This window comes from Klebsiella sp. Q11, from assembly GCF_964241505.1.
Taxonomy (GTDB): Bacteria; Pseudomonadota; Gammaproteobacteria; order Enterobacterales; family Enterobacteriaceae; genus Klebsiella; species Klebsiella michiganensis.
Genome location: NZ_CAXSXW010000008.1, coordinates 175,643 through 233,313 on the forward strand (window position 1 = coordinate 175,643; position 57,671 = coordinate 233,313).

At 56.5% G+C, this 57,671-nt stretch carries 50 protein-coding genes and 2 pseudogenes (2 of these 52 running past the window's edge); 28 read left to right on the plus strand and 24 right to left on the minus strand.

Going from position 1 to position 57,671, the window contains the following annotated elements:
- The 9 genes from ACESQ2_RS15205 to yeiP form a co-directional block, all read right to left on the minus strand.
- Positions 1 to 705, minus strand: partial view of an ABC transporter permease gene (locus tag ACESQ2_RS15205; RefSeq protein WP_004852714.1) — the 5' portion only. Its footprint begins 321 nt before the window's first position; the window shows 705 of its 1,026 coding nt (coding positions 1–705); the start codon lies at positions 703 to 705; the stop codon falls past the left edge of the window.
- Complete coding sequence (locus ACESQ2_RS15210; protein ID WP_004122930.1) at positions 705 to 1,799, minus strand: microcin C ABC transporter permease YejB; 1,095 nt, start codon at positions 1,797 to 1,799, stop codon at positions 705 to 707. Before ACESQ2_RS15210 ends, ACESQ2_RS15205 begins: the two co-directional genes overlap by 1 nt.
- A gap of 9 nt (positions 1,800 to 1,808) precedes the next feature.
- Positions 1,809 to 3,614, minus strand: a complete 1,806-nt coding sequence (locus ACESQ2_RS15215; RefSeq protein ID WP_049083600.1) for an extracellular solute-binding protein — start codon at positions 3,612 to 3,614, stop codon at positions 1,809 to 1,811.
- Between the two features lie 70 nt (positions 3,615 to 3,684).
- A complete protein-coding gene (locus ACESQ2_RS15220; RefSeq protein WP_049071447.1) occupies positions 3,685 to 5,247 on the minus strand; it encodes a cyclic di-GMP phosphodiesterase in 1,563 nt (520 codons plus the stop codon).
- 189 nt (positions 5,248 to 5,436) lie between these two features.
- Complete coding sequence (gene mepS, locus ACESQ2_RS15225; RefSeq protein WP_004122922.1) at positions 5,437 to 6,006, minus strand: bifunctional murein DD-endopeptidase/murein LD-carboxypeptidase; 570 nt, start codon at positions 6,004 to 6,006, stop codon at positions 5,437 to 5,439.
- 426 nt (positions 6,007 to 6,432) lie between these two features.
- Complete coding sequence (locus ACESQ2_RS15230) at positions 6,433 to 7,146, minus strand: phosphatase PAP2 family protein (protein ID WP_162933708.1); 714 nt, start codon at positions 7,144 to 7,146, stop codon at positions 6,433 to 6,435.
- Between the two features lie 35 nt (positions 7,147 to 7,181).
- On the minus strand, positions 7,182 to 8,159 hold the full coding sequence (locus ACESQ2_RS15235; protein ID WP_049071449.1) for a GTP-binding protein: 978 nt from the start codon (positions 8,157 to 8,159) through the stop codon (positions 7,182 to 7,184).
- A gap of 118 nt (positions 8,160 to 8,277) precedes the next feature.
- Complete coding sequence (locus ACESQ2_RS15240; RefSeq protein ID WP_373170813.1) at positions 8,278 to 9,744, minus strand: mannitol dehydrogenase family protein; 1,467 nt, start codon at positions 9,742 to 9,744, stop codon at positions 8,278 to 8,280.
- 282 nt (positions 9,745 to 10,026) lie between these two features.
- On the minus strand, positions 10,027 to 10,599 hold the full coding sequence (gene yeiP, locus ACESQ2_RS15245; RefSeq protein WP_004122911.1) for an elongation factor P-like protein YeiP: 573 nt from the start codon (positions 10,597 to 10,599) through the stop codon (positions 10,027 to 10,029).
- A 148-nt stretch (positions 10,600 to 10,747) separates the two neighbouring features.
- Between yeiP and ACESQ2_RS15250 the strand changes: the two genes are divergently transcribed.
- Positions 10,748 to 10,999, plus strand: coding sequence for a YkgJ family cysteine cluster protein (locus ACESQ2_RS15250; RefSeq protein ID WP_014230170.1), 252 nt, complete (start codon positions 10,748 to 10,750; stop codon positions 10,997 to 10,999).
- Positions 11,000 to 11,024: 25 nt separating this feature from the next.
- On the opposite strand, the gene setB is transcribed toward ACESQ2_RS15250, so the two are convergent.
- On the minus strand, positions 11,025 to 12,206 hold the full coding sequence (setB, locus tag ACESQ2_RS15255; protein WP_032721873.1) for a sugar efflux transporter SetB: 1,182 nt from the start codon (positions 12,204 to 12,206) through the stop codon (positions 11,025 to 11,027).
- A gap of 331 nt (positions 12,207 to 12,537) precedes the next feature.
- On the opposite strand from setB, the gene fruB reads away from it, so the two are divergent.
- From fruB to ACESQ2_RS15285, 6 genes are all read left to right on the plus strand, one after another.
- A complete protein-coding gene (fruB, locus tag ACESQ2_RS15260; RefSeq protein ID WP_004852698.1) occupies positions 12,538 to 13,668 on the plus strand; it encodes a fused PTS fructose transporter subunit IIA/HPr protein in 1,131 nt (376 codons plus the stop codon).
- Positions 13,669 to 14,607 (plus strand): 1-phosphofructokinase, encoded by a 939-nt coding sequence (fruK, locus tag ACESQ2_RS15265; protein ID WP_004103928.1) that lies wholly within the window; start codon positions 13,669 to 13,671, stop codon positions 14,605 to 14,607.
- Positions 14,608 to 14,623: 16 nt separating this feature from the next.
- A complete protein-coding gene (gene fruA / locus ACESQ2_RS15270; protein ID WP_046877145.1) occupies positions 14,624 to 16,312 on the plus strand; it encodes a PTS fructose transporter subunit IIBC in 1,689 nt (562 codons plus the stop codon).
- A 324-nt stretch (positions 16,313 to 16,636) separates the two neighbouring features.
- Positions 16,637 to 17,572, plus strand: coding sequence for a pseudouridine kinase (locus ACESQ2_RS15275; RefSeq protein ID WP_046877203.1), 936 nt, complete (start codon positions 16,637 to 16,639; stop codon positions 17,570 to 17,572).
- A complete protein-coding gene (locus tag ACESQ2_RS15280) occupies positions 17,565 to 18,500 on the plus strand; it encodes a pseudouridine-5'-phosphate glycosidase (RefSeq protein ID WP_004852691.1) in 936 nt (311 codons plus the stop codon). Before ACESQ2_RS15275 ends, ACESQ2_RS15280 begins: the two co-directional genes overlap by 8 nt.
- A gap of 95 nt (positions 18,501 to 18,595) precedes the next feature.
- The gene (locus ACESQ2_RS15285) at positions 18,596 to 19,846 is read left to right on the plus strand and encodes a NupC/NupG family nucleoside CNT transporter (RefSeq protein ID WP_049082283.1); all 1,251 of its coding nucleotides are present in this window, start codon (positions 18,596 to 18,598) and stop codon (positions 19,844 to 19,846) included.
- A gap of 31 nt (positions 19,847 to 19,877) precedes the next feature.
- Here ACESQ2_RS15285 and ACESQ2_RS15290 read toward each other — a convergent pair whose 3' ends face one another.
- From ACESQ2_RS15290 to ACESQ2_RS15300, 3 genes are all read right to left on the minus strand, one after another.
- Positions 19,878 to 20,969: a sugar kinase gene (locus ACESQ2_RS15290; RefSeq protein ID WP_049071452.1), complete on the minus strand. Its 1,092-nt coding sequence runs from the start codon at positions 20,967 to 20,969 to the stop codon at positions 19,878 to 19,880.
- A gap of 1 nt (position 20,970) precedes the next feature.
- Positions 20,971 to 21,828 carry a deoxyribonuclease IV gene (gene nfo, locus ACESQ2_RS15295; RefSeq protein WP_014230162.1) on the minus strand — a complete coding sequence of 286 codons (858 nt, stop codon included), beginning with the start codon at positions 21,826 to 21,828 and terminating at the stop codon, positions 20,971 to 20,973.
- A 96-nt stretch (positions 21,829 to 21,924) separates the two neighbouring features.
- Positions 21,925 to 22,974: a YeiH family protein gene (locus ACESQ2_RS15300; RefSeq protein ID WP_014230161.1), complete on the minus strand. Its 1,050-nt coding sequence runs from the start codon at positions 22,972 to 22,974 to the stop codon at positions 21,925 to 21,927.
- Positions 22,975 to 23,147: 173 nt separating this feature from the next.
- Between ACESQ2_RS15300 and yieE the strand changes: the two genes are divergently transcribed.
- The 3 genes from yieE (at position 23,148) to cirA (ending at position 27,920) form a co-directional block, all read left to right on the plus strand.
- Positions 23,148 to 24,014 carry a DNA-binding transcriptional regulator YeiE gene (gene yieE / locus ACESQ2_RS15305; RefSeq protein ID WP_014230160.1) on the plus strand — a complete coding sequence of 289 codons (867 nt, stop codon included), beginning with the start codon at positions 23,148 to 23,150 and terminating at the stop codon, positions 24,012 to 24,014.
- Between the two features lie 159 nt (positions 24,015 to 24,173).
- Positions 24,174 to 25,643 (plus strand): amino acid permease, encoded by a 1,470-nt coding sequence (locus ACESQ2_RS15310; RefSeq protein WP_004852681.1) that lies wholly within the window; start codon positions 24,174 to 24,176, stop codon positions 25,641 to 25,643.
- A gap of 303 nt (positions 25,644 to 25,946) precedes the next feature.
- On the plus strand, positions 25,947 to 27,920 hold the full coding sequence (gene cirA / locus ACESQ2_RS15315; RefSeq protein ID WP_014230158.1) for a catecholate siderophore receptor CirA: 1,974 nt from the start codon (positions 25,947 to 25,949) through the stop codon (positions 27,918 to 27,920).
- Between the two features lie 106 nt (positions 27,921 to 28,026).
- On the opposite strand, the gene ACESQ2_RS15320 is transcribed toward cirA, so the two are convergent.
- Positions 28,027 to 28,185, minus strand: coding sequence for a type I toxin-antitoxin system Hok family toxin (locus ACESQ2_RS15320; RefSeq protein ID WP_009653954.1), 159 nt, complete (start codon positions 28,183 to 28,185; stop codon positions 28,027 to 28,029).
- A gap of 293 nt (positions 28,186 to 28,478) precedes the next feature.
- A complete protein-coding gene (gene fghA / locus ACESQ2_RS15325; RefSeq protein WP_014839058.1) occupies positions 28,479 to 29,315 on the minus strand; it encodes an S-formylglutathione hydrolase in 837 nt (278 codons plus the stop codon).
- Between the two features lie 368 nt (positions 29,316 to 29,683).
- Between fghA and folE the strand changes: the two genes are divergently transcribed.
- From folE to mglC, 6 genes are all read left to right on the plus strand, one after another.
- Positions 29,684 to 30,352, plus strand: a complete 669-nt coding sequence (gene folE / locus ACESQ2_RS15330) for a GTP cyclohydrolase I FolE (protein ID WP_004103895.1) — start codon at positions 29,684 to 29,686, stop codon at positions 30,350 to 30,352.
- A gap of 15 nt (positions 30,353 to 30,367) precedes the next feature.
- Positions 30,368 to 31,525 (plus strand): DUF418 domain-containing protein YeiB, encoded by a 1,158-nt coding sequence (gene yeiB / locus ACESQ2_RS15335; RefSeq protein ID WP_046877143.1) that lies wholly within the window; start codon positions 30,368 to 30,370, stop codon positions 31,523 to 31,525.
- Between the two features lie 155 nt (positions 31,526 to 31,680).
- On the plus strand, positions 31,681 to 32,703 hold the full coding sequence (gene galS / locus ACESQ2_RS15340) for an HTH-type transcriptional regulator GalS (RefSeq protein WP_014230155.1): 1,023 nt from the start codon (positions 31,681 to 31,683) through the stop codon (positions 32,701 to 32,703).
- A 289-nt stretch (positions 32,704 to 32,992) separates the two neighbouring features.
- Positions 32,993 to 33,991, plus strand: coding sequence for a galactose/glucose ABC transporter substrate-binding protein MglB (gene mglB / locus ACESQ2_RS15345; RefSeq protein ID WP_014230154.1), 999 nt, complete (start codon positions 32,993 to 32,995; stop codon positions 33,989 to 33,991).
- Positions 33,992 to 34,110: 119 nt separating this feature from the next.
- Complete coding sequence (gene mglA / locus ACESQ2_RS15350; protein ID WP_014230153.1) at positions 34,111 to 35,631, plus strand: galactose/methyl galactoside ABC transporter ATP-binding protein MglA; 1,521 nt, start codon at positions 34,111 to 34,113, stop codon at positions 35,629 to 35,631.
- Positions 35,632 to 35,646: 15 nt separating this feature from the next.
- Positions 35,647 to 36,657 carry a galactose/methyl galactoside ABC transporter permease MglC gene (gene mglC / locus ACESQ2_RS15355; protein WP_004852662.1) on the plus strand — a complete coding sequence of 337 codons (1,011 nt, stop codon included), beginning with the start codon at positions 35,647 to 35,649 and terminating at the stop codon, positions 36,655 to 36,657.
- Positions 36,658 to 36,848: 191 nt separating this feature from the next.
- On the opposite strand, the gene sanA is transcribed toward mglC, so the two are convergent.
- The 5 genes from sanA to ACESQ2_RS15380 all read right to left on the minus strand — a co-directional run bounded on the left by sanA (position 36,849) and on the right by ACESQ2_RS15380 (position 40,831).
- Positions 36,849 to 37,565: an outer membrane permeability protein SanA gene (gene sanA, locus ACESQ2_RS15360; protein ID WP_004852661.1), complete on the minus strand. Its 717-nt coding sequence runs from the start codon at positions 37,563 to 37,565 to the stop codon at positions 36,849 to 36,851.
- Positions 37,566 to 37,689: 124 nt separating this feature from the next.
- Complete coding sequence (gene cdd, locus ACESQ2_RS15365; RefSeq protein WP_014839055.1) at positions 37,690 to 38,574, minus strand: cytidine deaminase; 885 nt, start codon at positions 38,572 to 38,574, stop codon at positions 37,690 to 37,692.
- A 127-nt stretch (positions 38,575 to 38,701) separates the two neighbouring features.
- Positions 38,702 to 39,397, minus strand: coding sequence for a CidB/LrgB family autolysis modulator (locus ACESQ2_RS15370; RefSeq protein ID WP_373170819.1), 696 nt, complete (start codon positions 39,395 to 39,397; stop codon positions 38,702 to 38,704).
- Complete coding sequence (locus ACESQ2_RS15375) at positions 39,394 to 39,792, minus strand: CidA/LrgA family protein (protein ID WP_014230151.1); 399 nt, start codon at positions 39,790 to 39,792, stop codon at positions 39,394 to 39,396. Before ACESQ2_RS15375 ends, ACESQ2_RS15370 begins: the two co-directional genes overlap by 4 nt.
- A gap of 121 nt (positions 39,793 to 39,913) precedes the next feature.
- A complete protein-coding gene (locus ACESQ2_RS15380; protein WP_046877142.1) occupies positions 39,914 to 40,831 on the minus strand; it encodes a LysR family transcriptional regulator in 918 nt (305 codons plus the stop codon).
- 126 nt (positions 40,832 to 40,957) lie between these two features.
- Between ACESQ2_RS15380 and ACESQ2_RS15385 the strand changes: the two are divergent.
- The 9 genes and pseudogenes from ACESQ2_RS15385 (at position 40,958) to ACESQ2_RS15425 (ending at position 51,477) form a co-directional block, all read left to right on the plus strand.
- A pseudogene (locus ACESQ2_RS15385) lies at positions 40,958 to 42,315 on the plus strand (MFS transporter).
- 11 nt (positions 42,316 to 42,326) lie between these two features.
- Positions 42,327 to 43,364 carry a gentisate 1,2-dioxygenase gene (gtdA, locus tag ACESQ2_RS15390; RefSeq protein WP_046877140.1) on the plus strand — a complete coding sequence of 346 codons (1,038 nt, stop codon included), beginning with the start codon at positions 42,327 to 42,329 and terminating at the stop codon, positions 43,362 to 43,364.
- Positions 43,365 to 43,387: 23 nt separating this feature from the next.
- Positions 43,388 to 44,086, plus strand: coding sequence for a fumarylacetoacetate hydrolase family protein (locus ACESQ2_RS15395; RefSeq protein ID WP_014230148.1), 699 nt, complete (start codon positions 43,388 to 43,390; stop codon positions 44,084 to 44,086).
- A gap of 8 nt (positions 44,087 to 44,094) precedes the next feature.
- Positions 44,095 to 44,739 (plus strand): maleylacetoacetate isomerase, encoded by a 645-nt coding sequence (gene maiA / locus ACESQ2_RS15400; RefSeq protein ID WP_046877139.1) that lies wholly within the window; start codon positions 44,095 to 44,097, stop codon positions 44,737 to 44,739.
- Between the two features lie 8 nt (positions 44,740 to 44,747).
- On the plus strand, positions 44,748 to 45,941 hold the full coding sequence (locus tag ACESQ2_RS15405; protein ID WP_046877138.1) for a 3-hydroxybenzoate 6-monooxygenase: 1,194 nt from the start codon (positions 44,748 to 44,750) through the stop codon (positions 45,939 to 45,941).
- Positions 45,942 to 46,114: 173 nt separating this feature from the next.
- Positions 46,115 to 47,053, plus strand: coding sequence for a tRNA dihydrouridine(16) synthase DusC (dusC, locus tag ACESQ2_RS15410; RefSeq protein WP_014230145.1), 939 nt, complete (start codon positions 46,115 to 46,117; stop codon positions 47,051 to 47,053).
- 152 nt (positions 47,054 to 47,205) lie between these two features.
- Complete coding sequence (bglG, locus tag ACESQ2_RS15415) at positions 47,206 to 48,039, plus strand: transcriptional antiterminator BglG (RefSeq protein WP_014230144.1); 834 nt, start codon at positions 47,206 to 47,208, stop codon at positions 48,037 to 48,039.
- 53 nt (positions 48,040 to 48,092) lie between these two features.
- Positions 48,093 to 50,065: pseudogene (gene bglF / locus ACESQ2_RS15420) on the plus strand (PTS beta-glucoside transporter subunit IIABC).
- A 17-nt stretch (positions 50,066 to 50,082) separates the two neighbouring features.
- Positions 50,083 to 51,477 carry a glycoside hydrolase family 1 protein gene (locus ACESQ2_RS15425; RefSeq protein ID WP_004852640.1) on the plus strand — a complete coding sequence of 465 codons (1,395 nt, stop codon included), beginning with the start codon at positions 50,083 to 50,085 and terminating at the stop codon, positions 51,475 to 51,477.
- Positions 51,478 to 51,540: 63 nt separating this feature from the next.
- Here the strand turns inward: ACESQ2_RS15425 and ACESQ2_RS15430 are convergent, their stop codons facing one another.
- Positions 51,541 to 52,275, minus strand: a complete 735-nt coding sequence (locus ACESQ2_RS15430; protein ID WP_224384608.1) for a bifunctional 2-polyprenyl-6-hydroxyphenol methylase/3-demethylubiquinol 3-O-methyltransferase UbiG — start codon at positions 52,273 to 52,275, stop codon at positions 51,541 to 51,543.
- A gap of 119 nt (positions 52,276 to 52,394) precedes the next feature.
- Between ACESQ2_RS15430 and mdtQ the strand changes: the two genes are divergently transcribed.
- Positions 52,395 to 53,834, plus strand: coding sequence for a multidrug resistance outer membrane protein MdtQ (mdtQ, locus tag ACESQ2_RS15435; protein WP_224384606.1), 1,440 nt, complete (start codon positions 52,395 to 52,397; stop codon positions 53,832 to 53,834).
- A gap of 105 nt (positions 53,835 to 53,939) precedes the next feature.
- On the opposite strand, the gene ACESQ2_RS15440 is transcribed toward mdtQ, so the two are convergent.
- Entirely contained in the window at positions 53,940 to 54,509 is a 570-nt protein-coding gene (locus tag ACESQ2_RS15440; RefSeq protein ID WP_014230139.1) for a DedA family protein, read from the minus strand.
- A 155-nt stretch (positions 54,510 to 54,664) separates the two neighbouring features.
- Between ACESQ2_RS15440 and ACESQ2_RS15445 the strand changes: the two genes are divergently transcribed.
- Positions 54,665 to 55,252, plus strand: a complete 588-nt coding sequence (locus ACESQ2_RS15445; protein ID WP_004122818.1) for a Yip1 family protein — start codon at positions 54,665 to 54,667, stop codon at positions 55,250 to 55,252.
- A gap of 176 nt (positions 55,253 to 55,428) precedes the next feature.
- Positions 55,429 to 56,376 (plus strand): D-alanyl-D-alanine endopeptidase, encoded by a 948-nt coding sequence (gene pbpG, locus ACESQ2_RS15450; RefSeq protein WP_014230138.1) that lies wholly within the window; start codon positions 55,429 to 55,431, stop codon positions 56,374 to 56,376.
- Between the two features lie 94 nt (positions 56,377 to 56,470).
- On the opposite strand, the gene ACESQ2_RS15455 is transcribed toward pbpG, so the two are convergent.
- Positions 56,471 to 57,025, minus strand: a complete 555-nt coding sequence (locus ACESQ2_RS15455; protein WP_004138576.1) for a GNAT family N-acetyltransferase — start codon at positions 57,023 to 57,025, stop codon at positions 56,471 to 56,473.
- A gap of 97 nt (positions 57,026 to 57,122) precedes the next feature.
- Positions 57,123 to 57,671: the end of a D-lactate dehydrogenase gene (dld, locus tag ACESQ2_RS15460; protein WP_373170822.1), read on the minus strand. Its footprint extends 1,194 nt past the window's final position; 549 of the gene's 1,743 nt are visible here — the last part of the coding sequence; its start codon lies off the right edge, out of view; it ends in the stop codon at positions 57,123 to 57,125.

Consider the following 57,671-nt stretch of genomic DNA (forward strand, 5'->3'; position numbering starts at 1 on the left):
GATATAATCATAGTTACGGGTGCGCAGGAACTCAGCTCGGACCACGCCGACCAGCGTCATCCAGCCGAACAGCACGGTAATGGCCAGCAGCCACCAGAAGTTGGCCTGTACAACGCTTGAGAGCAGGATAATCAAGAACAGCGTCGGCATTCCCGACCAGACTTCGATAAACCGCTGCCCCCAGAGGTCAATCTTCCCGCCGTAATACCCCTGAACGGCGCCGGCCATCACCCCCAGTACGCTGGAGAAGAAGGTCAGCAGCAGTCCAAAGAGAATGGAAATGCGCGTGCCGTACAGAATACGCGCCAGCACGTCCCCGCCGTTGGCATCGGTGCCCAGCCAGTTCTGTCCTGACGGCGGCGAAGGGAAGGGCGCGTCGGTGGCGAAATTAATGGTCGTCGCGCCGAAACGAACCGGCGCCCACAGGGCCCAGCCGTTATCCGCCAGCCGTTTTTGCAGCCACGGGTCCTGATAGTCGGCGGCGGTGGCAAAGCTGCCGCCGAAGGTGGTCTCACTGTAGTTTTTCAGGAGCGGAACGTAGAAGCTGCCGCGGTACTGGACCAGCAGCGGCTTATCGTTAGCAATAAGCTCTGCGCACAGGCTACAGGCGAAAAGCGCTAAAAAGAGCCATAGCGACCAGTAGCCGCGGCGGTTGTGGCGAAAACGCGCCCAGCGGGCCTGATTGACGGGACTAAAAAATGACATTAGCGGCCCTCAAAATCGATTCGCGGATCGACCAGCGTATAGCTGATATCGCTGATGATATTCAGCAGCAGGCCAATCAGGGTAAAAATATACAGCGTGCCGAACATGACCGGGTAATCGCGAGATACGGTGGCCTCATAGCCCAGCAGCCCCAGTCCGTTTAGCGAGAACATCACCTCAATCAGCAGCGAACCGGTAAAAAACATACTGATAAAGGTGGCCGGGAAACCGGCAATCACCAGCAGCATCGCGTTGCGAAACACGTGGCCCCAAAGGATCTGCTTTTCGCTGACGCCCTTGGCGCGTGCGGTAACCACGTACTGCTTGCGGATTTCATCAAGAAAGCTGTTTTTGGTCAGCATCGTGAGGGCGGCAAAACCGCCGATCACCGTTGCCAGCACCGGTAGGGTGATATGCCAGAGATAGTCGAGGATTTTTTGGTACCAGGGCAGGCTGTCGAAGTTGGCTGACACCAGCCCGCGCAGCGGAAAGAGATCGAAATAGCTGCCGCCGGCAAAGATAACGATCAGCAAAATGGCAAACAGGAACGCCGGGATGGCATAGCCGATAATAATCAGCGTACTGCTCCAGACGTCAAAATGGCTGCCGTTGCTGACCGCTTTACGGATCCCCAACGGAATCGACACCAGATAGATGATGAGCGTACTCCACAGGCCCAGGGTGATTGAGACCGGCAGGCTGTCTTTAATCAACTGCAGTACCGATGAGCTGCGAAACAGGCTATCGCCAAAATCAAAGCGCAGATAATCACCGAGCATTTTAAAATAACGCTCGTGCAGCGGCTTATCAAAGCCGTAGCGGTGGGTTATCTCGGCAATCACCTCCGGGTCCAGCCCGCGCCCGCCGCGATAGTGCCCATCGCTGATGTTGCTGACCCCGGTACGCGCATGGCTGGCGGCCATGCCGCCATCTCCGGCGCCGGGCAAGCCGCCGCGGTCGCCGAACTCAATCGCCGCGATCGCCTGATCGACCGGACCGCCGGGCGCGATCTGCACAATAAAAAAGTTAATGGTGATAATCGCCCACAGGGTGGGGATGATGAGCAGTAGTCGGCGGAGCAGATATGCACCCATCTTAATTCCTTAGCGTCTGTCCGCGGGGAGTCTGGCCGCTTTGCTTGCGTCGTACCACCAGTTTTCGAAACCGGAGGAGTAGACCGCGCGGGTCTGCGGGAAGGAGAATTTGTCCCAGTATGCGGTTCGGTCCTGCGCCATATACCACATCGGCAGCATGTAATAGTTCCAGGTCAGCACGCGGTCGAGAGCCCGGCCCAGCGGCAGCAGCTTTTCTTTATTACCCTGCCAGCGAATAATCTGCGCGATGAGCCGGTCGACGGCCGGGCTTTGTACCCCTGAGGCGTTATAGCTGGAGTTAATATATTCGGAGTCCCAGGAGACTTGCAGGTCGGTGCCGGGCCAGGGCGTGGCGCGCCAGACGTTGGGCATCATGTCGTAATCCCGGCTGCGCTTGCGGTTACTGTACTGGGAGTTGTCGACCTGGCGAATATCCATGACGATGCCGAGCCGCTGGAGGTTGTGCTGGAAGGGCAGGACCCAGCGATCGCTGCTGCCGGAAGGAAGCAGCAGCTCAAAGCGTAACGGTTTGCCGCTCTTCGCATTAACCCGCCGCTGGTTTTTCACTATCCATCCCGCCTGGTTAAGGATGGCATCCGCCTTAAGCAAGTTTGCGCGTTCGAAACCATCGCCGCTGGAAACCGGGGGACGGTATATCTGCGTGAAAACTTCGGCCGGGATCTCTTTTTTCAGCGGCGTTAACAGCGCCAGCTCGTCGGCATTCGGATAATCGCGCGCCGCGTATTCGGTATTCTGAAAGAAGCTATTGGCGCGGCTGTAGGAGTGATAAAACAGCGCCTTATTCATCCATTCAAAATCAAAGGCGAGGGTAATGGCTTCGCGTACCCGGCGGTCGGAAAATACCGGGCGCTGAATGTTAAAGGCCAGCCACTGCGTATTCTGCGCCGAGGTGTTGGTGTATTCATCTTTAACGATATAGCCGTGGGTAAAATTGCGCCCGACGTAGCGGGTAGCCCAGTTCTTGGCAACGTTCTCTTCGCGACGGTCGACGGCGCCGGCCTTAAAGGCTTCGAAAGCGACGTTGTCGTCCAGGTAATAGTCGTAGCGTAGCGTATCGAAATTCCAGCGCCCGCGGTTGACCGGTAAGTCGGCGGCCCAGTAGTCCTTAACCCGCGAGTAGGTAATGTACTGGCCCATGCGCCAGGCGGTGATGCGATACGGGCCGCTGGCCAGCGGTGGGGCGGATAGCGGGTCGCTGAGTTTATGGTTTTTCCAGAATTTTTCCGGCATCACCGGTAGCGTCATCAGGCTAAGCATGTTCTCTTTGCCCGGTTTGGCTAAATCAATGCGTACGGTGAGCGGAGCGATGGCTTTTACGGTGGTGCCTTTATAATAGAGGCGAAACTGCGGCACCCCTTCGGTCATAAACTTCTGGAAGGTAAACGCGACATCGCTGGCGGTGACGGGGCTGCCATCGTGATAGCGGGCGCGGGGATTGAGCGCGATCTCCATCCATGAAAAATCATCGGCATAGCGCGTATGCTCGGCGATCAGCGGATAGTAGCTGCCGGGTTCATCATCAGAGGTGGTGAACAGCGTGTCGTATAAGCTTTCGGTACGAATACCGGGATTGCCGCGCATGGCGTAGCGGTTGAAATTATCAAAAGTACCGATGGCCGCGAGGGTAATTGCCCCGCCTTTAGGCGCGGCAGGGTTGGCATAATCGTAATGGTCAAAGCCCGCGGCGTATTTCGGTTCGCCGATAATAGCGAACCTGTCGCTCTCTTTAATCGTTTGCGCCTGGCTCTGCAGGCTAAATAAGGTCAGCAGGATCAGGCTGATGCGTGCAAAAATAACCAGGATGACGCCCTCCAATGTCAGACCTGAAGCGGCCTGACCTTTGATAGCAAATAATAAAGGACCCTTAGCGGCTTGTGAAATATTTCGCCGGTTCATCATGGGCGGCGATCAGCGCGTCCAGCGTCAGCGGCCGGCTTAACCAGTAGCCCTGTAAATAGTTTACCCCGTGGTCGCGCAGCCATTCCGCTTGTTCCTGCGTTTCCACCCCTTCAGCGACCGTGGTGAGCTTCAGGCGGCGGCTCAGGGTGATAACGGCATCAAGCACCGGCGAGGTGACGGTCTCAGTGCCGATAGCCTGCACGAAGCCGCGGTCTATCTTCAGGTAATCAAAGTTATAGCGCTCCAGATAGATTAGCGCGCTATGGCCGGTACCAAAATCATCAATCGCAATTTCAAAGCCCTGTTCGTGCAGCCAGTCGAAGTTCCCTAAGGAGCGATTCTTATCGATCATCGCGCGCTCGGTGATCTCCAGCACCACGCTAAAATGGTCGGCCGGCATGGCGGCGGCGAAGTGCTGAAGGTCCTGCTGAAAGCTGCCTGCGTGCAGATGAAGGGGGGAGATATTTATTCCCAGCTTGCTCCCTGCGGGCAGGAGCGTTTGCAGAACAGGCGCATCCTGCGCAATCAGTTTTAACAGATGGCGGGTGAGCGGAATAATGATCTGCTGGGTTTCAGCAAGGTTGATAAACACATCGGGAGGGATCTCGCCGGCCACGGGATGTCGCCAGCGCATCAGCACCTCAACGCCGCTGATGCGCAGCGTCTCTGACCTCACCACCGGTTGATAAACCACATAGAACTGATCGTTTTTGATCGCCAGCAGCAGCTCTTTGCGCGGGTCCGATTTAATCGTCAGGATGTAGTAGCTTAAAAGCCCGGCCAGCAGCCCGCACACGACGCCCAGCAGCAGAGCAAACTGCGTATTCTCCGCCAGCCAGCTGTTCGCGTAGAGATAAACCTTCAGCGGCAGGCCGTCGATTTGCGTCTGGCGAATGGGCGGCGAGAGCAACGTCTGCGGGTCGATAAGTTGGTTGCTGAAGGTGGAAATGGCGGTGTCCTTAATGGCCAGCGCCAGGCCGCTGAAATCATTCTGTCGGGCTGAGTAGAGAATATAGGGCGTCAGGTTGGCATTAATCGAGACAAAAATACCGTCTTTCCCGCCGTGTGGGCTGCGGACCCACAGCGCCAGCGCGGCGCTTTTCGGCATCATTGGCGTCCCGGGCAGAATCGCCATATCGACCGCTTGAGTAAGATTAAGCTGCGGAATGAGCTGGGTTAAGGGCGTGTTCATAGCGCCTGTGGCGGAGGAGCAAAACGCAAGGCCATTTTTGACCAGCAGGATGGCGCGGACGTTCGGGCTGAATGCCGCATGGGCGGTTAAGCCTGAGGCAACGTTTTCACAGGGTTGATCGACCAGAGGCTGCATGCCCTGAATCGTCTGATTCAAATCGTGAAAGTAGTCCTGCAGATACGTATGAACGTTGTGAATAATGGCGTCGAAACGCTCCGCACGGTTGTGATAAATCACCATAAACTGGATGCTACCGGCCAGCAGGGCGACGGCTATTCCAACACATATGCTGGTCAGCCAGATTTTTCGCCGGGGAGCGAGATGACGGGTAGGCATAGGCTATATAGTCAGTCCGTATTGTTGATTTGCGCCAGGGGGCTGATAGAAATCGCTTTTTCTATCCCTGCTTAAAGACATCGCTTATTTTACGAAGTTTCCTGGCTGGCGAGCAAAAAAAAACACCGCCTCGGCAGTGTTTTTTTATTTCTTTCGTTGGCCAAGGGATTAACCAACGGCAGAAGACGATTACGAACGGCTCAGAACGCGTCGCGCTTCGTTATAGCGCTTTTTCCAGTACGGCTCATCCATGCTTGAAATCGTCACACCGCTGCTGGTGGAAGCATGAACAAACTGATTGTTGCCGATGTAGATCCCTACATGGCGGCCCGTGGAACCTGCACGGAACAGAACTAAATCACCGGTGCGCAGCTGCGCGCGGCTGATCGATTTTCCGGAATCCTGCTGCTCTGAAGTCGAGCGCGGCAGTTCCAGGCCAAACTGTTCACGGAAAGTCCGTTGCACAAAGGCGGAACAATCGATGCCTTTACGGGTGCTGCCGCCGAGGCGGTAACGCACGCCCTTCCAGCTGGCATATTGATCCATCAAGCGGGACTTAACGTCCAGGTTGCGGACCATCGTTTCAAATTCATCCTGAGAGGCTTGCAGTGATGATAAATCGCCACTACCCACAGCAAGCGTCTCAGAATGCATATTCCTGGCGGTACTATTTGAACTACACGCGGAAAGCAGAACCGCAACTGCAATCGCGGGGGCGACCCGCAAGATATATCTCAAAATCGGCTGAGATTTGACCATGCTGTGTGTTATCCCTTGTTGTCCTTAACGACAATGTCGTTATAAAAAATGCCAAACGTGTTAGAGCCTAATTACCTGGTCGCAATGAGACAATTCCGTAAGCATAAAACTGTGGACTGACGCACAAATTTATTCATTCTCTGAATTGATGTCGCTGACGAGGCAAAACGAGATTGAGGTTACCCGATCAACCGGGGGATGGCGAGCGGTTTTACGCATTTTCTTATAAGTATTTTTGCGACAAAAAGTGAATCATCGGCAAAGGGCAAAATAGCGGCAGCAATGGGTAAAAAATACGCAATTTACTCATTTCTAACATGATTACTATGACGGGAAGATGATGCCGGATGAGAAAAAACGCGCGGACAAAAAAAGGGACCCAGAACGATCCCTTATGAATGATATTAATTAATTGTAAAGATAGATTTAAATTTTAGTTTTTCTACCCGGAAGATAACGCTCAAATAACGCAATGACATTATCACTCAGCGGGGTCATCAATACCCAGGGGGCGCCAATGAGTACCGCCGTTAATGAGCCGACGGCAATATCGGTAAACCAGTGAGCGCCAATCATTACGCGTGGAAAAGCGAACACCACGAATATGACCAGCGCGATGGCAAACGCCCGGCGACCAAAATAGCGCCACATAAATGACGCAAAAATCAGCAGCATCATACCGTGATCGCCTGGAAAGCTATCTTTAGACGCATCTTTAGTGGGGAAGGAGATCACATCGCTCACTTTGGTGATATCGGTAAAAGAGAGCGAAGGGCTGGCGCGCTTAACCGGCATCAGGTGCTGGGCAAGCTGATTGATGATGACGGCGGCCAGCAGCATCGCCAGGCCGATGATAATCACCCGGCGGCGTCCGGCGCTCTGCTCTTTAAACCAGAAGCTTAGCATCAGGCTGCCCATCGCCAGTAGCGAGCAGGCATCAAATGCGCGGTTGTTGATAATCGCCAGCAGCCAGGTGTAAGCGGTGCTCACGCCAACCAGGTGGTTAAAGAAATAGAAGATCGCTGAGTCCAGCGGATTCCAGAAACCATGGTTAACGGGAAGGTACCATGAACAAAAAAGCGCAACACCCGCCGCGTTCAGCAGCAGGATTAGGGGAATTCGATTTTTAATCATAACTATCGTGTGTTGGGTAAACGACGGCAACCATAGCCGTCTTAACTTAAACGAATCCTCAACAAGGAGGCCTGCAGTGCGTTCCAGTCCGTCTCGGTATCGGCAATCAGCTCGATACGGCTATCGGGGGGAGGAACGTTCTGCGTCTCAATATGCAGATCGCGCTGCTGGCGGTTGATGCGTACCACTCCTTCCGCGATGCGCATCACGCCTTTTACGCGCCCGACCGGCGCCAGGCGCGCCCATTCGAGCAGGGCCACGGTGTCGAAAACGGTTTCGGCGTCAAAAATCCAGCCGCAGGCGTGATAGCCCTGGCCGCTATTGAGGCTGCGACGCCAGCGCTGATGGGCAGGGAGGCTCAGTGCCGCAAGGCCCTGTTTCTGCCCGTGGCCGTGCGCGTGTTCGGGGCTGGCGGGAAGCGGCGCAAGATTGCGGCGCGGCAAATCAAGCAGTGCCGGGTCGATATTCCCCCGCGTGGCGCTGACGAACCGCCGATCGCCGGCATAGGTCTGCCACCAGGCGGCGAATGCGCGTTGGCTTTCCTCCGTTTCGCGGTCGGCTTTATTACTGATAATGACGTCAGCGGCGGCCAGCTGGTCGCGAAAGTTGTCGTTGGTCGCTATTTTTTCGTCCAGCAGCTGGCGCGGATCCAGCACGCATAAGGTGGCGCGCAGGTCGATCCACGGCTCGTATATTGCGGCGGTCAGCATATCGAGGATCTGTTTAGGATGGCCAAGCCCGGTGGGTTCTATCAGCAGGCGATCGGGTTTGCCCTGGCGCAGCAGGGTGTTGAGCCCGACCTGCATCGGCAGACCGTTCACGCAGCACATGCAGCCGCCGGGGATCTCTTTGAGCAGCGCGCCGCTTTCCGCCAGCAGCGCGCCGTCAATGCCCACTTCACCAAACTCGTTGACCAGCACGGCCCATTTTTCATCCGCGGGCTTATGGGCCAGCAGATGCAGAATCGACGTCGTCTTGCCGCTGCCGAGAAACCCCGTGATCAAATTGGTTTTGGTCACTTTTTCTCCAGGATAAATGTAATGTTGTAACAGTTACGCTATCCTGACGAAAAAAAGGGGAAAAGAGAAGTCTTACCGCGGACAGAAGGGGGATCTGTCCGCTAAAAGGCAGAAATTGTTAAGCGTTCAGCGTGCCGGCAATCGCCTGACGCGCGCCAAAAGCGGCGAGCTGATGCCATGCGGCGGTGATATGAGCGACAAACTGCGGGTTCTGCGGCAGGTCGCGGCCGAAGATCTCTTCCAGCGTAAGCAGGGCCGCCACGCGCTGGTGTTCATCGCTGGCAGAAACCCGTTTCTGCATCTTATCGGCCAGCGGATCGCGAATATCAATCGCATTTCCGGCATCGTCAATACCGCTGACGTAGCGCATCCAGCCGGCCACGCCGAGCGCCAGCAGCGGCCAGCGGCTGCCCCGAGCGAGATGGACGCGAATACCCTCAAGCATACGTTGCGGCAGCTTCTGGCTACCGTCCATGGCGATTTGCCAGGTGCGATGCTTCAGCGCCGGGTTGCTGAAGCGCTCGATCAGGCTGTCAGCGTACGCGGTCAGGTCAACGCCCTGAATGGATAAGGTCGGCGCCTGTTCGTCAAGCATCAGGCGGTAGGCGGCGCTGCGGAAAATCGGATCCTGCATGCAGTCGCTAATGTGCGCATGGCCAGCCAGATAGCCAAGCCAGGCGAGAAACGAGTGGCTACCGTTGAGCATCCGTAGCTTCATTTGTTCCCACGGTAAAACGTCATCGGTCATCTGGACGCCCGCGGTTTCCCAGTCCGGGCGACCGGCAACAAAGTTATCTTCAATGACCCACTGGATAAAGGGTTCGCAGCTGATTGCGCAGGGGTCTTCCACGCCTAGCGTCGCGCTAATTTCTGCCAGCGACTCATCGGTGGCGGCGGGCACGATGCGGTCAACCATGGTACCGGGAAAGCTGACGTGTTCGGCGATCCACAGCGCCAGCTCGGGGTCCCGTTTTTCGGCCATTCCCAGCACGGCGTTTTTTACCACATGTCCATTATCGGGAATATTATCGCAGGAGAGGACGGTAAACGGCGGTAGCCCCCGCTGTCGCCGGCGCGCCAGCGCTTCCACCAGAATGCCGGGAACCGATTGCGGCAGCGTCGGATTTTGCAGATCGTGAATAATGCGCGGCTGCGTCATATCCAGCTGGCCGCTGGCCGGATCGATGCAGTAGCCCTTCTCGGTGATGGTCAGAGAGACAATGGCGACCTGCGGTTCGCAAAATTTCTCAATAATGGCGGCCAGCGAATCCAGTTTCGCATTCAGACACTCATGAACGGCGCCGACAATAATCGGCTGATTGCCCTCGGCGCCTTTTTCCAGCACGGTAAACAGGTGGTCCTGCTGGCGAAGCTGGCTCATCAGCCGATCGCCGCTGAACAGGCTAATCTCACAAATCCCCCAGTCTCCGCCGCTGGCGTTGAGCACCCGATCGGTGAGAAGGGCCTGGTGCGCGCGATGAAACGCGCCAAAACCGAAATGCACAATACGCGAACGCAGCTGACTGCGATCGTATCGAGGAAGCTGTACGCCTTCCGGCAGCGTGGCTGTCGCAATGGTTGTCATTTTTAACACACCTGATTAACCAATAATTAACATGGCCAGTGTAAAGATATATGACAACAAATTAAATTGGTGAGCCTTATTTATCCGCTTAATGTGAGCTTGATCATGCAATTCTGTCGCGGTATACGGTCAGGCCGCAAAGTATGCGGAGAGAGCCGGTGAGATTAGCGGTAACTTTGCTATTTTTGGTATAACAGCTTTTGGCGGAGGGGAGATTGCGGATAAGGGGCTAATAAAAAGGACAGCCGCTGGCTGCCCTCCTGGATGTTGCAAACGCGGAGTTTAGTCCGCGCGGCCCATGTAGCGGCTCTCTTCGATATGGATGCGGATGCGCTCTCCCGCGCTCAGGTATTCAGGCACCTGAACAACAAGGCCGGTGCTCAGCGTTGCCGGTTTGTTACGCGCGCTTGCGGATGCGCCTTTGATACCCGGCGCCGTCTCAACGATTTCGAGATCCACGGTCTGCGGCAGTTCCAGCGCCAGCAGCTGGCCGTCCCAGGTCAGAACCTGCATATCCGGCATGCCGCCTTCCGGCATAAACAGCAGCTCTTCTTCGATCTGCTCTTTGGTGAAGATATACGGGGTGTAATCTTCTTTATCCATAAAGACGTATTCGTTGCCATCGATATAGGAGAAGTCAACGAAGCGGCGGGTCAGGGTGACGGTATCGACGATGTCGTCGCCTTTGAAGCGTTCTTCCACTTTCAGGCCGGTGCGTACATCGGAGAAACGCATTTTGTACAGCGTCGCTGCGCCGCGGGCGCTGGGTGACTGAATATCAATATTTTTAACAATCAGCAGTTTGCCGTTGTAATTCAGCACCATACCTTTTTTAATTTCATTCGCTCTTGGCATTGCGGTAATCCTGTCACTTAAAGGGTCGAAAATATCGCGTAAAACTACTCGCGCCGGGCCTTTCAGGCAAGTGGAATTCGTCGGTTTTGCTATCTTCAGGTAAAACGTTTAGGCTGGGCTGCTAAAAGCGTTATCGGAAGAGTCGATTATGGAATGCCGCCCTGAATGCGGAGCTTGCTGTATCGCTCCTTCTATCTCCAGCCCTATCCCGGGCATGCCGCAAGGCAAGCCGGCAAACACCCGCTGCGTGCAGCTATCGCAAAATAATCTCTGCGCTATTTTTGGCTCGCCGTTAAGGCCGAAAGTGTGCGCCAGCCTGAAGCCGGAAGCGGAAATGTGCGCCACCAATCGCGAAGACGCCATGACCTGGCTGCTTCATCTTGAGCTGAGCACTTCGTGACGGTGCAAGCCCGCGCGGGATACCCTTAAACGTCTTTAATACGCCACAGGCAGGCCTGAGTAATGACCCCCATCACCAGCGCAATCCAGAAGACGGCGTGATAGCTCCAGACTTCCGCAACGACCCCCGCCAGCGAACCGGCGATAATCCAGCCAACGCGCGTGGTATTGGTATAAAGCGTGGTGGCCGCACCCGCCTGTCCGGGCATCAGATCCTGAAAATAGAGCATGCCGATACCGGCGAGAATGCCGATGAAAATGGCGTTCAGCGCCTGTAGGGCCAGCAGCAGTCCGGGGGTATGGACGGTTAGCATGCCAACGTAAAACAGCACCCCGGCCACCGCTGAGATGCGCATCAGGAAACGTTTGCCGAAACGTTTGGCGTAGTAGCCCGCAATCAGCATGGTCGGGATTTCCAGTCCGGCGGCGGTGCCCATCATGACCCCGGCCAGCTTCTCCGGTAAATGCAGTTCATTGATGATAAACAGCGGCATATTAATGATGTACAGGCTGTTGATTCCCCACATCAGCGTACAGATGATAAACAGCAGCAGCGCGTCGCGGCGGTTGGTGCGCGGCGCTTCAAGATGGCCCGTAGCGATCTTCGGCTCTTTACGCATGCTGGGAAGAAAAAACCAGACCATCGCGCCGCAGACCACAAAGGCAACTGCCGCGCTGAGATACATCACCGTAAAGCCAAAACCCATGGCCAGCGCGTAGGCCAGCGGCGGTCCGATAACCCATGCCAGCGACACCTGAGCGCGCAGAATCGAGCTAAACATGACCGCCTCGCGGCCCGTTTTGTCCGCATGCTCGCGGGCGAGGGCAAACATCTGCGGGTTGGCGGTGGAGCCGAAGCTGCTGAGGAATACCCCGATGAACAGCAAAATAAAGTAGTTACGGTTCCAGGCGAAGAGCACGCAGGCCAGCACGCCCATCAGGCAGCAAAAGACGATCAGCCGCTTGCGGTCGCCTTTGCGATCCGAACGCCCGGCGAGGAACTGGCTCACCAGAATGCCGATCACCGCGCTACCGGTAAAAAAGAAGCCGACCATCGCCGGTCGTACGTGAACCTCGTTCGTCAGAAACAGGCTCAGCGTTGGTGTCTGGAGTGCCCCGGCGATACCCGTCAGGAAGGCGACGATCAGAAAGGCGGAAGAGGTGAAATCAAACCCGCGTCGTGGCAGGGCGGCGCTACTGTTTTGCATGTCGGCGTTCATCGGTTTTCAGGAGTCGCGGAGTTTACGCCGTCACTCAGAAAATGAACAGTACCAGGGCACGAATAAATCAAAAAGACGTTTCAAAATCAAACTTCAGCAGAAAGCTGAAGTTTTCCCGGCCTCGACGCTCCCGCTTCAGCAAAAGTGTGCTGTATCTCTAACTTCTGTTATCAGAAAACGAACTTTTCTTGCCTGGCGGCTAATAAAGGTACAGACTTCTTGAAACGTTTCAGCGTCATCGGGAGATTCTCCGGCAGGTAGATGACGCATTTTTTCTCAAAGTAGCTGAAACGATTCAATTCAGCAGGAGAGGAGAACCATGTTCCAGTTATCTGTGCAGGATATTCATCCCGGTCAGCAGGCCGGTAATAAAGAAGAGGCTATTCGTCAGGTTGCCTCCGCGCTGGTCAGCGCGGGCAACGTGGCAGACGGCTACATCAACGGGATGCTGGCTCGCGAGCAGCAAACCTCCACTTTCCTTGGCAACGGTATTGCGATTCCGCACGGTACCACCGACACCCGCGATCAGGTATTGAAAACCGGCGTTCAGGTGTATCAGTTCCCGCAGGGCGTGACCTGGGGAGAAGGGCAAACCGCCTACGTCGCCATCGGTATTGCCGCCAGCTCGGATGAACACCTGGGGCTGCTGCGTCAGCTGACCCACGTGCTGAGCGACGACTCCGTTGCTGAACAGCTTAAGTCCGCGACGACCGCTGAAGAGCTGCGCGCCCTGTTGATGGGTGAAAAGCAGAGCGAAGCGCTGAAGCTGGATAATGAGACGCTGACCCTGGACGTTGTCGCCAGCGACCTGCTGACCCTGCAGGCGCTGAACGCCGCTCGGCTGAAAGAAGCCGGCGCCGTCGATGCTTCCTTTGTTAGCCGTACGATTAATGATAAACCGCTGAACCTCGGTCAGGGCATCTGGCTGAACGACAGCACCGAAGGCAACCTGCGCAGCGCCGTTGCCGTCAGCCGCGCGGCCAGCGCCTTTACCAGCGATGAGCAGCCGGTTTCTCTGCTGATCACCGTCGCGATGGCCGATGACCAGCCGACCGCCGTGCTTAATCGCCTGAGCAATTTGCTGCTCGACAAAAAAGCTGACCGTTTGCTGAAGGCTGATGGCGCCACGCTGCTGGCGCTGCTGACCAGCGACGACGCGATTGCGGAAGATGTTCTCAGCGCGGAATACGTTATCCGCAACGAGCACGGGCTGCACGCGCGTCCCGGCACGATGCTGGTTAATACTATTAAACAATTCTCCAGCGACATTACCGTCACCAACCTTGATGGTTCGGGCAAGCCGGCCAACGGCCGCAGCCTGATGAAGGTCGTGGCGCTGGGCGTGAAAAAAGGTCACCGCTTGCGCTTTACCGCGCAGGGTGAAGATGCGCAGCAGGCGCTGGATGCGATTGGCGAAGCGATCGCCGCAGGCCTTGGGGAGGGCGCATAAATGAGCAGACGTGTCGCAACGATTACTTTAAACCCGGCCTACGACCTGGTGGGTTTTACCCCGGAAATTGAACGCGGTGAGGTTAACCTTGTTCGCACCACCGGTTTGCACGCCGCAGGGAAGGGGATCAACGTTGCAAAAGTGCTGAAAGATCTCGGTATCGACGTCACCGTTGGCGGTTTCCTCGGTAAAGACAATCAGGATGGTTTTCAGCAGCTGTTCAGCGAGCTGGGCATTGCTAACCGTTTTCAGGTTGTTCAGGGCCGTACCCGTATCAACGTCAAGCTGACGGAGAAAGACGGCGAAGTCACCGATTTCAACTTCTCCGGCTTTGAAGTCACGCCGGGCGACTGGGAGCGTTTTGTTAACGATTCCCTGAGCTGGCTGGGCCAGTTCGATATGGTTTGCGTGAGCGGTAGCCTGCCGTCTGGCGTCAGCCCGGAAGCGTTCACTGACTGGATGACCCGTCTGCGTAGCCAGTGCCCGTGCATCATTTTTGACAGCAGCCGCGAAGCGCTGGTTGCCGGTCTGAAAGCGGCGCCGTGGCTGGTTAAACCTAACCGCCGCGAGCTGGAAATCTGGGCGGGCCGCAAGCTGCCTGAAATGAAAGATGTGATTGAAGCCGCTCATGCGCTGCGTGAGCAGGGAATTGCCCACGTGGTTATCTCCCTTGGCGAAGAAGGCGCTCTGTGGGTTAACGCATCCGGAGAGTGGATTGCCAAGCCGCCTTCCGTTGAAGTGGTAAGCACCGTTGGCGCCGGTGACTCCATGGTTGGCGGCCTGATTTATGGCCTGCTGATGCGTGAGTCCAGCGAACATACGCTGCGCCTGGCAACGGCAGTTGCCGCGCTGGCGGTGAGTCAGAGCAATGTAGGTATTACCGATCGTACCCAGTTGGCCGCAATGATGGCGCGCGTCGACTTACAACCCTTTAATTAACAGCAGGAGAGGCATAATGAAAACGCTGCTGATTATTGATGCCGGGCTTGGACAGGCTCGCGCCTATATGGCGAAGACCCTGTTAAGCACTGCGGCGCAAAAAGCGCAACTCGAACTGATTGATAACCCGAACGACGCTGAGCTGGCGATTGTGCTGGGCACGGCGCTGCCGGCCGACAGCGCGCTGAACGGCAAAAAGGTCTATCTCGGCGATATTAACCGCGCCGTAGCGCACCCGGAGCTGTTCCTCGGTGAGGCCAAAAGCCATGCAACGCCTTACAGCGCCCCGGCCGCTGCCGCTGTACCCGCAGCGACCAACGGTCCGAAACGCATCGTGGCGGTCACCGCCTGTCCGACCGGGGTGGCGCACACCTTTATGGCGGCGGAAGCGATTGAAACCGAAGCCAAAAAACGCGGCTGGTGGGTGAAAGTTGAAACGCGCGGCTCCGTTGGCGCGGGCAATGCAATCACCCCGGAAGAAGTTGAACAGGCGGATCTGGTGGTGGTGGCTGCCGATATCGAAGTGGATCTGGCGAAATTCGCCGGTAAGCCGATGTATCGCACCACCACCGGTCTGGCGCTGAAGAAAACCGCTCAGGAGCTGGATAAAGCCGTTGTTGAAGCGAAACCGTATCAGCCTGCGGGTAAATCCCAGGCCGCGGCGGAAGGAAAAAAAGAGTCCGCTGGCGCCTATCGCCACCTGCTGACCGGCGTGTCGTACATGCTGCCGATGGTGGTGGCGGGCGGTCTGTGTATCGCGCTCTCCTTCGCTTTTGGTATTAAAGCCTTTGAAGTGAAAGACACCCTGGCCGCCGCGCTGATGCAAATCGGTGGGGGCTCAGCCTTCGCGCTGATGGTGCCGGTACTGGCGGGCTTTATTGCCTTCTCCATCGCTGACCGTCCGGGCCTGACGCCGGGTCTTATCGGCGGTATGCTGGCGGTAAGCACCGGGTCCGGCTTCATCGGTGGTATTATCGCTGGTTTCCTTGCCGGTTACGTGGCGAAAGCGATCAGTACGAAGCTGAAACTGCCGCAAAGTATGGAGGCGCTGAAGCCAATCCTGATCATTCCACTGGTTTCCAGCCTGATCGTAGGTCTGGCGATGATTTACCTGATTGGTAAACCCGTTGCCGGGATCCTCGAAGGCCTGACCCACTGGCTGCAAACCATGGGCACGGCGAACGCGGTTCTGCTCGGTGCGATCCTCGGCGGTATGATGTGTACCGACATGGGCGGCCCGGTGAACAAAGCGGCCTACGCCTTTGGTGTTGGTCTTCTGAGTACCCAAACCTATGCGCCGATGGCGGCCATTATGGCGGCGGGTATGGTTCCACCGCTGGCGCTGGGTCTGGCGACGCTGGTTGCGCGTAAAAAGTTCGACAAAGCGCAGCAGGAAGGCGGTAAAGCCGCACTGGTTCTCGGCCTGTGCTTTATCACCGAAGGCGCGATTCCGTTCGCTGCTCGCGACCCGATGCGCGTCCTGCCCTGCTGTATCGTTGGCGGCGCGGTCACCGGCGCGATGTCCATGGCGGTCGGTGCTAAGCTGATGGCGCCGCACGGCGGTCTGTTCGTCCTGCTGATTCCTGGCGCGATTACGCCGGTACTCGGTTATCTGATGGCGATTGTCGTCGGTACGCTGGTCGCAGGGCTCTCCTACGCGGTGCTGAAACGTCCTGAAGTTCAGGTAGTCGAAAAAGCAGCCTGATCGACCTATTAAATCGTTCTCAAGGGCAGAGTCTTCTCTGCCCTTTTTTTATGCCTCATCTCCTCCCGCTCATCCTGCCGTATGTGCTCCCCTTCGCATTTTTAAACTGTTTAAAAACCATACGGGTCATTTTTTGTGATTTTGTTCATGTTCATATGAAATCCCTCTTGCTGACCTCTTTACTTTAAAAACATTCCGCTTAACATAAACACATGTTCACATTCAAACATGTGTTTATTGAGGGGTGATGAATGGAAGTATGCTTATTTATTGATATTCAATAATTCCACTGCCATAGCATTTTTTATGCTGGAGGGTATTTTTATGCCTGAAAATGATTACGTTGTAATTATTGGATCGGCAAATATGGATGTTGCTGGTTATTCCAATGTGTCGTTGAACTATGCGGATTCTAACCCCGGTAAAATAAAATATACTCCCGGCGGCGTAGGGCGAAACATTGCGCAAAACATTGCCTTGTTAAATAAAACAGCGTGGCTATTATCGGTTGTCGGTGACGATTTTTATGGCCACTCTCTATTAAAACAAACGGCCCAGTCCGGGGTTCACGTCGATAAATGTCAGGTTATCCAGGGAGAAGGTACTTCAAGCTATTTATCGCTGCTTGATAATACCGGTGAAATGCTGGTGGCGATTAATGATATGAGCATCACAGAACATATTACGCCAGCGTTTTTAAGACAGCATCAAGATTTTATCCGCAACGCTGCGGTGATTGTCGTTGATTGCAATATCAGCGAGGCCGCTCTCGCCTGGCTGATGGAAAATTGCGGCGCAACGCCCGTTTTTGTCGATCCGGTTTCAGCCTGGAAGTGCGTGAAAATCAGCCAGCATCTGGGGCGTATTCACACCCTGAAACCGAACCGAATTGAAGCTGAAACGCTGAGCGGCATCGCGCTGTCCGGCACGGATGACGTCGCGCGCGTTGCCGACTGGTTTCATCAGCGTGGCCTGAAGCGCCTGGTGCTGAGCATGGGCGGCGACGGGGTTTACTACAGCGAGAAAGAGGGCGAACGCGGCTGGTCAGCGCCGCTAAAAACTCAGGTCGTTAACGTCACCGGCGCCGGTGACGCCATGATGGCCGGCCTTGCCTGCTGCTGGCTCGACGGCTGTTCATTTTCGCAAGCGGTGAAGTTTGCTCAGGGATGCTCTTCTCTGGCGCTCTCATCGGAATTCACCAATAACCCTGAATTATCTTACGCCAACGTAAAAAAGGTAGTGGAGAAAGAATATGTCTGAATTAAATATTTCCTCTGAATTATTACAGGTTTCTGCGGAAGTTCAGCAGGCGTTGAAAAATAATCAGCCAGTAGTGGCGCTGGAATCGACCATTATTTCTCATGGCATGCCATTTCCGGAAAATGCGCAAACGGCGCTGGAAGTAGAAGAAACCATTCGTCGCCAGGGGGCGGTGCCGGCAACCATTGCGATTATTCATGGCGTCATGAAGGTTGGCTTAAGCCGTGAAGAAATTGAACTGCTGGGCCGCGAAGGGCATAATGTCGCCAAAGTCAGTCGTCGTGATTTACCCTTTGTTGTCGCCGCGGGATTAAATGGCGCGACCACCGTGGCGTCCACCATGATTATTGCCGCAATGGCCGGAATTAAAGTCTTCGCCACCGGCGGAATTGGCGGTGTACATCGCGGAGCCGAGCACACGTTTGATATTTCCGCCGATTTGCAGGAGCTGGCAAATACCAACGTCACCGTCGTCTGCGCCGGTGCAAAATCTATTCTCGATCTCGGTTTAACGACCGAATATTTAGAAACGTTTGGCGTTCCGCTTATTGGTTATCAAACCTCTGCGCTGCCGGCATTCTTCTGCCGAACCAGCCCGTTTGACGTCAGCATTCGCCTCAATAGCGCCAAAGAGATCGCCAAAGCGATGGCGGTGAAATGGCAGTCGGGTCTGAATGGCGGCATGGTGGTGGCGAACCCCATTCCTGAAGCGTTCGCGATGCCGGAAGAGAAAATCAACGCCGCTATCAACCGGGCGGTGAAGGAGGCGGAAGAGCAGGGCGTGGTGGGGAAAGCGAGTACGCCGTTCCTGCTGGCCCGCGTCGCGGAGCTGACCGGCGGAGACAGCCTGAAATCCAATATTCAGCTGGTATTCAACAACGCCATTCTGGCCTGCGAGATTGCCAAAGAGTATCAGCAGGTAGCCTGACGACAGTTGCGGGCCGTTTGCGGTTGCCCGCCCCGATATCAACGATACCGAAAGCCTGGCTCGCGCCGGGTTTTCCACCAGGTAAGGATATCATTATGGACATCATGAGAAGTCTTCTGGGGATGGTGGTGTTGCTGGCCATTGCCTTTGCGCTGTCAGTCAATAAAAAACGCATCAGCGTCAGAACGGTAGGGGCGGCGCTGCTGCTGCAAATCATCATTGGCGGGGTGATGCTCTACTTTCCGCCGGGCAAGTGGCTGGTCGAGCAGGCCGCGCTTGGGGTACATAAAGTCATGTCCTATAGCGACGCCGGAAGCGCGTTTATTTTTGGTTCACTGGTCGGCCCGAAGATGGACGTGCTGTTTGACGGCGCCGGCTTTATCTTCGCCTTCCGCGTGCTGCCCGCCATCATTTTTGTCACCGCGCTGATAAGCCTGCTTTACTACCTCGGCGTGATGGGGCTGCTGATCCGGATTCTCGGCGGGATCTTCCAGAAGGCGCTGAATATCAGCAAAATTGAGTCTTTTGTCGCCGTGACCACCATTTTTCTTGGGCAAAATGAGATCCCGGCGATCGTCAAACCGTTTATCAACAAGCTCAACCGCAATGAACTGTTTACCGCGATTTGCAGCGGGATGGCGTCGATCGCCGGGTCGATGATGATCGGCTATGCCGGTATGGGCGTGCCGATTGATTATCTGCTGGCCGCTTCGCTTATGGCTATCCCCGGCGGGATTCTGTTTGCCCGTATGCTGAGTCCGGCAACCGAAGCATCCCAGGTCACTTTCGACAATCTCTCCTTCACCGAGACGCCGCCAAAAAGCGTTATCGAGGCGGCGGCGTCAGGGGCGATGACCGGCCTGAAAATTGCCGCCGGGGTGGCAACGGTAGTGATGGCGTTTGTGGCGATTATTGCTCTGCTGAACGGCATTATCGGCGGCATTGGCGGCTGGTTTGGCTACGGTCACGCCACGCTGGAGGGAATTTTCGGCTTCCTGCTCGCGCCGCTGGCATGGATTATGGGCGTTGACTGGAGCGATGCGACGCTGGCGGGCAGCCTGATTGGCCAAAAGCTGGCGATAAACGAATTCGTCGCCTACCTCAACTTTTCTCCCTATCTGCAAGCCGGCGGCAATCTGGACGTGAAAACCGTTGCGATCATCTCGTTCGCGCTGTGCGGTTTCGCCAACTTTGGCTCGATCGGCGTGGTTGTCGGGGCGTTTTCGGCCATTTCACCGCAGCGCGCGCCGGAGATTGCCCAGCTTGGGCTGCGCGCCCTGGCGGCGGCCACGCTCTCTAATCTGATGAGCGCCACCATTGCCGGGTTCTTTATTGGCCTGGCATAACAGGCTGCGCGCACCGCGCCTGCGGTGCGCGCTACGCCACGCCGGGAAGTAAATTGAGCGCGTTATCAACGGACAACGAGGGGTTGTTGATACCGTCGCTGGCGCGGGTGATGGCGGTGCAGGCCATGGCGAAAGCGACGCTTTCTTTAAAGTCGCTACCGTCGAGATAGCTATAAAGTAGCCCTGCCATTAGCGCATCGTCGGCGCCGAAGCTATCTATCGTCGTATGGTCCGGCAGACTCATCGGAAAGCGTTCACCCCCTGCTTCGCTACAGAAAACAGCGTCGTCTTCCGAGCAAATCACCACCCGCTGAGTTCCCCTTTCGTGCAGCCATGCTAGCGCCCGATCGCGATCCGCGTCGTTTTCGATAGCCTGTCCCCAGAGGATCTGGAGTTCGCGCAGCGTGGGTTTGAGGGTGTGGATCTTCCCCAGCCATGGGCGAATGCGGTGCGCTTTAAACTCGGACACGGTATCAACAAATACCGGAATGCCGTTAGCCAGGGTAAATACCCACTCCAGCGACTGCTCCGTCAAATTACAATCGACCAGAACGACGCCGGCATGCGTCAGCAGATCCCGATACTGATTCAGCAACTGGGGCGTGAGCGACTGTAAGATATGCGTATCGTTAATCGCCAGCACCGTCTCTTCCTGCGGGTTAGCGATGGAGAGGTAGGTGGCGGTATTGTGACCGTGCAGGCGGATACAGCTTTGCACGTTAACCCCGGCTTGTCGGGTCTGCTCCAGCAGCGTTTCGCCGTAAAAGTCGCTGCCGACGGCGGAAATCAGATGCACATCGCGGCCCAGCAGCGCCAGGTTATGCGCGATGTTCCGCGCCACTCCGCCGGCGGAGCACTGGATATTCCCCGGGTTGGAGACCGGTTGAGGATAATGAATATCGGCAATTCCGCGGATATCCATATTCACCGCGCCCAGCGAGACGCAGTACTCCTGCTCGGTAAGGATGTAGCCTTTGCCCTTGATGGCTCCCTTACGCGTGAGGTCCATAATATGCGCGGCCACGCGGGAGCGGCTAATCTGCAGAATATCGGCAATCTCATGCTGCTGAATTAGCGGATTGCGCCGCAAAATTTTGAGGATCTGCTTTTCCCTGTCGTTCATATCAGACCGTGGCCTCTTCCGTTTGCTGCGCCCGCAGCCAGGCGATCTCTTCCGCCCAGATATCAGGATTGATCGTTTCCAGAATCAGCGGGATACCGTCAAAGCGGCGGTCCTGCATAATCCAGCGGAAAGCATCATGGCCAATATTGCCTTCACCCAGGCTGTGGTGACGGTCAACGCGGCTGGCGAACGCGCTTTTCGCATCGTTCAGGTGCATACCGCGCAGATACTGGAAACCCACAATTCGGTCGAAATCAGCGAAGGTTTTTTCGCACTCTTCGGCGCTGCGCAGGTCGTAGCCGGCGGCAAAGGCGTGACAGGTATCAATGCACACGCCGACGCGTGATTTATCTTCCACACCGTCGATGATGGCCGCCAGATGCTCAAACTTAAAGCCCAGGTTACTGCCCTGGCCGGCGGTGTTTTCAATGACCGCCGTGACGCCTTCGGTTTTTGCCAGCGCGATATTGATCGATTCGGCGATACGCGCCAGACATTCGTCTTCCGGTATTTGCTGCAGATGGCTACCCGGATGGAAATTCAGCAGCGTCAGGCCGAGCTGCTGGCAGCGGGAGAGTTCATCAATAAAGGCATCGCGGGATTTTTCCAGCGCGTCCTCAACCGGATGACCGAGGTTTATCAGATAGCTGTCGTGCGGCAGAATTTGCCCCGGGCCGAACTGGTACTTTTCGCAGGCGGCTTTAAATTCAGCAATGGTTTCGTCGCTCAGAGGGGCGGCGCGCCACTGGCGCTGGTTTTTGGTAAAGAGGGCAAATGCGGTCGCGCCGATTTCGGCTGCGCGAATGGCGGCGTTGGCTACACCGCCGGAGGCGCTGACGTGCGCTCCAATATATTTCATAAAAAAACTCCAGTTAAGCCGCTGGGGGGAGGGTAATGATAGCGGCTTAGCCGGAGAGTTACATCATCCTTAATACAACCTGAGTAGCGAGGGGCTTCAGGCCATCAGGCTATGAATGGCCAGGTTAATCGCGCCGCCGCCGACAATCAGCCAGACGAAGAGCATCAGCGCCATCAGCAGCGGTTTGGCGCCGGCTTTTTTCAGCGCGCTGACGTGGGTGGTCAGGCCGAGGGCGGCCATCGCCATCGCCAGCAGTACGGTATCCAGCGTGACCAGCATATCGACAACCGCTTTCGGCAGCAGGTGGAAGGAGTTAAACACCGCCACCAGAATAAACAGGATCGCAAACCACGGAATGGTGATTTTACTTTTCTCACCGCCGTTTGCCGGGGCTAATTGCTTCACGCGCGCGGCGAGGAACAGCAGGAACGGAGCCAGCATCATCACGCGCAGCATTTTTGCAATCACCGCCGCGTTTTCCGCGTCCGGACCCACCGCGTGGCCTGCCGCGACAACCTGAGCAACCTCATGCATCGTCGAACCCATATAAATGCCGTAGGCTTCCGGCGTGAACCAGTGCGCCAGGAAGGGATAAATCGCCGGGTACAGGAAGATGGCAATGGTACCGAAAATCACCACCGTGGCGACGGCGACCGTGACTTTGCTGGCCTCCGCTTTGACGACCGGTTCCGTCGCCAGTACCGCTGCCGCGCCGCAGATGCTGCTGCCGGCGCCAATCAGCCAGCTGGTATGTTTATCGAGGCCGAAAACCTTTTGCCCAAGAAAACAGGCGATCAAAAAGGTGCTGGAAAGCGTCAGAACGTCAATCACGATACCGCCGACGCCGACGTCGGCAATCTGGGCGAACGTCAGGCGAAAGCCGTATAAAATGATGCCGAGGCGCAGCAGGTGCTGCTTGGCAAAAATCACGCCGCCGTCGCAGGGCTGCCAGATTTTCGGGTAAACCGTGTTACCGATGACCATGCCGAATAAAATGGCCAGCGTGAGGGCGCTGAAGCCCGCGCCGGCGATAGCCGGAAAGCTACCGGCCCACAGCGCTGCGCCGGTGAGCAGGGCGGTCAGCGCCAGTCCAGGTGCAAAGTGCCGCAATGGGCGATGTTTAGTCGGTAAAGTGAGTGCTGTCATAACCTTCTCCTTTGTCTGGGAAAAGCATACGACTCGCTGGTTTAAATATAAAATTGATTATATATTTATAATTAATCGAAATAAGTGGTAAAAACGCGGTTTCGCGGTTTGAGAACGATGGGCCTCAGCCTCACGCCGCGGATCGCGAGTCGTCTATAAAGGCAGGAAAAAACATGCATATCACGCTACGTCAGCTGGAAGTTTTTGCTGAAGTTTTAAAAAGCGGATCGACCACTCAGGCGTCGCAAATGCTGGCGCTTTCCCAGTCGGCGGTTAGCGCGGCGCTGACCGAACTGGAAGGGCAACTGGGGGTGCAGCTCTTTGACCGCGTAGGGAAAAGGCTGGTGGTCAACGAGCACGGCAGGCTGCTTTATCCGCGGGCGCTGGCGCTGCTGGAGCGGGCGCTGGAGATAGAGCAGCTGTTTCGCGGCGACAACGGCGCGATCCGCGTCTACGCCAGCAGTACCATCGGCAACTATATTCTGCCGGAAATCATTGCGCGCTATCGACGGGATCTGCCGGATTTACCGCTGGAGCTGAGCGTGGGCAATAGCCAGGACGTGATCAATGCGGTGGCCGATCTGCGCGTGGATATCGGGCTGATTGAAGGTCCCTGTCACGCCGCGGATATTATCGCCGAACCCTGGCTGGAAGATGATCTGGTGGTCTTTGCCGCGCCGGATTCGCCGCTGCTGGCAGGGGAGGTGACGCTGCAACGGCTGGCGGAAGCGCCGTGGATTTTACGCGAGCACGGCTCTGGGACCCGGGAGATCGTCGACTATTTATTACTCTCGCATTTACCGGCGTTTCATCTTGGGATGGAGCTGGGCAACTCGGAAGCCATCAAGCACGCGGTGCGCCACGGTCTGGGCATTAGCTGCCTGTCGCGACGCGTGGTGGCGGAGCAGCTTGAAGTTGGATCGCTGGTGGAGCTGACGATTCCGCTGCCGCGCTTAACCCGCACCTTGTGGCGCATACATCACCGGCAGAAGCATATTTCCAAGGCATTACAGCGATTTCTGCATTATTGCGACGTGTAAAAGCGGACGCCACGCGCGCTGGCGTTTTCGGGATTTCATGCTTTACTAATAATCCATGCTCGATCATGAAGCTCTCTTATAACTTTGCAATTGTATCGGATGGATCACAGACACTCTGCTACAATCTCGCCTCGTTTTTTGGATGGATAGCATTTTCACATGGTTTCGGATACTAAAACCACAGAAGCGCCCGGTTTACGTCGTGAACTGAAGGCGCGCCACTTGACCATGATCGCGATTGGCGGTTCCATAGGTACAGGTCTTTTTGTTGCCTCTGGCGCAACGATTTCTCAGGCGGGCCCGGGTGGGGCGCTGCTCTCTTATATTCTCATCGGTCTGATGGTTTATTTCCTGATGACCAGCCTCGGCGAGCTGGCGGCGTTTATGCCGGTGTCCGGCTCTTTTGCCACCTACGGGCAGAATTACGTTGAGGAAGGCTTTGGCTTCGCGCTGGGCTGGAACTACTGGTACAACTGGGCGGTGACCATCGCCGTTGACCTCGTTGCCGCTCAGCTGGTGATGACCTACTGGTTCCCCGATGCGCCCGGCTGGGTCTGGAGCGCGCTGTTCCTCGGCATCATGTTCCTGCTGAACTGGATCTCGGTAAAAGGCTTTGGTGAAGCGGAATACTGGTTCTCGCTGATCAAAGTGGCCACCGTCATCATCTTTATTATTGTCGGCGTGATGATGATCTTTGGCATCTTTAAAGGCGCACAGCCTGCGGGCTGGAGCAACTGGGTTGTCGACGATGCGCCGTTTGCCGGCGGCTTTGCGGCGATGATTGGCGTGGCGATGATTGTCGGCTTCTCGTTCCAGGGAACCGAGCTTATCGGCATCGCGGCCGGCGAGTCGGAAAACCCGGAGAAGAACATTCCGCGCGCCGTGCGGCAGGTGTTCTGGCGTATCCTGCTGTTCTATGTGTTCGCCATCCTGATCATCAGCCTGATTATTCCGTATACCGACCCGAGCCTGCTGCGTAACGACGTGAAAGATATTTCCGTCAGCCCGTTCACGCTGGTCTTCCAGCACGCGGGGCTGCTGTCGGCGGCGGCGATTATGAACGCGGTTATTCTGACGGCGGTACTGTCGGCGGGTAACTCCGGAATGTACGCGTCCACCCGCATGCTCTACACCCTGGCCTGCGATGGCAAAGCGCCGCGTATTTTCTCTAAGCTGTCTAAAGGCGGCGTGCCGCGTAATGCGCTGTATGCCACCACGGTGATTGCAGGGCTGTGCTTCCTGAGCTCGATGTTCGGTAATCAGACCGTTTACCTGTGGCTGCTGAATACCTCCGGCATGACCGGCTTTATCGCCTGGCTGGGGATTGCTATTAGCCACTATCGCTTCCGTCGCGGCTACGTGCTGCAGGGGAACGATCTCAACGATCTGCCGTATCGTTCCGGCTTTTTCCCGCTGGGGCCGATCTTCGCTTTCGTGCTGTGCCTGATCATTACCCTGGGCCAGAATTACGAAGCGTTCCTCAAAGATACCATCGACTGGGGCGGCGTGGCGGCAACCTATATCGGCATTCCGCTGTTCCTGGTGATCTGGTTCGGTTACAAGCTGGCGAAAGGAACGCGTTTTGTGCGCTACAGCGAAATGAAGTTCCCGGAGCGTTTTAAAAGCTAAGGTCAGCTGACGCCGTAAGATAAAACCCTTTCATCGAGAGGGTTTTTTTATGTCTGCGATTCTTACATTTTGATACAGTTATTCATAATTTTATTGATAATTGTAATCATTATCTTTATCATTTCCGACAAATTCAGGATGAAGCCAATCCCCGTATCTTGCAGAGGGTCAGACTGACAAGGGGCGACCAGCCACATCTACTGTAAAAAATTGCGCGCATACGCCGTTAGAGCGCTATGCCGACAGTACCTGTGAGCAGGACCTTTTTTGTTTGTTTTGTTGTACACCTCATGGAGATATGGAATGTTCAGGCTAAACCCTTTTGTCCGGGCCGGATTATGCGCGTCCGTCGTATCCCTGGCGTTTCCGGCGCTCGCCGACGTTAACGAAGAAACGCTGGTCGTCACCGCTGCGGCAACTGAACAGAGCGTCAAAGATGCGCCCGCCAGTATTAGCGTTATCACCCAACAGGATCTGCAGCGTAGACCGGTACAAAACCTGAAGGATGTACTGCGGGAAGTGCCGGGCGTGCAGCTCACCAACGAAGGGGATAACCGCAAAGGGGTGAGCATTCGCGGCCTCAGCAGCGGCTATACGCTGATCCTCGTTGACGGCAAACGCGTTAACTCGCGCAACGCCGTTTTCCGCCACAACGATTTTGACCTCAACTGGATCCCGGTTGATGCCATTGAGCGTATCGAAGTGGTGCGCGGGCCGATGTCTTCCCTCTATGGTTCCGACGCCCTCGGCGGCGTGGTCAATATCATTACCAAAAAAGTCGGTCAGCAGTGGACGGGCACCCTCAGCGCGGATACCACCATTCAGGAACACCGCGATCGCGGCGATACGTACAATGGTCAGTTCTTTACCAGCGGCCCGCTGATTGACGGCGTGCTGGGGATGAAAGCCTACGGCAGCCTGGCAAAGCGCGCCAAGGACGATCAGCAGGCTTCCAGCAACGCAGCTGGCGAAACGCCGCGTATTGAAGGCTTCACCAGCCGCGACGGCAACGTCGAATTCGCCTGGACGCCCACTGATAATCAGGACATCACCGCAGGCTACGGTTTTGACCGCCAGGATCGGGATTCCGACTCTCTTGACCGCAACCGCCTCGAGCGCCAGAACTACTCCCTGAGCCACAACGGCCGCTGGGATGTCGGCAATAGCGAGCTGAAATTCTACGGCGAGAAAGTGGATAATAAAAATCCGGGCCAGGCCGGAACGATCACATCTGAGAGTAACTCGGTGGACGGCAAATACGTTCTGCCGCTGGGCATGATCAACCAGCTGCTGACCTTCGGCGGCGAATGGCGTCACGATAAGCTGAAAGATCCGGTCAACCTGAGCAGCGGCGGTAAATCCACTTCCGCCAGCCAGTACGCGCTGTTCCTCGAAGATGAATGGCGGATAATCGAACCTCTGGCCTTAACCACCGGCATCCGTATGGACGATCACCAGACCTATGGCGATCACTGGAGCCCGCGTGCTTATCTGGTGTATAACGCCACCGATACCGTGACCGTGAAGGGCGGCTGGGCGACGGCATTTAAAGCGCCATCCCTGCTGCAGCTGAACCCGGACTGGACCACCAACTCCTGCCGCGGCTCGTGCAGTATTATCGGTAACCCGGATCTGAAACCGGAAACCAGCGAAAGCTTCGAACTGGGTCTTTACTATCGCGGTGAAGAAGGCTGGCTTGAAGGCGTGGAAGGAAGCGTCACCACCTTCCAGAATAACGTTGACGATATGATCGATATCCTGCGTACTTCCAGCGCCAGCGAAGCGCCGGGCTACCCGAATTTTGTCGGCTGGAAAACGGTGAACGGTAAGCGTGTGCCGGTATTCCGCTACTTCAACGTCAATAAGGCGCGTATCAAAGGGGTAGAAACGGAATTGAAGGTGCCGTTCGGCGACGAATGGAAGCTGACGGTAAACTACACCTACAACGATGGTCGCGACCTGAGTAACGGCGGCGATAAACCGCTGCAAACGCTGCCGTTCCATACCGCTAATGGTACCCTCGACTGGAAACCGCTGGACGACTGGTCCTTCTACGTCACCGCCAACTATACCGGCGAACAGCGTTCGGTCAGCGCGACGGGCAAAACGCCCGGCGGCTACACCATGTTTGATATCGGCGCGGCCTGGAACGTCACCAAAAACGTCAAGCTGCGCTCCGGGGTACTCAACGTGGGCGATAAGGATCTGAGCCGCGACGACTATAGCTATACAGAAGAAGGTCGCCGCTACTTTATGGCCGTCGATTACCGCTTCTGACCGGGCGATAAAAGAGGGCTGGCAGATTTCCCTGCCAGCCCTCGCTAAAGGCGCTCAGGGTGAAGCCAGACGGAAAAGCGGCGGGCGAACCCACCGCTCCAGGTTGCTACTTACCGGATTCGTAAGCCATAAAAGCAGCCACCTCCCTGTTCGTATCGCGGTAGCGAATTTCGCAAAGCGATTTTCTTACCAGCAGGGTGAACGCTAATAGCGTGATACACACGATGAGCAGACACCAGATCGGGGCGGTAGGCGGTACCTTCATGGTTTGTTCTCCTTGCCTTTCGGCGGGTAAGAGACTAACCTGATGTTGTCTAAGCATGCAGATAGCCTCGTGGGTGATTACATTACCTTCGGGGCTTTCTTCTTTCTACCTCAGCACAACGGTAAAACTCAATCCTGCCCTGAGGCGAAAGCCTCAAGCGCCGCCAAAAATCATACCCCCCGACGACGGAAAATACACTATCTCTCTGTATATATTAGTTTTTATGACTATTGGATGATGAGGCATTTTGCGTATCAATGCGCCGGGAAGAGGCTTCACGACGCATTGAAGGATCAGGAGAAGAGGTGCCGGGCATGGAAACGCAGGTGGTCCTCAATAAATGAGGCGATAAAGTAGTAGCTGTGATCGTAACCGGGCTGAATACGCAGGGTTAACGGCCAGCTTTTCTGACGCGCGGTTTCCGCCAGCACCGCCGGCTGCAGCTGTTCGGCGAGGAATGTATCGCTGTCACCCTGGTCAATCAGGGTTGGAATCGCATCTGACTCGCTGCTGGCCTGCATTAACGCGCAGCTGTCCCAGGCCTGCCAGGCCGCTTCATCCGCTCCCAGATAGGCGGTAAACGCTTTTTTACCCCAGGGAACCTGGGTCGGGTTAACGATAGGCGCGAACGCGGAAACGCTGACGAAGCGGCCCGGATTCTTCAGCGCCATCACCAGCGCGCCGTGGCCGCCCATGGAATGCCCGCTGATGGCGCAGCGGCCGCTGAGATTAAACTCGCGGGCAATCAGCTGCGGCAGCTCGTCGCGAAGGTAATCGTACATGCGGAAATGCGCGGACCACGGCGCCTGGGTGGCATTGAGATAAAAACCAGCGCCTTTCCCCAGATCGTAAGCGCTATCGTCGGCAACGTTATCACCGCGCGGACTGGTGTCCGGCATCACCAGCGCAATGCCCAGTTCGGCGGCGACGCGCTGAGCGCCCGCTTTGGTGGTGAAGTTTTCATCGTTGCAGGTCAGGCCGGAGAGCCAGTAGAGAACCGGCGGCGGCGCGTCAGCGGCGGCGGGAGGTAAAAAGATGCTGAAGGTCATTGCGCAGTTCAGCGTTGCGGAGTCGTGCCGCCAGCGTTGCTGCCGACCTTCAAAACAGCGGTGCTCTTCGAGCAGTTCCATGCAGGGCTCCTTAAGTGTCTCAGGCGTAATTTTCCATAATACAGATATTTCATGCCCTCGTGAGTAACTTTCACTTCCTCCTTTTCGGAACGTATTGCATCATTAATGCAACTTTTAACCAACATGCTGACCTTGCCGCAGCGGCAGGCGTCGCGCTATGGGTCGGCGATTGGCTTGGTTGCGGCAAGGTGAGCAGGGCGTTGCGTGACGCATCGTAGTGCGCTGGTCTGGCGGCGTGGAACGAGAGGTGACGCCAATTTCAACAATTATCGATGCGGCTACTGGATTCTGTGCGTCACCTCACGCACAATGAATACAAACTTTGCCCTCAGAAGAGCAAAGAGCGCCACACCTGCAGGAGAACAAAAATGTCATCACTGAGTAAAGAAGCCATACTCGTTCATGAAGCGCTGGTCGCTCGTGGGCTGGAGACGCCGCTGCGTCCGCCAGTACAAGAAATTGATAATGAAACTCGCAAGCGTCTGATCGCCGGACACATGACCGAGATTATGCAGCTGTTAAACCTTGATCTAAGTGATGACAGCCTGATGGAGACCCCGCATCGCATCGCCAAAATGTACGTCGATGAGATCTTCTCCGGACTGGACTACGCCCGGTTCCCCAAAATCACCGTCATCGAAAATAAGATGCAGGTTGATGAAATGGTGACCGTGCGCGATATCACCCTGACCAGCACCTGTGAACACCATTTTGTGACCATTGACGGCAAAGCCACGGTGGCCTATATCCCGAAAGATTCGGTGATTGGCCTGTCGAAAATTAACCGTATCGTGCAGTTCTTCTCCCAGCGTCCGCAGGTGCAGGAGCGGCTGACGCAGCAGATCCTCACCGCGCTGCAAACGCTGCTGGGGACCAGCAACGTCGCGGTTTCCATCGATGCGGTGCACTACTGCGTGAAAGCGCGCGGCATTCGCGATGCGACCAGCGCCACCACCACCACGTCGCTGGGCGGCCTGTTTAAATCCAGCCAGAATACCCGCCAGGAGTTCCTGCGCGCCGTACGTCACCACAACTAAAACGGAGCAGGGTACATGGAGAGAAATGTCACGCTGGACTTTGTCCGCGGCGTCGCCATCCTCGGTATCCTGCTACTGAATATCAGCGCCTTCGGTTTACCGAAGGCCGCTTACCTCAACCCGGCGTGGTCCGGGAACATTTCCGCCAGCGACGCCTGGACCTGGGCGATTCTCGATCTGCTGGCGCAGGTCAAATTCCTGACCCTATTCGCCCTGCTGTTTGGCGCCGGACTTCAGCTTCTGCTGCCGCGCGGCAAGCGCTGGATCCAGTCGCGCCTGACGCTGCTGGCGCTGCTTGGCTTTATTCACGGACTGTTTTTCTGGGACGGCGATATTCTGCTGGCCTATGCGCTGGTCGGGCTGGTGGGCTGGCGAATGGTGCGTGACGCGCACGATGTCAAATCGCTGTTTAATACCGGCGTGGTGCTGTACGTTATCGGCGTGGCGGTACTGCTGTTGCTGGGATTGATTTCCGGCAATACGCCCAATCGTTCGTGGCTGCCGGACGCGGCAAATTTGCAGTACGAGCAGTACTGGAAGCTAAAAGGCGGCTTTGAAGCGGTGAGCAATCGTGCGGATATGCTGTCGGATAACCTGCTGGCACTGGGCGCGCAGTACGGCTGGCAGCTGGCCGGTATGATGCTGATGGGCGCCGCGCTGATGCGCAGCGGCTGGCTCAAAGGGCAGTTCAGCCTTCGCCACTATCGGCGTACCGGCGTGCTGCTGATTGCGGCCGGAATGGCGGTCAACTTGCCCTCGATTATTGCCCAGTGGCATCTTGGCTGGGACTACCGCTGGTGCGCATTTTTGCTACAGGCGCCGCGGGAGCTGGGCGCGCCGCTGCAAACCATCGGCTACGCGGCGCTGGCCTGGGGCTTCTGGCCGCAGCTGTGTCAGAGTCGTCTGGTGGGGGCGATTGCCTGCGTCGGGCGCATGGCGCTAACCAACTATCTGCTGCAGACCCTGATTTGCACTACCCTGTTCTACCGCTTCGGCCTGTTTATGAAGTATGACCGCTTACAGCTGTTAGCCTTCGTACCGGCCGTATGGGCGGTTAATCTTCTCTTCTCGTGGTTTTGGCTACGTCATTTCCGTCAAGGGCCCGTTGAGTGGCTATGGCGTCAATTCACCCTGCGTGCGTCGGGGACATCATTAAAAGATACATCCAGATAACGATCTGGATCACAATCATTAACAAAATGGATGTAACCGTTTCCATCCCTGTGACCTCACTCACGTAGCGTACGGCACGTCGCTGCCAGAATAGCCTCCTTGCTGAACACAGGAGGTGAGTGTGACGTACTGCAATGCTCTACAGGTCGGTGAGTATGATCACCATTCGTGATGTCGCCCGCCAGGCGGGTGTTTCCGTCGCGACGGTTTCGCGCGTGCTGAATAACAGCGCGCTGGTGAGCCCGGATACGCGAGAAGCGGTAATGAAGGCGGTAACGCTGTTGGGCTATCGGCCAAACGCCAACGCGCAGGCGCTGGCGACGCAGGTCAGCGATACCATCGGCGTGGTCGTGATGGACGTGTCGGACGCCTTTTTTGGCGCGCTGGTCAAAGCGGTTGATACCGTCGCCCAGCAGCATCAGAAATATGTGCTAATCGGCAACAGCTATCATGAAGCGGAAAAAGAGCGTAACGCCATTGAGGTGCTGATTCGCCAGCGCTGTTCAGCGCTGATCGTCCACTCTAAAGCGCTGAGCGACGCGGAGCTGGGGGATTTTATGGAGCATATGCCGGGAATGGTGCTGATTAACCGCATCGTGCCGGGATACGCCCACCGCTGCGTTGGGCTGGATAACGTCAGCGGCGCGCTGATGGCGACCCGCATGCTGCTCAATCATGGTCACCAGCGCATCGGCTACCTCTCTTCCAATCACGGCATTGAAGATGATGATTTACGGCGAGAAGGGTGGTTAAGGGCGTTACATGAACACGGCATTGTCGCTCCCGAAAGCTGGGTGGGATCCGGGTCGCCGGATATGCAGGGCGGTGAGGCGGCGATGGTCGAACTGCTGGGGCGCAACCTTGGTCTGAGCGCGGTTTTCGCCTACAACGACAGTATGGCGGCCGGCGCGCTCACGACGCTTAAAGATAACGGCATTGCCGTACCGCAGCATCTTTCGCTGATCGGTTTTGATGATATCCCCATTTCCCGTTACACCGACCCGCAGCTGACAACGGTCCGTTATCCGATTATGTCGATGGCGAAACTGGCGACAGAGCTGGCGCTACAGGGCGCGGCGGGAAAGCTGGATCGTGACGCCAGCCACTGCTTTATGCCGACGCTGGTGCGCCGACATTCGGTGGCGCAGAGGCAAATTGTGGGGCCGATCACTAACTAATTATCTGCCTGATGTAACCGCTTTCAATATGTGAGTGATTTCACAGTTTGTTAACATTAAGCTGACTATGATTGCTGCGTTTACAAGTCTGAACATACTATGTCACGGTGATTAATCACTTTTACAGCAGTAATCGGCGGTTAAACGATTAATAAAGCCGTTTTTCAGGAGCGTTACCCTACACGGAAGACAGAATTACAGTCGTGAATGTCGCTGTGCAGTAACATAAATGTAACGCTCGCCAGCCATTTTCACACCAAAGACCCTGCATAATAAAACCGGAGATTCCATGAATAAGAAGGTGTTAACCCTGTCTGCTGTAATGGCTAGCATGTTATTTGGCGCCGCGGCTCACGCAGCAGATACCCGTATCGGCGTGACGATTTATAAATACGACGACAACTTTATGTCGGTGGTGCGTAAGGCAATTGAAAAAGATGGCAAATCAGCGCCGGATGTTCAGCTGCTGATGAATGACTCGCAAAACGACCAGTCCAAGCAGAACGATCAGATTGACGTCCTGTTGGCAAAAGGGGTGAAGGCGCTGGCGATTAACCTGGTTGACCCGGCGGCGGCGGGGACGGTCATCGATAAAGCGCGTGGCCAGAACGTGCCGGTGGTGTTCTTTAACAAAGAACCTTCCCGCAAGGCGCTGGATAGCTACGATAAAGCGTACTACGTCGGTACCGACTCAAAAGAGTCCGGCGTGATTCAGGGTGACCTGATTGCCAAGCACTGGAAAGCGAACCCGAACTGGGATCTGAATAAAGACGGCCAGATTCAGTTTGTCCTGCTGAAGGGCGAGCCGGGCCATCCGGATGCGGAAGCGCGTACCACCTACGTTATTAAAGAGCTGAACGATAAAGGCTTCAAAACTCAGCAGCTGGCGTTAGATACCGCCATGTGGGATACCGCTCAGGCGAAAGATAAGATGGATGCCTGGCTGTCTGGCCCGAATGCCAACAAAATTGAAGTCGTCATCGCTAACAACGATGCGATGGCCATGGGCGCGGTAGAAGCGCTGAAAGCGCACAATAAGAGCAGCATTCCGGTATTCGGCGTCGATGCGCTGCCTGAAGCGCTGGCGCTGGTGAAATCCGGCGCCATGGCGGGTACCGTACTGAACGATGCCAACAATCAGGCGAAAGCCACCTTCGATCTGGCGAAAAACCTGGCCGATGGTAAAGAACCGGCTGCCGGTACTCAATGGAAAATTGATAATAAGATTGTCCGCGTACCGTACGTTGGCGTTGATAAAGATAATCTGAGCGAATTTATCGGTAAGTAATCGCTTAATAAGCTGCGGGCGTACGCGCTTGTACGCCCGATTATTCCTGATACAGAACTCGTCCCGGCTCGTCGTTAATGCGTCGGCTGGGGTATGCACGTACGCAGCCAGGTATAACTATGGTCAGCAATAATAGCGAACGGTCAGGCGAATATTTGTTGGAAATGAGTAACATCAACAAATCGTTTCCTGGCGTCAAGGCTCTCGATAATGTGAACCTCAAGGTTCGTCCCCACTCTATTCACGCGTTAATGGGGGAGAACGGCGCGGGCAAATCTACATTATTAAAATGCCTATTTGGAATCTATCAAAAAGATTCCGGCAGTATTCTTTTTCAGGGACAAGAGATCGATTTCCATTCGGCAAAAGAAGCCCTGGAAAACGGTATTTCAATGGTTCATCAGGAATTAAACCTGGTATTGCAACGTTCGGTAATGGACAACATGTGGCTGGGGCGTTATCCCACCAAAGGCATGTTTGTCGATCAGGACAAAATGTATCGTGATACCAAAGCGATTTTCGATGAGCTGGATATTGATATCGACCCGCGCGCTCGCGTCGGAACGCTATCGGTATCGCAAATGCAGATGATTGAAATTGCGAAGGCATTTTCCTATAACGCCAAAATTGTGATTATGGATGAGCCGACTTCTTCGTTAACCGAAAAAGAGGTCAACCATCTGTTTAAAATTATCCGCAAGCTGAAAGAGCGCGGCTGCGGCATAGTCTATATTTCCCACAAAATGGAAGAGATCTTCCAGCTGTGCGATGAAATTACCATCCTGCGCGACGGCCAGTGGATTGCCACCCAGCCGCTGGAAGGGCTGGATATGGATAAGATCATCGCGATGATGGTGGGCCGCTCCCTCAATCAGCGCTTCCCGAACAAGGAGAATAAGCCGGGTGAGGTAATTCTTGAGGTGCGCAATTTAACCTCACTGCGCCAGCCATCGATTCGCGATGTCTCTTTCGATCTGCACAAAGGCGAAATCCTGGGGATTGCCGGACTGGTTGGCGCGAAACGTACCGATATCGTGGAGACGTTATTTGGTATTCGCGAGAAGGCCGGCGGGACGATCAAGCTGCACGGTAAGAAGATTAATAACCATAATGCCAATGAAGCCATCAACCATGGCTTTGCGCTGGTGACCGAAGAGCGCCGTTCGACGGGAATTTATGCCTACCTGGATATCGGTTTTAACTCGCTGATCTCCAATATTAAGAAATACAAGAATAAGGTCGGATTGCTGGATAATTCACGCATGAAAAGCGATACCCAATGGGTGATTGATTCGATGCGCGTGAAAACCCCGGGGCAGCACACGCAAATTGGTTCGTTGTCCGGTGGTAACCAACAAAAAGTGATTATCGGTCGCTGGTTATTGACCCAGCCGGAAATTCTGATGCTCGATGAACCCACGCGCGGCATTGACGTTGGGGCGAAGTTCGAAATTTACCAGCTGATCGCCGAGCTGGCAAAAAAAGACAAAGGAATCATTATTATTTCCTCCGAGATGCCGGAGCTGCTGGGTATTACTGACCGTATTCTGGTAATGAGCAATGGTCTTGTTGCCGGAATTGTTGAGACTAAAACCACCACGCAAAACGAAATTCTCCGTCTTGCGTCGTTGCACCTTTAAGATCAGGGGCTCCTCATGAGTGCGTTAAATAAAAAGAGTTTTCTCACCTATTTGAAAGAAGGTGGGATTTACGTGGTTCTTTTAGTATTGCTGGCCATTATTATTTTCCAGGATCCGACTTTCTTAAGTTTGCTGAACTTAAGTAATATTCTGACCCAGTCTTCGGTGCGTATTATTATCGCTCTCGGCGTGGCCGGACTTATTGTCACCCAGGGAACCGACCTTTCAGCCGGCCGCCAGGTCGGCCTGGCGGCGGTTATCGCCGCCACGATGCTGCAGGCGGTGGACAATGCCAATAAGGTGTTCCCGGAGATGGCTACGATGCCGATCCCGCTGGTTATCCTGTTAGTGTGTGCGATTGGCGCGGTCATTGGTCTTATCAACGGTATTATCATCGCTTACCTGAACGTGACGCCGTTTATCACCACCCTCGGCACGATGATCATCGTTTACGGTATCAACTCCCTGTATTACGACTTTGTTGGCGCGTCGCCGATTTCCGGCTTCGATAGCCACTTCTCGCAGTTTGCCCAGGGGTTTATCGCGCTGGGCTCATTCCGCCTGTCGTATATCACCTTCTATGCGCTGATTGCCGTGTTCTTCGTATGGATCCTGTGGAACAAGACCCGCTTTGGTAAAAACATTTTTGCTATCGGCGGTAACCCGGAAGCGGCGAAGGTCTCCGGCGTCAACGTCGCCCTGAACCTGCTGATGATTTATGCGCTCTCCGGCGTGTTCTACGCGTTCGGCGGGCTGCTGGAAGCCGGACGTATCGGTTCGGCGACCAACAACCTTGGCTTTATGTATGAACTGGATGCGATTGCCGCCTGCGTGGTCGGCGGCGTATCGTTCAGCGGCGGCGTCGGTACCGTATTTGGCGTGGTGACCGGGGTGATAATCTTCACCGTCATCAACTACGGTCTGACCTATATCGGCGTGAACCCGTACTGGCAGTACATCATCAAAGGGGCGATTATCATCTTCGCCGTGGCGCTGGATTCGCTTAAGTATGCGCGGAAGAAGTAACGATTAGTGAATGAAGGCAGGCGTCAGTTCAGGCGTCTGCCTTTTGCATTTTCTGGATGATAATTTGCCGCCTTCCTGCCACTCGAATTATTCAGGGTATCTATCCTCAGTATCCCGATACTCACTCGCGTAATCAGAAAAGTATTCCCGCTCGATAAGACGCCAGTTATCACGCTCACTTTATGGAGGCTTTACTTCTCTTTTTTCTGCAGCTCCAGCAGCTGCTGCGGCGTGACCGCCGGATAGGACTGTGCGCCGTCGGGAACTTCCTGCAGCGCGGGAATCGGGATCAGCGGGCCTAAAAAGCGCGGTTCGCGTTTAAAAATATAGAGATCCGCCAGCGCGCCGAAGCGGGCGCCGAACTCGCGCAGGCGAACGCTCCACATATCCTTCGGCGACGGCACCGCGTAGCACTGCGCCTGAATCCCCATATGCAGGGCAATAAACAGCGCGCGCTCGCAGTGGAAGCGTTGGGTAATAATAATAAAGTCGTTAGTATCGAAGACCTTACGGGTGCGGACAATCGAATCGAGCGTACGGAAACCCGCATAGTCCAGCACAATATCCGCCGGATCGACGCCGGCTTTAATTAAATCGCGGCGCATGGTCATCGGCTCGTTATAGCTTTGCAGCGCGTTATCGCCGCTGAGCAGCAGATAGTTCACCTTGCCGCTGTTGTAGGCGTTCAGCGCGCCCTGAATCCGGTAACGATAATATTGGTTGATAACCCCGGTACGGTAGTACTTGGCGGTACCGAGCACGACGCCGACCTGGCGGTAGGGCAGGTCCTGTAGCTCATCGTAAATATAGGGAGAGGTTTTCCAGCTCATCCAGCGGTCGAGTCCCAACACGGTTAACAGCAGCAAGCCGAACAGGACTAACAGGCTGTATAACACACGCTTTAACATGGACCTGGCTCAATAGTGGACGAAGGAAGCTTCAGGCTACTTTACCCGTCGGGCAAGCGCAAGAAACCGTCGTTTAATTGCGGGGATTTTCAACAGCGCGGGCCGTTTGGCCCGCAGAATGTGACTAACCTAACAGTACGCGATCGATATTATGGCAGCCCAGCGCCTTCAGCGTCGCCGCGGTGGCGTCCCACTGGATAAGCGCCGCATCGGCCTTCTCGGCCAGGATCGCGCGCTGGATATCCGGGTAATCGTATCCGTTGAGGCTCAGCAGATTCAGCGCACCCTGCAGCGGGGGCAGCGTCGGGTTAAAGGCGGCGTTTTCGGCATAGCTACCGGTGAAAAGGGTACCGTCTTTCAGCTCCAGCGCAACGCCGGATGGTGAGTTGCTGTAAGGCATATGGCAACGGTTGGCCGCCTGAATCGCCGCCTGAGCCAGCGCGTCGCCGCTGAGCGGGAAGCCGTGGTCCTGCTCATCCATCAGCAGGGTTTTTATGTCCAGATCTTTCGGGCCGAAAGCGTCCGGCAAATAGTGCTGCAGCGAATGCGCTTCGCGCCCGGGAAGGTGGATGCGCAGCGACAGGCCGCTGTTCAGTTCGTTCATAAACTGACGACAGTGGCCGCAGGGGGTGTAGTTCACGGTAATCGCCCGCAGGGATTTTTCGCCGCGCAGCCAGGCGTGGCTGATGGCGCTTTGTTCGGCGTGCACGGTCTGCTGCATGGTGGCGCCGAGAAATTCCATATTGCCGCCGAAGTACCAGGTACCGCTGATGCCGCGGGCAATCGCGCCGACGTTAAAATGCGACAGATCGGCCCGCGCGCAGGCCGCCGCCAGCGGCAGCAAAGCAAAGGCCAGCGCGTCTTCATCCAGCCCCGTCGCGCTTTGCAGCGCTGCCACCTGGTCTGCATTCAGCAGGGCCGGGAAATGCGGGTCGGCCAGCATCGGGGCGATGGCCGCTTGCAGGTCCGCCGCCAGTTGGGGAAGAACAGCTTGAAAACGTGGGTGCATGGCGTTGCCTCATAACAATGTAATGGAAATCTAGTGTACGGGTGGTTACAACCTGTATATGTGATAAACATCTCATTGTCATTGCAACTAATTCGTGTTGCATTTAAAAATGTGACTTAAATCACATTTATCCCACCGCTGCTAAAATGAGCGGAAACAAAAACGGCGCGACCAGCGAGGTAATAATCCCGCAAAGCACCAGCGCCAGCGAGCTGAACGCCCCTTCCTGATAGTCGAGCTCAGCGCAGCGGGCGGTCCCCAGGGCGTGGGATGCGGTACCCATCGACAGCCCGCGCGAGGCCTTGGTGCGGATACGCATCACATTCAGCAGGGTGTGGCCAAAGACCGCGCCGAGGATGCCGACGAAAATAACGCAGACCGCGCTGATCGCCGGGATCCCGCCAATGCTGCTGCTCACCGCCATGGCGATCGGCGTCGTCACCGATTTCGGCAAAATAGAGGCGGCAATCTGCGGGGTTGCGCCCATCATCAGGGCAACGGTAGTGCCGGTGACCATCGCCACCACGCTGCCGATAAAGCAGATGGTGATGATTGACTTCCAGCGGGCGCGGATTTGGTGCAGCTGCTCATACAAAGGAAAGGCCAACGCCACCACCGCCGGCTGCAGCAGGTCGTTAAGAATTTTGCTGCCCTGGAAATAGCGCTCGTAGGAGATGCCGGTAATCAGCAGAAAAGGGATCAGCACCACCATCGCGACCAGCAGCGGGTTGAGAAGCGGAAATTTAAACCGCGCCGCCAGCCTGCGGGCAAGGAAAAAGACGGCCAGGGTTAACGGCAGCGACCACCAGATTTCATGGATCATTTTTCACTTCCTTTTTGCCCAACCACTTTGCGCTCACCGTGAACCAGGTGTGAACTCCAGCTGACCACTAAAAAGACCACCAGCGTGCTTATCGCGCAGGAGACCACCACCGGGCCAAACTGCGCGCGCAGTAAATCCCAGTACTGCATGACGCCGACGCCAATAGGTACAAACAGCAGCGCCATATAGCGAATCAGGATGTTGCAGCCGGGGTTGACCCACTGTGCAGGCAAGATTTGCAGCGCCAGCAGAAAAAACAGAATCAACATGCCAATAATGCTGCCGGGAATCGCGATCGGCAGGAGCGAAGAGAGAAAAATGCCCGCATACAGGCAGGCGTAGATGAGCACGAAAGCGCGCAGATACTGCCAGATAATAATCAGTGATTTACTCATGGTAATAACCCTTGATGAACCGCATTCATCATACAATTAAAGCCAAAAATGTGCTACCGATCACATCATGAATTCTGCGCATACCTGCGATAGAGACCGTGAACACCGGACCGGGCGACGGTCAGAGTGAAGATTGCAGGGACAGGCAATGGAGAAATCGGCTCAGCGCCAGCGACGGCGCTTCACTTTTTCGCCAGAACACCCCAACGCTACCTTTTTGTTCAATGCGCGGCAAATTAAGAATCGCCAGCTGGCGCTGGGCCGCGTAGCGCTGCGCCAGGCGCAGTGAGAGAATCGAGACCATATCGCTGCTCTGCAGCAGATTGCTGGTGACGTTCATCGAGGCGGACTCAATGGTGTTTTCCGGCAGCATCACGCCGTTATCCACCAGCGCGTTGTCGATGCTCAGGCGAATTGGCGTGCCGGTGGGCCAGACGATCCAGCGCCACGGAGAGAGGTCGGCCCAGCTTAATCGCGATTTCTCGGCCAGCGGGTGATCGGGGCGGGCGACAAAGCAGACCGGTTCGGTGTAGAGCACCCGGTAGCTCAGCGGCAGCTCCAGCGCCCGCCCGCCGACGCGCCCGACGACGACATCCACCACGCCGGCGAGCAGGTCGTTAAGCAGCGGCGTCATCACTTTCTCTTCGATATTCAGGTGCAGAGTCGGCATCTCTTTCAGCAGTTCGAGGATCGCCTGTGAGACGCAGTCGGTCGCCACCGGTGAACAGCCGATCATCAGGCTGCCCACCTGCCCGCCCTGTTTAAAACGCTCGATTTCATACTGCGAACGCGACATATCGTTAATCAGCCGCTGGGCGTGCTGAAGCAGCAGCTTTCCGCCTTCGGTCGGGCGCAGACCTTTGCTGTGGCGTTCGAACAAAACCATGCCGACTTCGTCTTCAAACTGGCTGAGCCATTTGGAGAGCGCGGGCTGAGTAATGTTCATCATTTTCGCCACCTGCGTGAGATTGCCTTGCTCCCCCAGCGCCACCAGCATCTGTAAATGGTGCAGCTTCAGTTTCTGCGTCCAGTCTGCCATCAGCGATAACCTCCAGGTTATGTCTATGCCCGAAATACCATTGTACATTTCATTGCCACAGTTACAAACTCGCAACATAAAAGAAATAAATACAACATCTACCCCTACCTGCTCTGAGGCATAATCATGACTCAACGACTTGAACTACAAAAACTACTCAACGCTGCGCCGGTCGGCGCCCGGCAGTGGCGCGTGATTATCTGCTGTTTCCTGGTGGTGATGCTTGATGGCTTCGATACCGCCGCGATTGGTTTTATTGCGCCGGATATCCGCAGCCACTGGCAATTAACCGCCGGTGACCTCGCACCGCTATTTGGCGCAGGCTTGCTGGGCCTGACCGCCGGGGCGCTGCTCTGCGGTCCGCTCTCCGACCGCTTTGGCCGTAAGCGGGTGATTGAGTTCTGCGTCGCGCTGTTCGGCCTGTTCAGCCTGCTTTCCGCGTTTGCCCCCGATCTACACATGCTGGTGTTCCTGCGTTTTCTGACCGGCCTCGGCCTCGGCGGCGCGATGCCTAATACCATTACCATGACCTCGGAATATCTGCCCGCCCGGCGGCGCGGGGCGCTGGTGACCCTGATGTTTTGTGGATTCACCCTCGGCTCGGCCTTCGGCGGCGTGGTCAGCGCGCAGCTGGTCCCGCTGATTGGCTGGCACGGTATTCTGGTGCTGGGCGGCGTTTTGCCGCTGCTGCTGGCGGTGGCGCTGATACCGCTGCTTCCCGAATCTCCGCGCTGGCAGATCCGTCGCCAGCTCCCGCAGGCGGTGATTGCCAAAAACGTTAGTGCCATAACCGGCGAACGCTATACCGATACCCATTTCTGGCTTGATGAGCCTGCCGCAGGGGCGAAGGGCAGCATCAGCCAGCTGTTCGCCGGTCGCCAGCTGGCCATCACCTTAATGCTATGGGTGGTGTTCTTTATGAGCCTGTTGATTATCTATCTGCTCTCCAGCTGGATGCCGACGCTGCTTAACCACCGCGGGATTGATTTACAGCACGCTTCGTGGGTCACCGCCGCCTTCCAGATTGGCGGCACCTTTGGCGCGCTGCTGCTCGGTGTGCTGATGGATCGCTTCAATCCCTATCGGGTGCTGGCGCTGAGCTACGGCCTGGGGCGGTCTGTATCGTCATGATTGGCCTGAGCGAGAACGGCCTGTGGCTGATGGCGCTGGCGATTTTCGGCACCGGGATTGGCATCAGCGGTTCGCAGGTCGGCCTCAATGCGTTAACCGCTACGCTGTATCCCACCCAAAGCCGCGCGACCGGGGTGAGCTGGTCAAACGCGGTCGGCCGCTGCGGCGCCATCGTCGGCTCGCTCTCCGGCGGTGTGATGATGGCGATGAATTTCTCTTTTGACACCCTGTTTTTTGTTATCGCAGTACCGGCCGTCGTTAGCGCCGTGATGCTTGTCCTGCTGACGCTTGCCGTCCGCAACCCAACATCTGTACCTGCCGCGTTGCCTTCTGCTGGCATCGTGAATAAATAAGGAGAACGCTCATGACTCAATCTTCAATGGAAATCAATAAAGACCGTCAGCAGTACTATCAGCATATTTCCGGACAAAACCTGACGCCGCTTTGGGAATCCCTGCACCACCTGGTGCCGAAAACGCCGAACGCCACCTGCGCCCCGGCCTACTGGAATTATCAGGAGATTCGTCCGCTGCTGATGAAAAGCGGCGAGCTGATTGGCGCGAAAGAGGCGATACGCCGCGTGCTGGTGCTGGAGAACCCGGCGCTGCGCGGACAGTCATCGATTACCTCCTCGCTGTATGCCGGTTTACAGCTGATTATGCCCGGCGAAGTGGCGCCAAGCCATCGTCATAACCAGTCTGCTCTGCGCTTTGTCGTGGAAGGTGAGGGGGCGTTTACCGCCGTCGACGGCGAACGCACCGCCATGCGCGCCGGCGACTTTATTCTGACGCCGCAGTGGCGCTGGCACGATCACGGCAATCCCGGCAATGAGCCGGTGGTCTGGCTCGACGGCCTCGACCTGCCGCTGGTGAACTATCTGGGCTGCGGCTTCGCTGAGGATTACCCGGAAGATCAGCAGCCGGTGACCCGCAAAGAGGGAGACTACCTGCCGCGCTACGCCGCCAATATGCTGCCGCTGCGCCATCAGGTCGGTAACTCTTCGCCCATCTTTAACTATCGCTACGACCGCAGCCGCGAAGCGCTGCACGACCTGACGCGTATGGGCGATGCCGACGAGTGGGATGGCTATAAAATGCGCTACGTTAACCCGGTTACCGGCGGCTATCCGATGCCGTCGATGGGCGCCTTCCTGCAGCTGTTACCGAAAGGGTTTACCTCACGCGCGGCGAAAACCACCGACAGCACCATCTATCACGTGGTGGAAGGCAGCGGCCAGGTCACCATTGGCGAACAGACCTTCGCCTTCCAGGCAAAAGATATCTTCGTGGTGCCGACCTGGCACACCGTCTCTTTTAACTCTGCCGAAGATACCGTGTTATTCAGCTTTTCGGACCGTCCCGTGCAGGAAGCGCTCGGCCTGTTCCGCGAAGCGCGTTATTAAAAATGAAGAATAAGGAATCCATCATGACTCAATACGTTTTTGCACCCCAGGCCCCGATTAGCGTTCCGGTTGTCGGTAGCGATGAGCAGTTCCCGGTACGCCGCGTTTACTGCGTGGGCCGCAACTACGCCGCTCACGCGCGTGAAATGGGCTTTGACCCGGATCGCGAACCGCCGTTTTTCTTCTGTAAGCCAGCCGATGCGGTGGTGCCCGTCGCTGCGGGAGAGACGCTGGAGTTACCGTATCCGACGCAAACCGACAACTATCACTACGAAATTGAACTGGTGGTGGCGATTGGCAAGCGGGGAAGCGATATCCCGCTGGAGCAGGCCCATGAGTATATCTGGGGCTATGCCACGGGGCTGGATATGACCCGCCGCGATCGCCAGATGGAGATGCGCCAGATGGGCCGTCCGTGGGAGATTGGCAAAGCTTTTGACCTTTCCGCGCCGATTGCGCCGCTGCATAAAGCGGATACGGCGGACGTGAACCAGGCCGGAATTTGGCTGCAGGTAAACGGGGAAGATCATCAGCGCAGCGATATTCGCCACCTGATCTGGTCGGTCAATGAAACTATCAGCTATCTTTCCGGCTTCTTTGAGCTGCAGCCCGGCGATCTGATTTTCACCGGCACGCCGGAAGGCGTCGGCGCGGTGGTGAAAGGCGATGTCATCACCGGCAACGTAGATGGACTGACGCCAATCGCCGTGCGCGTGGTGTGAGGTGAATGATGAAGCTGTACAGTTTTTTCAATAGCTCAGCCTCCTACCGCGTGCGCATCGCGCTGGCGCTGAAAGGCATCGACTATCAGAGCGTGGGCGTCAATATCCGCATCGGTCAGCAGAACGCGCTGGAGTACCGGCGGCTGAATCCGGTCGGGCTGGTGCCAACGTTGATTACTGATGATGGTGAATCTCTCGGCCAGTCGCTGGCGATTGCCGACTGGCTGGATCGGCACTATCCGCAGCCGCTGCTGCTGCCCCAGGAGGACAGCGCGCGGATGCGGGTGCTGGAGATTGTTTACGCCATCGCCTGCGATATTCATCCAATAAACAACATGCGCGTTTTACGCTACCTCAGCGACGAACTGAAGGTAAGCGAAGAGGAGAAAAAGCGCTGGTATGCGCACTGGATCCAGCAGGGATTCAGCGCCGTCGAGCAGCTATTGCGCCACGCGAAATCCGGCGTTTTTTGCGTGGGCGATGCGCCCACCCTGGCAGACTGCTGTCTGGTACCGCAGTGGGCCAACGCGCTGAGAATGGGCTGCGATCTCAGCCACTATCCGCGCTGCCAGGCGGTCTATGACGCCTGCACCCGGCTACCGGCGTTTATCGCCGCCGCGCCGGAAAACCAACAAGATAAGATCCCGGCTTAGGAGGCAACATGGCAAAAGTGATGCGAGCAATTATTGTCGGCGGTGGTATTGGCGGAGCGGCCACGGCGCTCTCTCTGGCGCGCCAGGGCATCAAAGTGATGCTGCTGGAAAAGGCGCATGAAATCGGCGAAATCGGCGCGGGGATCCAGCTTGGCCCAAATGCGTTCTCGGCGCTGGACAGCCTCGGCGTCGGCGAAGTCGCCCGCCAGCGGGCGGTATTTACCGACCATATCACCATGATGGATGCGGTAAACGGCGAAGAGGTGGTGCATATTGAAACCGGACAGGCGTTCCGCGACCATTTTGGCGGGCCGTATGCGGTGATCCACCGGGTAGACATCCACGCCACCGTCTGGGAAGCGGCGCTGACCCATCCGGCCGTGGAGTATCGCACCTCGACCCAGGTGGTGGATATCCGCCAGACCACCGATGACGTGACGGTTTTCGATGACAAAGGCAACAGCTGGACGGCGGATATTCTGATCGGCTGCGACGGCGGTAAGTCGGTGGTACGCCAGAGCCTGCTGGGGGATTCGCCGCGGGTGACCGGCCATGTAGTCTATCGCGCGGTGGTCGACGCCGCCGATATGCCGGAAGATTTGCGCATTAACGCGCCGGTGCTGTGGGCGGGTCCGCACTGCCACCTGGTGCATTATCCGCTGCGCGGCGGCAAGCAGTACAATCTGGTGGTTACCTTCCACAGCCGGGAGAAAGAAGAGTGGGGCGTGCGCGACGGCAGTAAAGAAGAGGTGCTCTCCTACTTTAAAGGCATTCACCCGCGTCCCCGGCAGATGCTGGATAAGCCGACCTCCTGGCGGCGCTGGTCCACCGCCGACCGCGAGCCGGTAGAGAAATGGGGCAACGACCGCATCACGCTGGTTGGCGATGCCGCTCACCCGGTGGCGCAGTATATGGCCCAGGGGGCCTGTATGGCGCTGGAAGACGCGGTGACGCTGGGTAAAGCCCTGGCGCAGTGCGACGGCGACGCCGCCCGCGCTTTTGCGCTGTATGAGTCGGTACGTATTCCGCGTACCGCGCGGATCGTCTGGTCGACGCGTGAAATGGGGCGGGTCTATCACGCCGCCGGCGTTGAGCGCCAGGTACGCAACCTGCTGTGGAAAGGCAAGACCCAGAGCGAGTTTTATCGCGGCATCGAGTGGCTGTACGGCTGGAAAGAGGATAACTGCCTGGAACCACGTTAAGCGGTTGTGCATTTCCCGGGGCGCAGACAGAGGTGACCTTGTAGCCCGGCTAAGCGCAGCGCAAGCCGGGAAGCAGCAGCGCCGCCGCCGGGAAAACCGATCCTGGCCCCTTTCAACCCGCATCCAGAGGCGCTAACATAGCGCCTCTTTTTTCCGGGCAATGAAAAAACAATATGCGTGTATTACTGGCGCCGATGGAAGGCGTGCTCGATTCGCTGGTGCGCGAGCTGCTGACCGAAGTAAATGATTACGATCTCTGCATCACCGAATTCTTGCGCGTGGTGGATCAGCTCCTGCCGGTAAAATCGTTCTACAGACTGTGTCCGGAACTGCATAACAACAGCCTGACGCCGTCCGGCACCCGCGTGCGCGTACAGCTGCTCGGGCAGTATCCGCAGTGGCTGGCGGAAAACGCCGCTCGCGCGGTCGAACTCGGTTCCTGGGGCGTTGACCTTAACTGCGGCTGCCCGTCAAAACTGGTGAACGGCAGCGGCGGCGGGGCGACGCTGCTCAAAGATCCCGAGCTTATCTATCGCGGCGCCAAAGCGATGCGCGAGGCGGTTCCCGGCCATCTGCCGGTCACGGTAAAAGTTCGGCTTGGCTGGGACAGCGGCGAGCGGCGGTTTGAAATTGCCGATGCGGTCCAGCAGGCGGGCGCCAGCGAGCTGGTGGTTCACGGCCGCACCAAAGAGGATGGCTATAAAGCGGAGCGCATTGACTGGCAGGCTATCGGCGAAATCCGTCAGCGCCTGACTATCCCGGTGGTGGCCAACGGTGAAATCTGGGACTGGCAAAGCGCCCAGGATTGCCTGGCCGCGACCGGCTGCGATGCGGTGATGATTGGCCGCGGCGCGCTGAACGTTCCAAACCTGAGCCGGGTGATAAAATATAACGAACCGCGTATGCCCTGGCCGCAGGTGGTCGAACTGCTGCAAAAATACACCCGTCTGGAAAAGCAGGGCGACACCGGCCTTTATCACGTCGCGCGGATAAAACAGTGGCTGAGCTATTTGCGTAAAGAGTATCTGGAAGCGGCTGACCTGTTCAGCGCGGTACGCACCCTACAGGATTCAACCAGCATAGCGCGCACGATTAACGACTGGCGTAGCTAAACTATCTGACCGGCATCACATTTTTTAGCTTGTCCCATTGAGATTACCCGGCGGACAGTGAAATACTCACTACCGATTGTTACTGCTCCGGCAGGCAAAACCTGATTTCCTGGCATCCGTCGGGGTCAGGTTTTTTTGTTTTTGGGGTTCATATGCAAATCGCCAAAGTACTTAATAATAATGTAGTGGTGGTTGTTGATGAGCAGCAGCGCGAACAGGTGGTCATGGGCCGAGGACTTGCCTTTCAGAAACGCGTTGGTGACTCTCTTGATGAAAGTAAAATTGAAAAGGTCTTCGCGCTGCAGAGCGATGAACTGGTTGGCCGTTTAGGTGAATTACTCAGTCAGATACCATTAGAAGTGATGACGACCTGCGATCGGATCATCGATCTGGCGCGCGGTCGTCTCGGTAAGTTACAGGATAGTTTGTACATTACCCTGACCGACCACTGCCACTTTGCGATTGAGCGGCAGAAGAAGGGCATCGCCATTCGTAATGTGCTGCTGTGGGAAATAAAGCGGCTGTATCCGAAGGAATTTGAGTTAGGGCAGGAAGCGCGGGCGATTATCGCCAAACGGCTCGGGGTTGAACTGGCCGAAGATGAAGCGGGTTTTATCGCCCTGCATCTGGTCACGGCGCAGCTCAACAGCGAAATGCCGGAAGTGATGCACGTCACCCGGGTCATGCAGGAGATCCTGCAACTGGTGAAGTATCAGCTGACGCTGAACTACGATGAAGAGTCGCTGAGCTACCAGCGCTTTGTCACCCATCTCAAGTTTTTCGCCCAGCGTATGCTGACGCGAACGGTGGTCGAAGATGATGATGTGACGCTGCACAGCGCGGTAAAGGATAACTACCCTAAAGCGTGGAAGTGTGCGGAAACCGTCGCCCGGCACCTGCAAAAGAGCTACCAGCGGCCGCTGACGACGGAAGAAATTATGTTTCTCGCCATTCATATTGAGCGGGTGAGAAAAGAGGGACGCTAAGCGCCGATCGGGCCTGGCGCATAGCTCCCGCGCTACAACTGGATTGTTACTGCATTACGCAGGCAAAACCTGAGCGCAACGCCTACACGGCGTTGTTCTCGGGTTTTTTTTATTTTTAATACTCAGTTAACGATGCCTGCGGGCAGCGGAAGTAAGGAAAAACAGCATGGAATATAAAGCACTCGCGCAGGATATTCTCAGCCGGGTTGGTGGCAAAGAGAATATTGTGAGTCTGGTTCACTGCGCAACGCGGCTGCGTTTTAAGCTCAAAGATAGCAAGAAGGCGGATGCCGAAGGACTGAAGGCGAATCCTGGCGTCATCATGGTGGTGGAAAGCGGCGGCCAGTTTCAGGTGGTCATCGGTAACCACGTGCACGATGTCTGGCTGGCGGTGCGCAGCGAAGCCGGGCTGACGGATGACAGCGAGCCGGTGGCGGTGAAAGGCGAAAAAGTGTCGATTATCGGCCAGCTTATCGACGTGGTTTCCGGTATCTTCACCCCGTTTATCGGCGTCCTGGCGGCCTCGGGGATCCTCAAAGGGCTGCTGGCGCTGGCGGTGGTTTGCGGCTGGTTAACGACGCAGCAGGCAACCTACAAAATCTGGTTTGCCGCCAGCGATGCGCTGTTCTTCTTTTTCCCGCTGTTTCTCGGCTATACCGCCGGTAAGAAATTTGGCGGCAACGCCTTTATTACCATGGTGATCGGCGGCGCGTTAACCCATCCGCTGATGATTCAATCTTTTGAAGCCAGTATGGCGCCTGACGCCGCGGCGGAGTATTTCCTTGGGATTCCGGTGACCTTTATCAATTACAGTTCATCGGTCATCCCGATTATCCTCGCCTCGTGGGTGAGCTGCTGGATTGAGCGGCGCAGCAACGCGATACTGCCCTCGTCGATGAAGAACTTCTTTACCCCGGCGATTTGCCTGGCCGTGGTCGTCCCGCTCACGTTTCTGATTATCGGCCCGGTTGCGACCTGGCTGAGCCAGCAGCTGGCCAACGGCTATCAGCTTATCTATCAGGTCGCGCCCTGGCTTGCCGGCGCGGCGATGGGGGCGCTGTGGCAGGTGTGCGTCATCTTTGGACTGCATTGGGGCCTGATACCGTTAATGATTAACAACCTTGCCGTGCTTGGCCATGATTCAATGATGCCAATGCTGCTGCCGGCGGTGATGGGGCAGGTTGGCGCCGCGCTGGGGATTTTCCTGCGCACCCGCGATGCGCGGCAAAAAGTGCTGGCGGGCTCGGCGGTATCCGCGGGGATCTTCGGCGTGACCGAGCCGGCGATTTATGGGCTGAATCTGCCGCTCCGCCGTCCGTTTATCTTCGGCTGCGTCGCTGGCGCCATCGGCGGCGCGATTGTCGGCTTTAGCGACAGCCACGTCTATTCTTTCGGTTTCGGTAATATTTTCACCCTGGCGCAGATGATCCCGCCGCAGGGCATTGACGCCACGGTGTGGGGCGGCGCGTTGGGGACGGTTGCCGCTTTAATTATCGCCTGCGCGCTCACGTTAGTCGCCGGACTGCCGCGCAGCACCGCTGAACAGGCGGCCGTTGTGGTGGCTCCGGCCTCGGAAAACGACATCCTGGCGCCGATGACCGGCAGCGTACTGGCGCTGGATCAGGTTCCCGATAGCACCTTCGCCAGCGGTTTACTTGGCCAGGGCGTGGCGATTATCCCCTCAGTGGGCAAAGTTATTGCGCCGTTCTCGGGCGAGGTCGCCTCGATTTTTCAGACGAAACATGCCATCGGTCTGCTGAGCGATAGCGGAATCGAGCTGCTCATCCACGTGGGCATCGACACCGTCAAGCTCGATGGCGCACCGTTCACCGCCCACGTTAAAGAGGGCGACAAAATCAAAGCGGGCGATCTGCTGCTGGAGTTTGACCGTCAGGCGATTCTGAACGCCGGTTACGATCTGGCGACGCCCATTATTATCAGCAACAGCGACGATTTTCGTGCTCTCGACATCGTATCCGCCAGCGCGGTGGATGCCGGTCAGCCGCTGTTGTCCGTAAGCCGTTAATCACAGGAGAGAGATGAATGAAGACATTCCCACAGGCGTTTTTATGGGGCGGCGCGACCGCGGCAAACCAGGTTGAAGGCGCTTATCTGGAAGACGGGAAGGGATTAACCACTTCTGACGTCCAGCCGCGCGGCGTATTTGGCGACGTCGTAGAACGCGTGCCTGGCGATAGCGGTATAAAAGATGTTGCTATCGATTTTTACCATCGTTATCCGGAGGATATCAGCCTCTTTGCCGAGATGGGCTTTAACTGCCTGCGCGTATCCATTGCCTGGGCGCGTATTTTCCCTGAGGGCGATGAGGCGCAGCCAAACGAAGCCGGGCTGGCCTTTTACGATAAGCTGTTTGATGAAATGGCGAAGCACAATATTACTCCGCTGGTGACCCTGTCCCACTATGAGATGCCGTGGGCGCTGGTGAAAAACTACGGCGGCTGGGGCAATCGCAAAGTCATTGGCTTCTTCGAACGCTACGCCCGTACGGTGTTTGCGCGCTACCAGGCGAAGGTCAAACTGTGGCTGACCTTTAATGAAATCAATATGTCCCTGCACGCGCCGATGACCGGCGTCGGTCTGCCGGCCGACAGCAGCAAAGCTGAAGTCTACCAGGCCATTCATCATCAGCTGGTGGCGAGCGCGCTGGCGGCTAAGGCCTGCCATGACATCGTGCCTGAGGGCAAAATCGGCAACATGCTGCTCGGCGGCCTGATGTATCCGCTGAGCTGCAAACCGGACGATATTTTTGAAACTCTGCAGCAGAACCGCAGCTGGCAGTTCTTTGGCGATGTCCAGTGCCGCGGCGCTTATCCGGGCTATATGCTGCGCTATTTCCGCGACAACGGCATTAGCCTTGAGATCACCGATGCCGATCGCGAAGCCCTGAAAGAGACCGTCGACTTTATCTCTTTTAGCTACTATATGACCGGCTGCGTGACCGCCGACGAAGAGCTGAACAAAAAATCGCGCGGCAATATTCTCAGCATGGTGCCGAACCCGCACCTGGCAAGCTCGGAGTGGGGCTGGCAGATTGACCCCCTCGGCCTGCGCACGCTGCTGAACGTGCTGTGGGATCGCTATCAGAAGCCGCTGTTTATCGTGGAAAACGGCCTGGGCGCTAAGGATAAGGTGGAAGCCGACGGCAGCATCAACGACGATTACCGGATCAGCTACCTTAACGACCATCTGGTGCAGGCTCGTGAGGCAATAGAGGACGGCGTTGAGCTGATGGGCTACACCAGCTGGGGGCCTATCGACCTGGTGAGCGCGTCGAAGGCGGAGATGTCCAAACGCTATGGCTTTATCTACGTCGATCGCGACGATGAAGGCAACGGCACCCTGGCGCGCAGCCGCAAGAAGAGCTTCTGGTGGTATAAAGAGGTAATCGCCACCAACGGCGGCAGCTTAAAAGAGTAATGCCCTGAGCACGAAGCTAACATCATCCTTATGGCCCGGATAACTTCCGGGCCTTTTTGCGTATTACGCCGGCTTGCGCGCGCGCAGGAGAAAAATCATCGGCCGCTCTTTTTCTTCATCCAGCGCCGGCTGAGCGGCAATCTGCTCCGCCGTCGGTCCCCACTCATCCAGATGCTCGATGATAAAACCGGCGGCGATCAGCTGGTTTATCCAGCTGGACAGCTTACGGTGCTGCTTTTTCACCCCGTCGGCAAACCAGTTGCTGATGCGCTCGCCCTCCTGCTGGTAGTGGCTCACTGGCCAACTTTTCTGCCCGTTCTCATCTTCCTGCCAGCCCTGACGCGGCGGGGCGGTATAGATGGGATGCTCGGCGGAGAACAGCAGCGTACCGCCGGGCGTCAGCGCCCGGTAAACGGTGGCGAACAGCGGCGCCACGTCGGGCAGATAGTGCAGCGCCAGCGAGCTATAGACCAGCTCGCAGCTATCGGCGGGCAGGGTAAGCGTCTGGAGATCTTCGCAGCGATAGCGGATACCTTCGCCCTCCGTCATTTCGCGGGCGCGCTCCAGCATACGGCTGGAGAGATCCAGTCCCTCGACCTGCGCGGCGCCCCGATCGCGGGCCCAGCGGCAAAACCAGCCGTAGCCGCAGCCAAGATCGACGACGCGTAGACCGGATAACGGCGGAAGCATTTGCTGAAGGGTCGGCCACTCGGGCGCGCCTTCCAGCCCTTTGACTGAACGGTCAAGGGTGGCGTATCCGGCAAAAAAAGCGGGATCGTCATAGATGTTCTGACTCATTGTCACTCCATGAGAAGTTTATTTTTAGTCTGCTAATAGTTACGGCACACGCTTTACTAAACGGCTAGGATGCAAGTAGCTTAATATACCCGACCTTATTTAATCATCTGACCGATTTCATGAACCTGACTTTGAGCAAACGCGCGTTGGCTGGCCTGCCACTGGTTATCGCGCTGGCGGGCTGCGCGCCATCGCACGATACTGGCAAGCCGCTCCAGCAGCAAACCCCAGCATCCCACGTCGCAACGGAACTGCCCGCCGCCGTGAAAAACGGCTGGCCGCAGAGCAACTGGTGGCAGGATTACCATGACCCTCAGCTCAATAGCCTGATTCAGCGTGCCTTAGCCAATGCGCCGGACATGCAGATTGCCGAACAGCGCATCAGGCTGGCGGAAGCGCAGGCGCGGATGTCGCAATCCAGCCTGGGACCGAACCTGGATTTTTCCGCCGATATTGAACGGCAGAAAATGTCCTCCGAGGGGCTGATGGGGCCGTTTGCCACCGATACCGACGGCAATACCGGGCCGTGGTACACCAACGGTACCTTCGGACTGACCGCCGGATGGGATCTGGACCTGTGGGGTAAAAACCGCGCGCTGCTTAAAGCGCGCATCGGTGAAGTCAAAGCTAAGGTTGCCGAAGAAGCCCAGACCCGCGAACTGCTGGCCGGCAGCGTCGCCCGCCTTTACTGGCAGTGGCAGACCGAAGCGGCCATTAAAAACGTGCTGACGCAGGTGAAGCGCGAACAGAATAATGTCGTTACCGTGGATACTGCGCTGTATCAACGCGGGATCACCAACTCGGCCGAAGGGGCGGAGAACGATATTAACGTCAGTAAAACCGATCAGCAGCTCGCCGACGTGGCGGGCAATATGAAGGAGATTGAAGCGCGGCTGATGGCGCTGACCAACAGCCAGAGCCAGGCGCTGAATCTTCATCCGGCGGATTTACCCGCCGTCAGCGCGCAAATGCCTAACCAGCTGGGCTATGAGCTGCTGGCGCGACGCCCGGACCTGCAGGTCGCCCACTGGTATATCGAGGCTTCATTAAGCGAAGTTGATGCCGCGAAAGCCGCGTTTTATCCGGATATCAACCTGATGGCCTTCCTGCAGCAGGATGCCCTGCATCTCAGCGATCTGTTCCGCCACTCTGCCCAGCAGATGGGCGTCACCGCCGGGCTGACCCTGCCGATCTTTGATAGCGGCCGCCTGAACGCGAATCTGGATATCGCCAGCGCGCAAAATGCCCTGTCGATAGCGAAGTACAACAAAGCGGTGGTCGATGCGGTTAATCAGGTGGCGAAAACTGCCAGCCAGATGGAAACGCTGATGGCGAAAAATCAGCAGCAGCAGCAGGTTGAAAAAGATGCTCAGCGGATGGTCGCGCTGGCGCAGGCGCGGATGAACGCCGGGATTATTTCCGGCTCGCGCGTCAGCCTGGCGAAGCTGCCGGCGCTGCAGGAGCGCGTCACCGCGCTGCGCCTGCACGGCCAGTGGCTTGATGCCAGCATCCAACTGACCTCCGCGCTGGGCGGCGGGTATCATCAGGCGGCGAAGTAGTTCTGTTTCCCCGGCTCGCGCTGCGCTTAGCCGGGCTACAGGCCCATGCGATCTGTGGGGTTGTCGCCCGGATAAGGCGTTTACGCCGCCATCCGGGAACTCTCGTCACTCTTTCTTCTTTGCCTCGCGGCGCTTTAGCCACCAGTGCGCCGCAACCACCAGCACCACCGCCAGAATCAGCCAGATCCAGTGCTTCAGATGCGCATCCAGATGATGCAGCCACGGGCCAATCGCTTCCCCGCCGAGATAGCCGAGCGTGGTAAAAATTAACGCCCAGATAATCGCGCCGACAATATTCAGCGGCAGAAACACCTTCGGCGGCAGGCGGCTGGCGCCAATCAGCAGCGGGCCGATAACCCGAAAGCCGTACATAAAGCGGGTGCCGATGACAAACAGGTAGGGGCGACGCTGGATCATCCGCTGGGCCTTTTGGATCCGCTTTTTCTGGCGTGCGAATCGCCGCAGAATCCGTCCGCCAAAGCGCCTGCCGAGTAAATAAAGCAGCTGATCGCCAATCATCCCCCCGAGGGCGACCGAGATAACCACCAGCCAGAACTTCAATAATCCCTGATGTGCCGCCACGCCGCCGAGCAGCGTGATGGTTTCGCCTTCCGCCACGCTGCCAATGACCAGCGCCGCGTAGCCGTACTGGGAAATCAGGTTATTGATATCCATATAAAGATTAACTCCATAAAACGTCAGTCCCTTAATCATACACCCTGATGATAAAAATGCGGGGGAAGCGCATTTTTCTCGCTGTACACAAAATAATCTACAAGGTGAATTATACTTGGATCAGTGCTGTACCACGCCGTGACAAGGGGGACGCTATGAACCATGTCTGGGGGCTCTTCTCTCATCCTAATCAAGAGATGAGCGTTATTAAAAGCGAAAACGAAACCGTTTCGCATCACTATACGCACCATGTGCTGGTCATGGCGGCGGTTCCGGTTATCTGCGCCTTTATTGGCACCACGCAGCTGGGCTGGAACTTCGGCGACGGCACGGTGGTAAAACTGTCGCTGATGACCGGGCTGGCCCTGGCGGTGCTGTTTTACGCCGTGATGCTCGCCGGGGTTGCGGTGATGGGGCGGGTTATCTGGTGGATGGCGCGAAGCTATCCGCAGCGGCCTTCCCTTAAGCGCTGTATGGTTTTCGCCGGCTATGTCGCCACGCCGCTTTTCCTCAGCGGGCTCGTGGCGCTCTATCCGCTGGTGTGGCTGTGCGCGCTGGTCGGGACCGTCGCGCTGCTTTACACCGGCTATCTGCTGTATCTCGGTATTCCCACGTTCCTGGGGATTAATAAAGAAGAGGGGTTGAGCTTCGCCAGCTCGACTCTGGCGATAGGGGTGCTGGTGCTGGAAGTGCTGCTGGCGATCACCGTTATTCTCTGGGGATACGGATATCGGCTCTTCTGATTTAACTCATTGCCGGCATAAATAGATTTTTATGTCGGCAATGCAGCATTTGTTCACGATTCTTATTAGCCAGCTCGCGTTCTGACAAGGTATGATGATTTTTGCCAGCGGCGTCATCACCCCAGCGCCGCGGCGTACGTTCATAACGTGCAAAAATACTTTTCAGAATGTTCACGATGACCAAATTTCGAGTTTCTTTGCTCAGCCTGACGTTGCTGCTGGCTGTGCCTTTTGCGCCCCAGGCGTTGGCTAAAACCTCCACGGCGGTGACCGCCTCCCAGCCGGATATCGCTTCCGGCAGTGCGATGATCGTCGACCTTGCCAGCAAAAAAATCATCTATGCCAGCCAGCCGGACCTGGTTCGCCCGATGGCGTCGATCACCAAGGTGATGACCGCGATGGTGGTGCTTGATGCCCATCTGCCCCTTGATGAGATGCTGACCGTTGATATCAGCCAGACGCCTGAAATGAAAGGGATCTATTCACGGGTGCGCCTGAACAGCCAAATCAGCCGCCGCAATATGCTGCTGCTGGCGCTGATGTCGTCGGAAAACCGCGCCGCCGCCAGCCTGGCGCACCATTATCCGGGCGGCTACGACGCCTTTATCCGCGCGATGAACGCCAAGGCGCAGGCGCTGGGGATGACCCGCACCCGCTACGTTGAGCCCACCGGTCTGTCGATTCATAACGTCTCTACCGCCCGCGATCTGACTAAGCTGCTGATCGCCAGCGAGCAGTATCCGCTGATTGGCCAGTTGAGCACCACCAAAGAAGATATGGCGACATTCGCCCATCCGGCGTATACGCTGCCGTTCCGCAATACCAACCATCTGGTCTACCGCGATAACTGGAATATTCAGCTGACCAAAACCGGCTTTACTAACGCGGCGGGCCACTGCCTGATTATGCGTACGGTGATTAATCAGCGCCCGGTGGCGCTGGTGGTGATGGATGCGTTTGGCAAATATACTCACTTCGCCGACGCCAGCCGCCTGAGAACGTGGATTGAAACGGGAAAAGTGATGCCGGTTCCGGCTTCCGCGCTCAGCTATAAAAAGCAGCGTGAAGCGCAGATGGCCGATGCGATGCTGAAAGGCGGCGCGCAGACCGCGCAGAACGATTAACCCCCATTTCCCCGGATTACGGCGTAAACGCCTTATCCGGGCTACCGAACCGCGCTGTACCGTAGCCCGGCTAAGCGCAGCGCGAGCCGGGGGGTTACTCCGGCAGCGTCCAGTCGCCATCGCCGAGCGGGCGCTGCATAATCAAGGTATCCCGCCAGTCGCCCATCTTATAGCCGACGCTGCGCAGCTGACCCGCCACGCTAAAACCGAACTTTTTATGAATCGCAATCGACCCGGCGTTACTGTGGCCGTCGCCGATAATCGCCAGCATTTGTCGCCACGGTCCCTGTTCGCATTTCTCAATTAACCGGGAGAGCAGGGCGCTGCCGATACCGCGTCCCCCCATTCCCGCCTCAACGTAAATCGACTCTTCCAGGGTGTAGCGGTAGGCCGGACGCGGGCGGTAAAAGGTGGCGTAGCAGTAGCCGACGATGGTGCCGCGCCACAGGGCAACCAGCCACGGCAGCCCGCTATCGCGCACGGTTTTGATACGCTTGCGCATCTCATCCACGGTTGGCGGGATCTCTTCAAAAGAGGCGCGTCCATTGAGCACGTGCCAGACGTACAGCGCGGCGATAGCGTGGGCGTCATCGGGCAGTGCTTCGCGGATCTCTAAGTCAGCGTCGTGTAGCTTATCCACTGCGGACATGATGGGTTAATTCCTTAAACGGGTTTGCCGGAGAGGAAATTTCTCCGGCGTGCAGCGTAATACAGAAGCCCCGCGGCTGAACAGTCCCCCGTGCGGATTATTGCGGTTCGGTCGCGCTCGTCGGTTTATCCTGCACTTCGCCCCAGTATTTTTGCTTACTGGTTTTGCCAATCCCCGGGTTCATGCTGTTGGTGGGATCGTTTTCGCGATAGAAGCGTTTTAAGCTTTCCGGCGCTTCATACAGATGGCCGACGTTATGCTCGGCCGGATATTGGGCGCCCCGCTCCTTCAGCAGCGCCAGCATTTTCTCTTTCAGTTCGTGGGCATCGACGCCTTTTTTCACGATGTAATCCTGATGGAAAACGTGGCACATAAAGTGGCCGTAATAGAGCTTATGCACCAGCTGGCTATCGATATCGGCGGGAAGATGCTCAAACCATTCGGTGTCGTTACGGCGCAGGGCGATGTCCAGCGCCAGAATATCTTCCACCTCATCGGCGTGAACCGCCTGGTAGCGGATCGCCGCACCCGCGGCGGCAAAGCGGTGCAGGAAGGCTTTGCTGCCTTCTTCTGCGGTGCAGACGAAGAAATCCCCTTCGGCATTCTGGAAATATTCCCCGAGCCAGGCCTGAGCCTCTTCGATGCC

Excerpts from the sequence above, each read along its gene's own strand:
- yeiB (WP_046877143.1), top strand. The coding sequence starts at position 30,368 with ATGGAGAGAAATGTCACGCTGGACTTTGTCCGCGGCGTCGCCATCCTC.
- fruK (WP_004103928.1), top strand. The coding sequence starts at position 13,669 with ATGAGCAGACGTGTCGCAACGATTACTTTAAACCCGGCCTACGACCTG.
- ACESQ2_RS15290 (WP_049071452.1), bottom strand. The coding sequence starts at position 20,969 with ATGAACGACAGGGAAAAGCAGATCCTCAAAATTTTGCGGCGCAATCCG.
- yieE (WP_014230160.1), top strand. The coding sequence starts at position 23,148 with ATGCATATCACGCTACGTCAGCTGGAAGTTTTTGCTGAAGTTTTAAAA.
- ACESQ2_RS15275 (WP_046877203.1), top strand. The coding sequence starts at position 16,637 with ATGCCTGAAAATGATTACGTTGTAATTATTGGATCGGCAAATATGGAT.
- dusC (WP_014230145.1), top strand. The coding sequence starts at position 46,115 with ATGCGTGTATTACTGGCGCCGATGGAAGGCGTGCTCGATTCGCTGGTG.
- fruB (WP_004852698.1), top strand. The coding sequence starts at position 12,538 with ATGTTCCAGTTATCTGTGCAGGATATTCATCCCGGTCAGCAGGCCGGT.
- galS (WP_014230155.1), top strand. The coding sequence starts at position 31,681 with ATGATCACCATTCGTGATGTCGCCCGCCAGGCGGGTGTTTCCGTCGCG.
- yeiP (WP_004122911.1), bottom strand. The coding sequence starts at position 10,599 with ATGCCAAGAGCGAATGAAATTAAAAAAGGTATGGTGCTGAATTACAAC.
- ACESQ2_RS15440 (WP_014230139.1), bottom strand. The coding sequence starts at position 54,509 with ATGGATATCAATAACCTGATTTCCCAGTACGGCTACGCGGCGCTGGTC.
- ACESQ2_RS15250 (WP_014230170.1), top strand. The coding sequence starts at position 10,748 with ATGGAATGCCGCCCTGAATGCGGAGCTTGCTGTATCGCTCCTTCTATC.
- cdd (WP_014839055.1), bottom strand. The coding sequence starts at position 38,574 with ATGCACCCACGTTTTCAAGCTGTTCTTCCCCAACTGGCGGCGGACCTG.
- folE (WP_004103895.1), top strand. The coding sequence starts at position 29,684 with ATGTCATCACTGAGTAAAGAAGCCATACTCGTTCATGAAGCGCTGGTC.
- ACESQ2_RS15405 (WP_046877138.1), top strand. The coding sequence starts at position 44,748 with ATGGCAAAAGTGATGCGAGCAATTATTGTCGGCGGTGGTATTGGCGGA.
- mdtQ (WP_224384606.1), top strand. The coding sequence starts at position 52,395 with ATGAACCTGACTTTGAGCAAACGCGCGTTGGCTGGCCTGCCACTGGTT.
- cirA (WP_014230158.1), top strand. The coding sequence starts at position 25,947 with ATGTTCAGGCTAAACCCTTTTGTCCGGGCCGGATTATGCGCGTCCGTC.
- bglG (WP_014230144.1), top strand. The coding sequence starts at position 47,206 with ATGCAAATCGCCAAAGTACTTAATAATAATGTAGTGGTGGTTGTTGAT.
- ACESQ2_RS15375 (WP_014230151.1), bottom strand. The coding sequence starts at position 39,792 with ATGAGTAAATCACTGATTATTATCTGGCAGTATCTGCGCGCTTTCGTG.
- ACESQ2_RS15300 (WP_014230161.1), bottom strand. The coding sequence starts at position 22,974 with ATGACAGCACTCACTTTACCGACTAAACATCGCCCATTGCGGCACTTT.
- maiA (WP_046877139.1), top strand. The coding sequence starts at position 44,095 with ATGAAGCTGTACAGTTTTTTCAATAGCTCAGCCTCCTACCGCGTGCGC.
- ACESQ2_RS15285 (WP_049082283.1), top strand. The coding sequence starts at position 18,596 with ATGGACATCATGAGAAGTCTTCTGGGGATGGTGGTGTTGCTGGCCATT.
- ACESQ2_RS15425 (WP_004852640.1), top strand. The coding sequence starts at position 50,083 with ATGAAGACATTCCCACAGGCGTTTTTATGGGGCGGCGCGACCGCGGCA.
- setB (WP_032721873.1), bottom strand. The coding sequence starts at position 12,206 with ATGCAAAACAGTAGCGCCGCCCTGCCACGACGCGGGTTTGATTTCACC.
- fghA (WP_014839058.1), bottom strand. The coding sequence starts at position 29,315 with ATGGAACTGCTCGAAGAGCACCGCTGTTTTGAAGGTCGGCAGCAACGC.
- pbpG (WP_014230138.1), top strand. The coding sequence starts at position 55,429 with ATGACCAAATTTCGAGTTTCTTTGCTCAGCCTGACGTTGCTGCTGGCT.
- mglB (WP_014230154.1), top strand. The coding sequence starts at position 32,993 with ATGAATAAGAAGGTGTTAACCCTGTCTGCTGTAATGGCTAGCATGTTA.
- mglA (WP_014230153.1), top strand. The coding sequence starts at position 34,111 with ATGGTCAGCAATAATAGCGAACGGTCAGGCGAATATTTGTTGGAAATG.
- ACESQ2_RS15370 (WP_373170819.1), bottom strand. The coding sequence starts at position 39,397 with ATGATCCATGAAATCTGGTGGTCGCTGCCGTTAACCCTGGCCGTCTTT.
- ACESQ2_RS15455 (WP_004138576.1), bottom strand. The coding sequence starts at position 57,025 with ATGTCCGCAGTGGATAAGCTACACGACGCTGACTTAGAGATCCGCGAA.
- ACESQ2_RS15430 (WP_224384608.1), bottom strand. The coding sequence starts at position 52,275 with ATGAGTCAGAACATCTATGACGATCCCGCTTTTTTTGCCGGATACGCC.
- ACESQ2_RS15210 (WP_004122930.1), bottom strand. The coding sequence starts at position 1,799 with ATGGGTGCATATCTGCTCCGCCGACTACTGCTCATCATCCCCACCCTG.
- mepS (WP_004122922.1), bottom strand. The coding sequence starts at position 6,006 with ATGGTCAAATCTCAGCCGATTTTGAGATATATCTTGCGGGTCGCCCCC.
- ACESQ2_RS15280 (WP_004852691.1), top strand. The coding sequence starts at position 17,565 with ATGTCTGAATTAAATATTTCCTCTGAATTATTACAGGTTTCTGCGGAA.
- nfo (WP_014230162.1), bottom strand. The coding sequence starts at position 21,828 with ATGAAATATATTGGAGCGCACGTCAGCGCCTCCGGCGGTGTAGCCAAC.
- ACESQ2_RS15240 (WP_373170813.1), bottom strand. The coding sequence starts at position 9,744 with ATGACAACCATTGCGACAGCCACGCTGCCGGAAGGCGTACAGCTTCCT.
- gtdA (WP_046877140.1), top strand. The coding sequence starts at position 42,327 with ATGACTCAATCTTCAATGGAAATCAATAAAGACCGTCAGCAGTACTAT.
- ACESQ2_RS15320 (WP_009653954.1), bottom strand. The coding sequence starts at position 28,185 with ATGAAGGTACCGCCTACCGCCCCGATCTGGTGTCTGCTCATCGTGTGT.
- ACESQ2_RS15380 (WP_046877142.1), bottom strand. The coding sequence starts at position 40,831 with ATGGCAGACTGGACGCAGAAACTGAAGCTGCACCATTTACAGATGCTG.
- fruA (WP_046877145.1), top strand. The coding sequence starts at position 14,624 with ATGAAAACGCTGCTGATTATTGATGCCGGGCTTGGACAGGCTCGCGCC.
- sanA (WP_004852661.1), bottom strand. The coding sequence starts at position 37,565 with ATGTTAAAGCGTGTGTTATACAGCCTGTTAGTCCTGTTCGGCTTGCTG.
- ACESQ2_RS15310 (WP_004852681.1), top strand. The coding sequence starts at position 24,174 with ATGGTTTCGGATACTAAAACCACAGAAGCGCCCGGTTTACGTCGTGAA.
- mglC (WP_004852662.1), top strand. The coding sequence starts at position 35,647 with ATGAGTGCGTTAAATAAAAAGAGTTTTCTCACCTATTTGAAAGAAGGT.
- ACESQ2_RS15220 (WP_049071447.1), bottom strand. The coding sequence starts at position 5,247 with ATGCCTACCCGTCATCTCGCTCCCCGGCGAAAAATCTGGCTGACCAGC.
- ACESQ2_RS15395 (WP_014230148.1), top strand. The coding sequence starts at position 43,388 with ATGACTCAATACGTTTTTGCACCCCAGGCCCCGATTAGCGTTCCGGTT.
- ACESQ2_RS15445 (WP_004122818.1), top strand. The coding sequence starts at position 54,665 with ATGAACCATGTCTGGGGGCTCTTCTCTCATCCTAATCAAGAGATGAGC.